A 57671-nucleotide genomic window follows, 5' to 3' on the forward strand; every position below is an offset into this window, starting at 1 on the left:
CTATTTGATTTATAGACAATTCTTTTACTGTACAATTTGGAAAAGCAGGGGTTAGTCTCTGATATTCATCTTTAGCAATTTCTAATTTGCCCCAATACTCTTCAATTTTCTCGCTTCCCATTCCTCTAAAATACCAGTCTTCATATGACCTTATCTCAGGCCAGCCCTCTAATACTCTCGGTGTTCCATCTTCATTGTATTCTTGTGACAGATATTCTTTTATGTCTTCAACTTCCAGATCCTCGTCCTCGTTTTCCTTGTTATACACCTCCAAAGCCACATATAATTCTTTCTCATTGATGGCTTCATACCCTATGTAATCATACTCATTTATCTCCCCTTTGTCCCGGGGGAAAGCCCGATTTTGATGCTTATAAGCATAGGCAAGTTCTGTTTGTTCTTTTTCTGTTTGTTTTTGTTCTAAATATTTCACTCCGGCAATAATTATTATCAACGTTACCGCTATCACTGCTGCTATCACAAATATTTTTTTCTTCATTCTCTTAATCCTTTAACACCTGCCCTCAATGCCGCTTTTAACAACCTTAATTCGATATTAACGTTTCTAATCATTATCGCTCTTCTGCCTCATCTAACATATCCCAATATGCTTCATAGGGTCCCCACTTATCATCCGTAACGACACAACCTTTTTCGGTAAGCTTATCTGCAATTTCTTTTCCATTGCCCATATCTGTATCAAAAGCTACAGCTTCTAATCCACTTACCTCTAACAAAGGAGAAAAATCTTCGATCTCATTATCCGTCAACACTAAAAATCGAATTCCCCGTGTTTCTGCTACAGCTGTTATATCTGTAATCTCATTTTCCGAAAAGTCAGCAAATCGTATTTTCAGATTTTCTATTCCGTTCAAATTTTTCAACTGATTTTGGTAGACATCTAAATCTTGAATCTGGTTACACTGACTAAATATTTCCAAATCTTCAAATACCACATCTGAATAGATTCTGACCCATCGCAGCTTTTCTAATTCTGCCAGCACCGGCTTCAGTTTTTCTACATACAAAGGCTCCTCGACTATTGGCCATTGTTTTAAATACATTTCTCTAGCTGCACTATCTCCGCTTTCATATGCAGGTGCTATTCCCAATTCTATATATTCTGTATTTGGAAAATTTAATAAATCTTCGTAAGACGGTATGTTTTCCCATCTTGCATACAATCCTTTTATATATATTTCTGTAATTTGTTTTGCCTGCTTTACACTGACCTTGCCACTTCTTAAATCAAAGTACTGGCTCCAATCACTAGATGCCTGCATGATTTCTTGTAAATTTTCATCTTTAAAATGTACATATTTTTTGTATTCCTCATATTGAGGTAAGGAAATAGTAATTCCTGTTATAACCCCCAGCAAAAGAACTAATGTCCAGATAATCCCTGTTTTTCTTTTTTTCATAACAATCCCCAGGCTCTTTAAATGTTATCCGTAGAATATAACTCTACTGTCTCTATCCCCATTTTATCTAGAAAAGAGTAGAACGAATCTTTAGTTTCCACTACTGTACACCCTTTATCAATCAATTTTTTTAATACTTCTTCTTGCTCTTTATTCTGTGCCTCATAAAATACAACTTTCAGATTGGGAAGCTCTAACAATATGTCTAAATTCTCAACCTGATTATCTCTAATATCGAGAGCCTCCAGATAAATTAACTCTTTTAGCGGTGAAATATCTGTAAATTTGTTATGTTCGAGTTCCAGTATTCTCAGACTTTTCATCTCTCAAATCCCCGTCAGATCCTGCACGCGATTATCTCTAACCACCAATTCTTCAATCTGATCTGCTCCTGCAAATGGAGCCATATCAAAAATTATTGTATACGGACAAAAATGTAATATCTGGTGATCTTTTTCAAACATTTCCTCTTTTCCGCTCCCATCTAGTTCCATGCGCATCACACAAAGCTCAGATTTATTTTCGCCGGATATCAAATAATAAATCTTGTTGCACTGATCCTCACTCACCCCTCCCTTTCTCCCCTCTCTCAAGTATCTTTTCCGGTTTATATGTCGCCTGGATAGAACTACCGTTTCCACTGATAAAACTCTTCAAAACTATGGATCTCATGCTCTTTATCGTCGTTTGACTCATTGGCCGGAAGTACACATCCTTCAAATGAAATTTCCTCTCCCTCTTCCATCAGCAGTCGCATAACTTCTTCATCTGTCAGCTCTTCCTGTAAATACAGGGAAATAATATCATCCTCGCTTCCTTCATAATTCTTAAGGCCTGGAAATTCTCTATATAATTCCTCATTATTCTCTGGGAGATTTTTTACTGAGGTCTCAATATAAGTCTGCCCCTCTGACGGATAATGTGTCCTGATTCCAGGTATGTCATCTCGCCCCTTATCAGAGTATAGAAAAAATCCATTTGCTTTCAGGATGCCAATGATATCATCCCGAAAAATTCCCTGCTACTTTTTTTCTGGTTCCTCTTTTGGCTGTTCCTGATCTTCCGGGCTTTTTTCTATTGGTACTTCCCTGCTCTCCATCTTTGTTTCCTCAGTCATAAGATTAATCTCCAAGTTCCATAACAGGTCCTGTTTATCCTTTTCCTGCAGCGCAAACCACACCCATGGGTTTCCATTCTCATCCAAAAAGATCTGTCCGTTATCAGGTTTGGCCATAACCTGATTTGGAGCTTTTTGCTCTGCCAGCGTTTTTATATCGATTTTCTGTATAAGTTCTCCCGACACAAGATCATAAATCGAATACTCTGCTTTTTCAATGTCAGTTATTATGTCTTTCTCTGTATCCCTGCAATACACCGCATCGATCAGACAAGTCCATTTTCCGGTAAAAGATCTTCCGTATCTCAGAGTCGAAGTTGTATTATCCGTTGTTACTACAGCTGTGTTACCTGGATCGACACTTCCTTCCTCTACATATAAAAAGTCTCTGAAATCGTCTTTATAAGTGATTGTTTTTATTATGTTTTCTTTTTCTTGGAATAAATGTTTGCCATACATTATAGACACTGCCAGTATGATCAGTATTAATAAAATACCTACTAACAGAATCTGCCGTTTTTTTCTGCATTCTTTCACCGATCTTCACTCTCCCCCTTTTCTCTCATCCCCCGAGTATCTTTTTCGGTTTATATGTTGTCTGGATATCTGCAGCTAACGCTTCCACTGGTAAAACTCTTCAAAGCTGTGGATCTCATGCTCTTCCCCGTCCTTTGACTCATCTGCCGGAAGTACACATCCTTCAAACGAAATTTCCTCTCCGTCTTCCATCAGCAGACGCATAACTTCTTCATCTGTCAACTCTTCCTGTAAATACAGACAAACAATATCATCTTCATTTCCTACATAGTCTTTCAGGCCCGGGAATTCTCTATATAATTCCTCATTATTCTCTGGAAGATTTTTTACTGACGTTTCAATATAGATCTGGTCATCTGCCGGATATTGTACCCCGATTCCCGGCAAGTCAGCTTGAGCTTTATCAGAATATGAAAAAAAACCATTTGCTTTTAAAATTCCAATGATATCATCCTCAAAAATCCCCCATTGATCGTTTTCTTCTTCGTCTTCTTCGTCCTTTTCCTCTTTTGGCTCTTCCTGGTCTTCCGGACTTTTTTCTATCCGCACCTCTCTGCTCTCAAGCTTCGTTTCCTCAGTCTCAAGATTGATCTTCAGGTTCCATAACAGATCCTGTTTATCCTTTTCCTGCAGCGCAAACCATACCCATGGGCTTCCATTCTCATCCAAAAAAATCTGTCCATTATCCGGGTGGACCATAACCTGATTTGGAGCCTTTTGCTTAGCCAGCATTTTTATATCGATTGTCCGTATACGTTCTCCCGACACAAGGTCATAAATTGAATACTCCGCTTTTTCAATATCAGTTATTATGTCCTTCTCTGTATCTCTGCAATATACCGCATCGACCAGACAAGTCCATTTTTCGGTAAAAGTTCTCCCATACCTAAGATTAAAATTTGTATCAGCTGTTGTTACTACAGCTGTATTGCCCGGATTAACACTTCCTTCCTCTACATATAAAAAGTCTCTGAAATCATCTTTATAAGTGATTGTTTTTATTATGTTTTCCTTTTTTTCTTGGAGTAAATACCTGACATACATTACAGACGTCGCCAGTATGATTAGTATAAATAAGATACTTGCTAACAGAATCCATCGTTTTTTTCTGAGCCCTTTCATTAATCCTCACTCTCCTTCTCCACTGTTTTCTGTAATTAAATCAATAAAATGTCCTCTGATATCCTCCTCTAAATATCCATTAATTGCTCTCACTGCATCGGTAAACTCTTCCATAGTGATTTCCTGAAACATATTTTCATTCCCCAATAATAACTTTTTGCAGTTATTCCTCACATTTTTCGACAATTCGGGATCAACTTCTATCTTTTTCATCACAGAATTGACTTTTTTCTCCAAATCATTGCCGCCAATGCCTGAAAAAGCCTCCTCCGGCATCCACCCGGCCAGTCCTTCCTTCTCCCACACATTGATCGTCCGGACGACATCCGGATCATATATCCCGCTCATGCTGATATGCTTCCCGGATGTGATCTCCGTCCAGCTTGTCATCCTGTATTCTGCTCCCATCCCGAACCATTCTTCAAAGGTGTCCTTACTCTTCTCGTTTAACTCATTTACAACATTTACATAGTCCTGTAGATGACCAACCGAGCTTTCTAGGATAGAGCCCGCCGCGTTTAATGCTTCTTCCATTTCCGGGCTGTCTGCCATCGCGGACAGCCCCGACAGATCCGGTACTCCTCCTGTCCCTGCAGTTATCGCGACAGACGTCAGCATCCCCACAACCGGGGAGTAAGCATTTAAAGCCAGAAGCCCGCCATCCACGATCATGCCTGTCAGGAAATTCCTCAGGGCATTCTCGTTCGCCTCTGTCAATTTTTTCAGTTCCATATTGTCCTTATATTCTTCCAGTTCTCCCTGATTCTCCAGGATCCCGCCCCTGACGCTTTCCGTGATGATCTCGCCGTGATAATCCGAATGGTGGCTCAAAGAAAAGCTGAACGATATCGAGTTAAACTCGCCTTCATTTGGTATATCAAATAAATTGTCAAATGACAGATCCTGGATCGTACACAGGGTGGCATCCCGTGATCCTATATTTATTTTTGCCAGATTGTGGATCACATCCCTCTCAGCAGCCCACAGCTGCGCCATAACAAATTTTTCTTCATACTTCCTGAACAGGTCGTTATATCCTTTCTCATCCGGCTGCATCGCCGCCAGTTCTGCCAGATCCGCCTGCATCAGGAGCTGTGTTCCTATACATAGTTTTTCGATATAAACATCCCGTCTTACGAGCACCGGATTCCCCAGACTGTCTTCCGTCAGTATTTCTGATTTTAATATGGCGTTATTAAACTCCATCAGCCTTTTTTCTGATTCTTCTGTAGAATTTCTTCCCTCGTCTAATTTCAGCAAATGGCATGCGTAGTCCGCCATAATGATCGTCATGCCTTCTGACAGGTCATTCGGATCGATGGCGAAGGCTTTTATATAGTCTTCTTCTGTTCCGTTCATCAGACAGATAAAAAATTCCCTGTCTTCTTTTGTCTGGCATACCTCCCATGCCTGCAATACTTTTTCAGGCGTATACCCCAGTCCTTCCATGTTCTGGATCTGTTCCATTGTGATTCCTGCCTGCCGCAGTTTCCTGGTTGTCTTCGTATTTTCCCAGCCTCCCATGATCAAATCGATTGCTTCTGCGGAAGGCGCACCCGTAAAGCTGCTCCCGTTCCATGAGCCCGCCACAGAAGCGCTTATACTTTCCACCGCATTAAAAAGATCCTTTGCTCCCTGGAAGAGACTGTTCGTACTGCTCTCTATTGCGCGCAGCCTTTCCAACTTATCCTGGCACACTCCGATCTGCCAGGAACAGGTATCTAAAAGGTTGGAATAGAGTGCGATACTATAACTGCAGTTCATCATACTCCCGTCAGGAAGGATCCTTCCATGATTGCTTCGGAAAATGGACAGGTTTTGCTGCAGATTACGACTCATATATTGCAGGCTCCCCAATTCGTCCAGCAGCTGATCTTCGTCAAGGTTTTCATTTCCCGCGGCGGAGGACAGTTGATACGCGTCCTCCCGCATCATATCACTGGCTGCTATGATCCCCTGGATCACATACTTGTGACTGGCCAGCTGTTCTTTTGTCCCTTTCCAAGCCACTCCGTCCAGATCTTTCTCCTCTTCAAAATCTTCAATCCTCGCCAGAGAATCTTCCAGCTGTCCTGCCAGGCTTTCCACATTAGCACCGATCTCAGAAGCGAAACTTTGAATTTCACCCGGATATATCTTTAATCCCATTCCTGATTCCTCCTTTCGGCTTCATATTTTCTGCACTGGGCTTCTTTATCTTCTATCCTGCCCATAAGAATTCTTTTCTGTGTATCTCGTTCTTCTCTGGAGTCTTCCCGTTTTCTTGCAAGATCACGGAGCATGCCCTCCATTTCTTCCAGCTTATAGATCATGCTGGTCTCTGTTGCCTTTTCCTGCAGTTCATGTATTGAATTGATGATCTTCTGTTCACATTCAGACTGCTCTTCTTCTAACTTTTTCCATTCCCGGTCCGTTTCCTGATGCTGCTCATATTTTTGCCTCAGATTTTTCAGTTCTTCCCTGTCATCATTATATTGTCCTTCTGACAAAGCCAAAACAGACTCTTCCGATGTCATCTGCAGAGTACCGGAAGAATATACCGGATCTTTGCTCTTATAGTTTCTGTTGATCCTCATCAGCCGTCCTCCTTTAATACAATTTCGGACTTCCGTTCAGTCCGGGCGCGGATAATAGCGAATCCTGATTCTTTCTGCCCTGTTCCTCATCCATCATGGTAAATGAAGCTGTCAAAGCCCCGATCACCTCCGCATCCGCGGTCAGGTTTTCCTTGAACTCCTCTGTCCTGGACTTCTGCGCGCCGCAGCAGCTCACTCCATTGCTGACCGCTGTCAGATTGCTGTTCGCCGGAGCAGCCACTGTCTTTGCCTGAACATTTAACGCAGCGGATTTGATTGCGTCCTCTGCCGCCTTTCCTGCTTCTGCATAGAAGATTAATCCATTCCCTGTTGTCCCCATTTCGGTAACCTCACTTTCCTGTATGATCCATTTTTAAACAGTAACCCGCTTCCCATCTCCGGAACATCTCTCGTGCTCACTGTCGGGAAGATCGTGCTCACTCCCTGACTGCCCAGCACAAGACCGTTGGAAGCCTGCTTCACCAGACGGTTGACCTCGTCGATTCCTCTCGTCCTTGTGGCATATACAGTGACGATCCATGGGATCCCTACTTCTACAGCATCCCGGAGCAGTGCCGCCTGTTTGTTCATATCCGTTTTGACCAGTGTGATAAAGTTATCTACGTCATCCATAATGATCACCGGAGCGTCTGTCTTCCGGAGCAGCAGCTTCGGATTCACACCCGGATTTGTCTCCAGAGCTTCCTGCAGTTTCTGCCGTCTCTGCTGGATCTCCGCTTCCATCGCCTCACGGAATTTCACCGCTTCCTCCTGACTGTTTACATAGGTGACATTTTCTTTCCGTCCGTATGCATACAGTTCCATGCCTGGCGAATCAAACAGATAGATCTGCCGATCGTCCGATATCTGATCCAGGATCACCTGGAGCATATTTGTCTTTCCTCTGCTGTTCTCCCCAAGGATTACAAACGGTGTTTCACCGCCGAAGAATCCTTCTTTTACCACATTTTCCTTTTCCAGCCCGATATAGAACTCCCGGTCCTCTCCGCCATACTCTTCCAGCATACCGCTGTAGAACTCCTCCGGCAGTGTCGGGATATGGGGAGCTTCTTTTCCGGGGTTCATACTCCGGATCTCTCCGACCAGCTTCCGGATCCCTTCGCTGTATTCCAGCTCATTTTCACTTTGTACCATAGAATAAAACTGCATGCAGTTGATTTCTCCTGTTTTGACCATGGTACGTCCTTTGATCTCCGGAAGTTTATACTGGCTGCGTCCCATCAGGCTCCGTACTTCGTTCTCGTCAAAGTTGAATCCCGCGATCTTATTCTTGAAATTGTTCAGTGTCGCCTGACGTACCGCGTTTCCTCTGGTAGCAGTCATGACCACATAAATTCCCAGACTGCTGCCGTCTCTGGTGAGCACCGTAAATTCTTCTTCCATTTCAAATCCCATCTCTTTGATGGCATCTGCATTGTCGATAATGATAAAAATGGCCTTCATCTGTTCTTCCGACATCTGATTGTAGATCTCGAAATTCTGGACTGCTTTCTTTGCCAGCTGTTTCTTCCGGTAAGCCATCTCTCCTTTGATCAGCCTCAGGAATTTCTGGAACCGTTCTTCGTCATCCAGGCTGATATAGTCTGCTACATGAGGAAGTGTGCGCAGTGGTGTCAGCGCATTGTTTCCGAAATCGAGAATATAAAAGTTCAGTCTCTCCACACAGTTGACCGCTGCCAGGCTCAGAACCACCGTTGTCAAAAATGTTGTCTTTCCGAATCCCGCAGACGCGACAAAAGCGGTTTCTCGTACATATTCGTTACTTCTACAGAGCCGTAATTGGCACAAAGAATAGTTTGTCTATATTCTTTTTGTTTGGTCTCCATATGTAATAACAAAAATATACTTTAATGCTTGAACCTCTATCTGGAAACAGCGTATATATATTCCGATGTTTGCAAATCTTTAACAGCTTCCACAGACAGATTCTTCTTCAGTCCCACTTCGTATTCCCTACTGTCTTCACAAACAATCTTTAATGCAACCGGAAATCTCTCCTGCTGTATTACTTCAGCTGACTCCACTTCTGTAATTCCAACTTGTCCAAATATAGATAAGATTCCCTCAATCCTAATTTTTTCATACTCGATTTCTGCTTCTTCAAATGCTTTTTCTATCACCCGCTGTGTTTGTTCGTAATTAAATTCGCTGTTCATATCATCCATCTCCGTTTCTGCTGTATTAATCTCTTCGTTTTTGTTACATCCCACGCACATAATGCTTAATACAAATATACACAGTATTCTTGTTACTTCACTCATTTTTACTCTCCCACTCAAACTTAAGCGGGCATGCCCAGCATCTAATATAAATTTAAATTCATTTGGAGACAAAATTACTCTTCATTTGTCCCCTTTCGCTCACAAAGTACATCTACTCCGGACTGACAAATGTATCATCCTTCATTACCTGTACATACTCCCCTGTCTCTATATCTACAAGAAACAAAACATGATTTAAATCTGGCTCCAGAGCTATAGAAAGACACAATATTTCTTGTCCAACTCCCACTCCAGCGGCATTTACTGGCTCATCCAACAAAATTTTTGTAATCTCTTCTTTCTGACTTCCATCCAATCCCATACGCATAACACAAAGTTCTGATTTATTTTCTCCAGAGGCCAAATAATAAATCTTATCTTCTGAAATATTGAATCGAAATATGTCTTCAGCTAACAAAACTCCTTCGTCCGCTCCATATTCATAACGATACAATTCTCTATTCGGCGGAGTTTTATCATCAAGTTGCTCTATAACATATACTGCCCCATCCGCATGTTGGCTCTCTTCTATATTGCAGCCCCTTTTTAATAAATCATATTCATAATCTCTATCCTTTAATTCTGTATAAACCCATTGTTCCTCAGCTCCCCATTTGGGTTTAATTTTTATTAAAAAACTACTTCCATTCATTTTCATCTTGAAGTAAGAGCTCTTTTCGATATCCTTAAAAAAAATATTGTTGTTTACTACCCATGGGCCTAATATGTTTCCTTTATACAAGACTTCTTTTTCTGTTCCATCTATTTTCATTGAAATAATTTCGTCAGATTCAATATTATATGCAAATAATTTTCCTTCCATATAGTTTAAATCTGAATAGTCCCCATCTGCTATTTTTCTAAGAGAGGAAATATCTGTCCCTCTATATATCCCAGTATACAGAGCAATATATGTGAACTTTTCGTCACTTGTAACATGTGATAACGAGTTAACAATATTTCCCTCTGTATTTCCATATTTCTGTTCTTTTATAAAATTTCCATACAAAAGAACTGTAATTACCAATACCAGAACTACCAAAAATAAACTTATCGAAATCAGAATAATCTTTTTTCTCCCCATTCAGCTCATTCCTTTTGTAAAAAACAAATCTTAATATTCCGGGCTGACAAAGGTGTCATCCTCCATTACCTGTATATATTCCCCAGTCTCTATATCTACCAGAAACCAGACATGTTCAAATCCGGTCGGTTCTAATGAGACGGAAAGATACATTAGGTTTCCTCCCACTCCTAGTCCAGCCGCCTTTACCGGCTTTTCCGCCGTTATCTTTGCGATCTCCTCTTTCTCGCTCCCGTCCAACTTCATGCACATCACACAAAGTTCCGCTTTATTTTCTCCAGACACCAAGTAGTAAATCTTATCGTTTACTATATTAAACTGGAATACGCCTTCTTCCAGCAAATACCCTGCTTCTGAATCGTATTCAAAGCGATACAGTTTTCCGTTCGGCTTAGTTTCATTTTCAAGCCATCCCATCGCATATACTGCGTCAGCTGAATGCTGGCTTTCTGTCATGTCATATTCTGTTTCCAGACTATATTCATAATCCCTGTTTCGGACAGATGTATATATCCACTGCTCATATCCTCCCCATTTCGGCTTGATTTCTTTCAGCCCGCTCCCATCCGTTTTCATCCGAAAATATGCATCCTTATCCACATCTTCAAAATAAATTTTGTCATTTATAACCCAGGGGCCGCCACAGAGTCCCGTCGCCTGATATAATACGATTTCTGAGGTTTCATCTGGCTTCATTTTTACAATTTGATTTTTTTCAAATTCTAATGCATACAGCCAGCCGTCTATACAGTTCATATATGCATACTTTCCCTCTGAAATTTTTTCAAGATCGGATATTCCTTTTCCTCTATAGATGCCCGTTTTTAAAGCAACATATGAGAAATTTTCATTCCTTGTAATATGTGATAAATTATTAGAAAGATTTCCCTCTGTGTTTCCATATTCCCGTTCTTTTATAAAATTTCCATACAAAAGTACAGCGATTATCAATACCAGAACTATGAAAAATAAACTTATGAAAAATAGAATACTCTTTTTTCTCCCCATTCAGCTCATTCCTCTTTTGTAAGAATCAAATCATATTACTCCGGACTGACAAATGTATCGTCCTCCATTACCTGTACGTACTCCCCAGTCTCTATATCCACCAGAAACCAGACATGTTCAAATCCGGTCGGTTCTAGAGCAACAGAAAGATACAGGATGTCTCTTCCCACTCCGGCTGCCTTTACCGATTCTGGCAATATTCAAAATCGCGGTCCCTGGCCGGTGAGTAAATCCACTGTTCCCACTCTCCCTCCTTATGTTCAATCTCCTTTAAATTTCCTGATCCCACTTTTATGCAAAAAAGGAATTTTTATCAAAATCCTCGAAATATATATTTATGCCATATTAAGACTCTGACTGTTCTAATATTTCCCAAAACATCCTATATGGTACCCACTTATCATTTGATGCGATACAGCCCTTCTCGGTAAGTTTTTCAGCAATTTCTTTACCGTTTCCCTTGTCAAAGTCAAAGGAGACGGCCTTCAGCCCTTCTATTTCCAGAAGAGGAGAATAATCTTCGATATTATTGTCTGTTAATACTAAAAATTGTATTTCCGCTGATCCTGCCGCCCATATATCTGTAATATCATTTTCTGAAAAATCCGCAAACTGTATTTTGATCCCCTCTATCCCATCTAAATTCTTCAGCTGATTCTGATATACATGTATTCTTTCAAAATCTTCACATTCACTGATAATATCCAGGTCTTCGAGCACTATATCCGAATAGATCCTGACCCATCGCAGTTTTTCTAATTCTGCCAGCACCGGCTTCAGTTTTTCAGCATACGGAGGATTCTCCACCGCCTGCCGCAGCTGCAAATACTCCTCTCTACCTGCACTGTCACCGCTTTCATATCCTTCCGTTACACCTAATTGGACATATTCTGCATTAGGAAAATTTAATAAATCTTCATATGTTTTTATCGCGTCCCATTTCAAACGCAATGCCTTTATATAAATTCTCTCTACTTCATTTGCTTGTTCTATAGTAATATCCTCATCCCATAAATCAAAACTTTCACTCCAGCTAGTTGCTACCTGTACAATATTTTCTAAATTTTCATCTTTGAAATGAACATATTTTTTATATTCTCTGTATTGAGGCAAAAAAATAACTATAGCAATTATAAAACTTATTAATAAAAAACTAGCCAAAATAATTTTTTTAATGCCCTTCTTCTCCACTATGTTACCTCCTCTACTGCATAAATAGTCTATTGTTTTATTTTATCCCTTACTGTCGCAGCTCCATCACCGTCTCCATTAAACCATTGCCTATATGCTATCCATTCATCTGAATATGTAGTTTTTCCACTCGTAATATCTTCAATAATTTCTTTACTTGACAACTTATTGCCTGTTTCTTCTTCATATACTTTCAACGCAAAATCTAGCTCTTCAAAATCAAAGGTGATATTATTATATTGAAGACTTCCGTCATGATTGACAGTAACTTGTGCCCCATACATTAAACATTCCGCTATATTGGCATCATTTAATTTTGCAATAATTTTATCCATATTGCTATTATATATATCAATCTCATTCACTAACGAAGATACCTCATTTTTAAGTTCTTCAATGTCTAAAACTATATTGTATCCTTTTACCACTATTCCAACGCTTCCCGTCGCGCCTTCAAATATTTTATCTATTTTCCCACTCACGGCACTTCCAAATATTCCCCCTGTAATTTTATCCATCCCATATTTGAAGAATTCTTCATTCTTATCCCTTTTTATTGCATTTACACTTTCTATCGTTACTGCCGATAATAAAGTTGACAATTCAGAATGATATGGGAATACTTTTATTTCACATTGTTCCATTCCTTTTTCTGCAGAAGAAATGTCCAATATCTCTGTATAGCCCTTGTCAAAACTAATTTTATAGTAAGATATTCCATCTCCTTCTGTTATACACTTTTCCAATTTTACATCAATTCCACCGCCGCCGTTGCCTTCTATAGGCAAACCATGTCCAAAACGGTAAATTCGACTGGCATTTTGGCATATACCAAGAAGGATTCCCTGCTTTGTTAAAGCATCTGTCAAATTTTCATCTGCCAGAGCTAAATCTGTATTGCTAAATTCTTTGAAATTTAGTAATACTTCTATTTCTGCATAATACTCTCCTGACAATTTAATAAATACGGGACTAAGCTCATATATCCAGTTGACATCTAAAAGGCTTGTCCCTTTAACCACTACATTTTCTGGATTATCTAAATATGAATTTTCAATAAACTTCCCCAAATCTTCGATTTTCATCGAATCTATCATTCTTATTAATGCCAAATACTGTATGTCTGTTACTTTATCTTGATTTTTTTGCATTAAAGCATGAATTTCTTCCCATTTATAATCCACTATTTCCCCATCAGCATTCCTGACAATTAATTTTTCAAATTCTATGGCAACTTTCCTAGTTTCTATTCTTTCCGTTACGGCAAGAAATTCATCTTTTAACATCTGGGGATCGCCTTGGAGACTGCCAATAATTGCCTCTGGTCGTATTTTTTCTCTGATCATCTTCAGTTTCTCATAATATGCTTCTGCCAGATCATTTAAAGAAGTAAGCTTTGCCGCATATGCTGCGTCCAGTTCCGCTATCTTGTTCCAGATTTCATCTATTTTTGTTACAGACAGGCTATTATTGGCCCGAATGGCTGACACTTGATTTTCCAAAGTTGTCCAGTTCTCCCGTACTTCCGTACCCAGAAGATCATCCACATATTCCGCGTTCGACACAGACCAGTCGATCTCATATTTCTCTTCCACCAATTCTTTGAGTTGATCTCTCACTCCTGTTGTAAAATCTCTTTTCATTTTTCTCCCTCTTTAACCTTTCAACTATCCAGATTCATTTCTGCCATGCGGCGTTTATATTTGCTTCAAACTCTTCCCAGCTGCTTGCAAGGCAGTTCAGAAGAGTACTCGTGTCTGTACCGATCCCTTCGATCTCCGTATTGATCTTTACTACATTTTCTTCCAGCTCTGTGATCGCATCTACCGCTGCCCCGGTACTCTCTTCCATTTTTTTCGGGATGTTGGTCTGTATTCCGGCAACCACATTTCCCAATGCTCCCGTCACACTTCCGACATTCTCTTTCTGAAAGCTTACATTTCCCATTACCGGTCCTCCTTATCAAATATAACTGATTTTCACTGCCATACTTTTGAATTAATATAAAAAATCATCTGCCGTATCCACTTCGTTTATAAACTCTTCCACCGCCTGGCTTACTTCATCGTAAATATCCGAGAATTGCCCCTTCAGGCTCTCGATCTCCTGTTTCAGCGTTTTAAAATTCTCTGCGACATTTCCTTCTACCGTCAATTCTGTCGTGATCTTCTCAAATGCTTCTATCAGAGACTCCACAATTCTTTCCGTCTCCTCGCTTTGTAACCGGATTGCTTCAGCCATCTCCTGAAATTCTTCATCCACTATAATAATCTCACTCATACTCCACCCTCCTCTAAGCATTGGCTATCATCTGATACAGCGCTGCGATCTGGCCGTCCAGTGAAGCGATCTGGCTCTGCAGCTGCCCGATCCGGTCTTCTCTGGTCCGGATCGCCTGCGTGATCTTTGAAAAGCCGGATTCCACCTCGCTGATCGCCTGGGTCATCCTTCCGCCGTTTACATCTTCGTTCATTCCTTCATGGTACTTGTTCGCGGAAAGGCTCACCGGGATAAAATTCTGGATCCCCTGCAGCCTCCTCTGACGGTCTGCGTGCTCCGACTGGAAGCGGCCCCAGGCCGCCCTCCTGTCGGATTCAAAGTTTCTTAAGCGCTCCACTTCTCTGCGCAGCCTTGCGATCTCGGTATTGAATCCGTCGATCTGTCCGTTCAGCTGCCCGATCTGGCTGCGGTAACTGTTGATCCTCTGGATCCTTGCGTTTTCCGCCGCGATCCTGGCCGCCTGTGAATTTCTTCCGTATGAATTGTTGCTCCTGTAATATCTGTTGATTGCCATTTGATCACTCCTCTCTCGCGTATTTCGGCAGACGTAGTCTGCGGTATGTTCCGTTCTTAAACAGCAGTCCGTCTCCGAACTGCGGCAGTTCTTTCATACTGCTGATCGGGAAGATGGTCGTCACTCCCTGGGAGCTTAAAACAAGCCCGTTAGATGCCTGCTTTACCAGCTTGTTGACTTCATCGATCCCTCTCACCTTCGCGGCATGGACGCTGATCACATTGGTGATCCCCAGATTTCCGCACTCTTTCAGCAACGGCGCGACCTTGTTCATCTCCGGCTTGATAAACTCTATGAAGTCATCCACATCGTCGACCACGACCGTAAAGTATCCCATCTCTTCCACCAGCTTTTTGGGATTGGTGCCCGGCCTGCTTTCCATCAGCTCTTCCAGCTTCTGTTTTCTCTTTTCGATCTCTTCTGTAAGATCCTGGATAAATCCGGCTGTCTGCTCCTGTTCCCTGACATAGCATACGCCCTCCATGGAGGCACAGGCGAACAGTTCCATACTTCTGGAATCAAAGACATAGGTCTTTCCTTTCTTTCTTGCCTGATCCACAAGCACTCGGAGCATGTTGGTCTTTCCGGTGCCTGTACCGCCGATAATCACAAACGGACTCGCGCTCTTCTCAAAACCTCTTACCTGGACACTGTCCGTATCCAGGCCCACCTGATAGTCTTCCGCTCCGACAGCTTCGTAGTCCGGAAGCATGGAAGCGTACAGTTCATCCGGAAGCACCGGGATATGGGGCGCTTCTTTGCCCGGATATAACTCCCGGATCTCCTGCGTCAGCTTTTTCAGCGATCTGCTGTATTCCACTTCATTCTCGCAGGGCGCCATTGTATAGATCTGAAGTACGTGTACGTCATCCTGCTTGATCAGAGCGCGCCCCCGGATCTCTGCCTGCTTGTAGGGACTCCTTCCCACTGCCAGGAAGATCTCATTCTCGTCAAAGTTATAACCTGCAATCTTGTTTTTGAAATTATTGAGGGTGGCCTGGCGGATCGAATTCATCCTTGTGGTGGTCGCCGCTACATAAATTCCAAGCCCCAGCCCGTCTCTTGTAAGTTTGGTGAAGAACTCTTCATCCTCGATCCCCATCTCCTTGATCACATCGAAATGGTCGATGGCGATCATAAGGGCTTTTAACGGTGTCTCTGCCAGCTCATTGTATGCCTCCAGTGAGGAAACCGCATATCTGGCGAACAGTTTTTTTCTCAGTTTCATCTCTGAGGTCATTTTCTTTTTAAATTTCCAGTATCTTTCTTCTTCATCGATGGAAATATATTCTGCTGTATGAGGAAGCTCTTTCATTGCCATCATTCCGCTGTTTCCATAATCCAGTATGTAGAAATTCAGAAGATCTACATCATTCAGAATAGCAAGGCTCATCAGCACCGTAGTCAGAAATACAGATTTTCCATAGCCGCTGGAGGCCACAAACAGAAGATTCCCGTCCTTCGCGAAATTCAGTTCCAGTTCCTCCTGGCTCTGCGTTTCCGGGATATCCAGTTTTCCAATGCATACCGACAGATTCAGTTTTTCTTCCTCTTCCATATAAATTTCTGCGTCCGCCGGAACAGCCTGCGTGTTTTCCTCCGTATACGGACTGATGATCATCTGCTCCAATGACGGCAGCCAGGGCCGTTTCACCTCCACCGGGCTCTCCTGGTCGTACACTTCCCGGATATGCTCGATCACCACATCCAGCTGGGTCTTCATGGCCTTCTGCTCTTCCTTCTTGCCGCTTAAGTCCTGATTGATCAGCTCGCCCTGCCCCAGTTCGTTGACCGAATAGATCCGCTCATCCAGGGTCACATCCTTCTCCTGTTCCCTGATGTAAGCCGCGCCGCTCCACGCGGACTGGAACAGCTCGTAGATCTCGTTGTTTCCCACCTGCAGGTAGCCCCGCCCGGGCAGTGTGATGCTGGCCGCGTCCGGTGTTTTCAGGACTTCCTTGCTATCACTCTCATCCTGTACCTTCAGACACAGCTTGAACTTGCTGTTGCTCCAGATCTGATCGTCCACCACGCCGGTGGGCTTCTGGGTAGCCAGGATCAGATGCACGCCAAGACTCCGGCCGATCCGGGCCGCGGATACCAGCTCTTTCATGAATTCCGGCTGTTCTTTCTTCAGCTCCGCGAACTCGTCGCTGATGATGAACAGGTGTGGGATCGGCTCCTGGGCCTTTCCTTCTTTGAAGAGCTTCATGTAGCCGTTGATATGGTTGACCCCGTGCTCGCTGAACACCCGCTGTCTCCGGGACAGCTCCGCCTTTACGGACGCCAGGGCCCGCATGCTCTCGCTTCCGTCCAGGTTGGTGATGGTGCCCAGCAGGTGGGGCAGGTTTTTAAACAGGTTGGCCATGCCGCCGCCCTTGTAGTCGATGAGCAGAAATCCCACTTCATGGGGATGGAAGTTCACCGCCAGGGACAGGATATAGCTCTGGATCGTCTCGGATTTTCCGGAACCTGTGGTGCCGGCCACCAGTCCGTGAGGGCCGTGGGCCTTCTCATGCAGGTTCAGGGAGAGGATGTCCGCAGCGGCCCGCATGCCCAGCGGCACGGCCAGCGATTTGTGGGACTGGCTCTCCCGCCAGCGTTTGGCGATGTTCAGTTCTTCCGGGTGCTGGACCCCGTACATCTCGAAGAAGGTCACGTTCTTCGGGATGTGGCTGGTGATCCCCTGCTCGTGCTCCAGCACGCTCAAGTTCCGGGCCATCCACTCGAAGTCGGTGTTTCCTTCCTGATACAGTTCCAGTTTCTGTTTCTTGTATTCTCTTTCCTCCAGCAGAAGGGTCGCTTCCCTGGAGTTCTCTAACAGCAGCACCGTGCCGATGTACTCCGGCAGGTTGGCCCGCAGATAGCTGGTATAGATGATGGAGAAGCCCAGCGCGTCCCCGTCCATCCGCAGGTATTCCATGATGGCATGGTCCATCACAAAGGACGGCTCGTCGATCAGGAACAGGTAATGGGGCATGAATCTTGCCTCTTTCTTTCCTTCTTCCAGACGGCTGTGCCGGTCCTTCAGAATCTGGTTCATGCTCCCCAGGATCATGTCCCTTGTCCGCTCGGAGTGGATCATTCCCAGCACGTTCAGTGCCTGGATCCTGGCATGGGGAAGCCAGCGCATCCAGGAGAATTCCTCCTCATATTTGGGATCGTATACCGCGATGATCTGCAGGTCATGGTAGGACTGGAAGAATGCCAGCTGGCTGATCAGCAGCCGGATCTGACGGTGCAGGTTTTCTTTCTCCCCTACCAGTCCCAGATGAGCCTTCTTTAAGTCGATCACTTTGGGCTTGTCGATCACAGAGAATTTCTGTTTCAGTTCCTGTGCCGCCTCGGCCAGCGGATCCGCCTCCTCGTCCCACTTCTGCTCCTTGCTGTCGATGCGGAAGGCTGTCCCGCCCCTGCTGTGTCCTACAGTTACCGTAAGGAAATCGTCGTCCGACTGCACCCGCTCGTAAATGCGGCTGTCATAAGCGTTGACCTTCCGGCACAGCTCTTCCACAGAAGGATACTGGAACCGATAGACATCCTGTTCGTTTTTGTACGCCTTGGCGATCTCGTTCTGTTTCCTCCACAAATATTCGGTGTACTGTTTTTCTCTGTTTTTATTTCGCTCTTTCAGTTCTTTATTGTCATTGATGCCTTTTACGATGGAGAAGATCACGGTCATGCCTGTGGCTGCCACAGACATCAGCATGTAGATTCCTCTTCCCATCAGGACTCCCACTGCCACGGTCACCGCCGTCATGGCCAGGGGCGGAAGCACCGTCGCAAGCAGCCCCTTCTTATCCCGTTTTTCTTTTGCTCCCGGCAGTTCCAGCGGGATCTTCTCGGTGGAGATCCTGCGGATCAGACGGGGCGATCTTTTATAGACCGGGAACCCGTCAAAAGGCTGATCCATCCGGCGTCTTTCCGGAAGACTGCATGTGTACGCGTCCGCGCTGCCCGCGATCACTGTCTGATCTGTGTCAAAGATCATCTTCACGTTATGAAGGAACAGCACATCTCCCGGAGTGATCTGCACCTGATCTTCCTCCACTGCCTGCTGGTTCAGATACAGACGGGCCTCCCCGTTTGGCTCAAGGAGAAGCTCATCTCCCTGAAGGTACAGGCGGGCCGCCGTTCCGTTTACCCGGATCTCCGCCTCGTTCCCGGAAGAGATCCTCAGTTCTTCCGGCCGGTCAAAGATATGGACTTCATCTCCCAGCAGAAAGACGCTCCTTCCGTCTATCTCCTGCCAGACATTCTCCTTCAGTCCTTCTTCCTGTCCTGATGCCGGAATCTCTGTATAACCGCCTGTGATTTCTGTCAGTATGTACTTCATTGTTTTATCCCCCTGTGATTTAAAATATAGTTTTTACGCTCATTCCCACTGCCTGATCAAAATGTTCATATTCTTCTCCCAGCGACGCGATATTGCCTGCGTCCGCGCACAATGTCTGTTTATACCGGCTCTTGGCCGACTCGATCTGTTCATATACCCGTGCCGCCGTTTCCATTGCCGGTATATTTGTCTCATATGACGCTGTCATCGGAGCCGGCGCCAGGCATCCTCCTCTCTGTGTCAGCATCTCTGAAATCGAATATGCTTCTGTAATATTACTTTTGATCATTCTCTTTCTCCCTCCTCCGTGTACAGATCAGCCAGAATTTTCTGCTGCCGCCTGATCTCTTCCTCGGTTTTGTCTCTCTCTTCCTTCCGTAATTCCGATATCTTCTGCAGAAATTCCTTTTCTTCCCGCCGCCTTTCTTCTCCTGTTTCCTCCAGATTGAGGAGCATCCCCTGAAAACGCAAGTCCTCCGGAAAAAGATTCCTTAGTCCTCCGTACAGTTCCTCCCGCTGCCCGGACATCCGTCCACATTCAGAAACCGTCTCCTCTGACTCCCGATATGCACGCTCAAAAACAGCCTGCCTGTCCTCAAGATCTTCAATCTTACACCTTACGCTATATGTTTTGTCCTGCTCCATCACTGCTCCTCCTCCAGACTGTTAATAAGATGAAAAAATTCCTTCCTCCATTCTTCCTCTCTGTCTGTATGACACTGCAGCATCAGCAGATATCTTTTCTTCTCCCTGTACAGAAGCGCCAGGAAATTGGTCTTCCTCTCTCCGTCCCCGTCTGTAAAGGAATACGAGGTCATTCCCTCATCGGCCCGGGGATTCCGGAACAGGCCGCCCTGTTCAAAGAAGGAAAGCTTCTTTTTCTGCGTCATGCAGATCAGGTACAGCTCTTTGATCACATCCCGCTTCTCTGCATCGGTCCACGTTCCCGAAAGAATATTTATGTAAACGTTCCGGAGCGGACTGCAGAATGTCTGCTGCGTTTTTATTCCTGTCGTAAGAAACGGGGATTCTCCCGGATCTGTCCGCCTAAATCCATCCGGAAGCAGAAAATCAAATCCTTCACACTTTATCTTCCGATAGAGCCGCGCTCTGTCCAATTCCCCGTCTTCCTTTTCTTTTATACTGCTGCCCATACTCTCTTTCCCCCGTTTCCTGTTTACTCTCCAAAATCTTCGTTCGTTAAGACCCATCTGTCATCTGGTACATCCACGTCCAGTATGATTTTTCCGTCTCTTTCCATAGTTAAATGAAAGCCCCAATCTTCCGGATCACATCCGTTAAGTATCTGATAAATTCCAACCTGTGTTGCCAATTTCACATAAGCCACCTGAAATCCTGCACTGCCGGCCTTTTCTCCCAGAACCATTCCCGCCTCATCATAATTCTCACTAATTTCTATCCAAATATCTTCTTTCTTTTCTGCTTCTTCTATATTTTCATTTATTATCAGCTTCACTTTATCTTTATATAATTCTTTTTGTTTTTCTGTCATCGTTAGAACAAGTGCATCTTCATCATTAACTTCAATATTTTTAAAATAATTATTATCTGTGTTTTCCTCTTTATATGATTGAAGCTGTTCTTCCGCACTCATTCCCGCTATTGCCCATATCGTTCCCGGCAATATATATTCTTGCTCCTCTCCTTCTCCTGAAGTATCCGGATAATTTTCAATGCTTCCCGATCTATTATTCTTATCTTTCTCATCCATTTCTGGCTGAAGCTCTTGCCCATGAATAGTCCCTTCTCCCTCCTGGTTTGGCACTGGTACTCCGGAGCAGCCGCTGATGGCCAAAACGCCTGCTAATATAAATATTGCTGCCCCTTTTCTTATAACGTTCTTTTTTAACTCCACCTTACTCTCCAAAATCTTCATTCGTTAAAACCCATTTATCATCCGGTATATCCGCATCCAATATGATTTCTTCTTCTCTTTCTACAATCAGATGAATATCCCATTCCTCAGGTTCACATCCGTTTAAAATCTGATATACGGCCATATAGCTTATCACTTTAACGAAAGTTCCCTGAAAACCTGCACTATCGGATTCTTCGCCTAAAATCATTTTAACTTCTCTATAATTTTCATTGCTTTTAATCTGGATATCCTCTTTTTCATATGCCTCTTTTATATTGTTATTTAAATATAAAATAACTTCCTCCATATACATGTTTTTCTGTTTTTCTGTCATTGTTAGAACAAGTGCATTATCCTTGTTCACCACTATATCTGTAAAATAATAATTCCCCGGATTACTATCCCGAAATGATACGGCTTGTTCTTCGGCGGTCATCCCCGTAATCTTCCATATTGTTTCTGGCAATATATATTCTCTTATCTCACTTTTATCTGAAATATCAGCAGTGAAATCATTTTCAAACTCTTTGTTGTCAGATATATCCTTTTCGCTTACATTTTCCCCAGATCCCCGTTCATCTGCTTTTTCTTGCCGTGCTTTATTAAAGCCTGATAAATTGGAGCATCCGCCTGCTGCTAGTACGGATAATACCAATATAACTATCTCCAATTTTCTGTATGCACTTCTGGGCTTTTTCACTTTATCCTCCAAGTTCTTCGCTGCTTATTTGCCAGTTATCCTCTGGTATATTAACGTCTAATATAACCTGATCTTCTTTTTCTACAATTAAACGAAATCCCCATTCTTCCGGTTCACATCCATTGAAAATCTGATAAATACCGATTTGTGTTGATACTATAACAAACGTCTCCTGGAATCCTGCACTATTTGAATTCTGCCCGAGTAAAAATTTCACTTTGTGATAATCGTTACTGATCTCCACCCTGATATCTTCTTTTTTATTTGCATTTTCCAGGGCTTCTCCTATTACTTCTTCCTTCAGTTCTATATATCGTTCTTTTTGAATATCTGATGAGCCTATTACTACTTCCCGGTTTATATTTATTTCTACTTTATTGAAGTAGTAATTTTCGGGATAAGTGTTTTTTAAATCTTCCGCCCACTCCTCTGCACTGATTCCTGCTACTGAAAGAAGCGTCTGCGGAATTATATATTTCCGAATTTCTTCTAGTTCTGCATTATCATTATTTTCATGTTTCTCGATCTGATTCTGATTTTGTTCAGCCATCTCTTTTTCAATCATTTCCGTTGACTCTGGCTGCATTAAAAATGGTTTTTTCGACGAACATCCGCTGACCGCCAAAACGCTTGATAATATAAATATTACTGTTCTTTTTCTTATAGCGTTCTTTTCTATTTCCACCTTACTCTCCAAAATCTTCATTCGTTAAAACCCATTTATCATCTGGTACATCTACATCCAATATAATTTCTTCTTCTCTTTCTACAATTAGATGAAATCCCCATTCATCCGGAACACATCCATTTAAAATCTGAGATACTCCAACTTCACTTGTTAATATAATAAAAGTTCTCTGAAATCCGGTACTGCTGGAATTCTCTCCCAGTGTCATTTTCATTGTGCTATAATCTTCACTAAGTTTAATATAAATGTCTTCCTGTTCCTCAGCATCTTTTATATCCTCATTTATCCGTATTGCAATTTCATTAGCATATTCATCTTTTTGCTTTTCTGTCATTGTTAGAACAAGTGCATCTTCTTCGTTGACCTCAACTTTCTTAAAACGTCTCTGCCCTATATTATTTTGCCGAAACGACTCTGCCTGTTCTTCAGCAGACATTCCTGTAACATTCCATATCGTTTCCGGTATTATATAGCTTTTGATCTCTTCTTCGTCTGAGATATCCGTATTCAAAGGATTTTCGTCCTTTTCTTTTTCAGGTATATCTTTTTCGATTACTTTTTCCTCCGAGCCTCTCTCTTCTGTTCTTTCTTGCTGTGTTTCATCTGGCCCTGATAAATAAGAACATCCTCCAACTACTACAGATAATAGCACTACAACTATTGGCAATTTCCTGTACACACTTTTTTGCGTTCCCACTTTAATCTCCGAGCTCTGCACTGCTGATTTTTCCTTCAAAATCATCCTCTGTCAATTTCCAAGTTCCATGTGGTACATTTGAATTAATGAGAACTTGCTCATCTCTTTCCGTTATCAATCGAAACCCCCATTCTTCCGGAGCACATCCATTCAAAATTTGATAAACCCCTATTTCACTTGACATTTTTACAAGAGTCACATGAAATCCTTCAATAGTTGAATTTTCTCCCAACACCATTTTTACTTTTTTATAATCTTCACTAATTTCTATCCTTATATCTTCCTTGTCTATCGCTTCTTCTATGTCCTCAAATATCCTTGCCTCTATCTCTTCTTCATAATTCTCTTTCTGCTCTTCTGTCATTGTCAAAACAAGCGCTTCATCTCTCACTTCAATATCAACAAAATTTTGCTTCCCTTCATTATCATCTCTAAATGACTCCGCCTGTTCTTCCGCAGTCATTCCAGTAATATTCCATATCGTTTCTGGTAATATATATTCCCTTGTCTCACTTTTATCTAAAATATCAGTATTGAAATCATTTTCAATTTCTTTGTTTTCAGATATGTCTTTTTCGATTACATTTCCCCCAGATCCTCGTTCATCTGTTTTTTCTTGCAGTGCTTTATCAAAGCCTAATAAATTAGAGCATCCGTTAACAAATAAAACGCCTGTTAATAGTATAGATATCGCTATCCTTTTTCTTATAACGTTCTTGTTTAATTTCACCTTATTCTCCAAAATCTTCATTATTCAATTGCCAACTTGCATTCGGCTCATTTGTGTCAAGGATTACTTTTCCTTCTCGTAATACTTTTATATGTAATCCCCATTCTTCTGGAGCACATCCACTAATAATTTGATAAATCCCAATTTGTGTAGCTATCATCATATATGTCTTTATAAATCCATTACTATTTGAATTCTCGCCAAGGAAAATTTTCATCTCTTTATAATCATCAGTTACCTCTACAGAAATATCTTCTTTATCCTTTGCATTTTCGATTTCCTCCCTAATTACCTCTTCTTTATATTCCATATAGCGTTTTCTTTGAGTATCTGTCAGAGTAAGAAGTACTTCTCCATTTTCATTAACCTCCGCTTTATCTATATAATAGTCATCTGAATATGTTGAATTAAAATCTTCAACTAGTTCTTCTGCGGTAATTCCTGCTACAGACAAAAGACTTTGGGGTATTATATATTGTTTTGTTTCTTCTGAATCCAAATGATCCGTTTCTTTTGTTTTTGAAATTTTCTCCTTTGATTCGTATTCTGTCTTTCTCTCATTTGAATTCTCTTCTTTTTGCTGTTCGGAAAAAGATGTTACTGCACATCCATTAATTAGTAGTGCAAATAATAAAATAACTGCTATTATTTTTCTCATTATTTTTTCTCCTGGCAAAACTCTAATAATTTTTCTTTATAACACACTTCTAACCCGAAATCCAATTAAATACATCTTCTAATAATCCAAAATCTTCATTATCTCCTGTATCAGGAGCGGACAAATCCCAAGACCATATTGGAGCCTTTACAGGTTCCGGAACGCTTTCCCACCCTTCAGTATCTTCCAAATTTTTTTCAATACCAACTGTTGATATAATTGAACCATCCTCTATCTTTGTATCTGTTTCATACTCTACTTGTATGGCTCTACTCTCTGCCTTTACTGACATTTTAAAAGTAACTGTCTTCCTATCATTTATTATATATTCCTTTTGTATTCCTATTAAATTTACTGACTCTCTAGAAACCTCAAATCCTCCAAAGTTCGTAGCAAACTCATTGAACACTATCTGCTGCTTCTTTATCACCCCATCAATCTCCCACGCGCTTTCTTCTTTCCAGTTTCCACTGCCCTCTACCCCATAATACATCTTCATATCCGGCCCGATCGGCACTTCTATCTTATCTCCTACGGACAGTGATAATCCCGGTTCCATCGCGAACAGCAGCGCCAGCATTCCATTCATATATTCCTGCTGTTCCTCCTCTGAGAGTCCTGCGAACTCCTCATATTCCAGATATCTGATACTGTCTCCTGATTTTAATGTCTCCGTAACTTTCTCCGCTATGAGCACATTCCATGCTTGATTGATCGGTTCCGCCCATGAGCAGTCCATAATCCCTGAATATCCGTTCCCTGTCCAGCTGTTTTCAAGAGCCTGTAACCCTTCTGACACAGACGCGCAAAGGCTCTCTGCCTCGGCATAAAGGCTTTTCGTTGCATTGATAATATCTGTCAGTGTCTGCTTCTTCTCATAAAGAGTTTCCAGCATTGCGGACAGAGTATAGATCTCCTGATCCAGCTGATTGATCCGGTTTTTATAATAGTAATAAGATATTATGGATAAACTGCTGCCGGGCAACAAATAGGAATTCCGTCCCATGCCGGCCAGATTTTCGTATATATCCCGTTCTGCATAACACTGATTTCTCGCGATTTCCAGGTCGATGATTCCCTGCTGGATCTGGTCTTCATCCAGTCTTTCTCCCCCGGATGCCGCGGCAAACTCTTCATTCGCCGCGGCCATCATTTCATTGATACAGATCAGGCCCTTGAGTATGGTCTGGTGATTCGCAAGCTGCATCTTCAGCGTGCCCCATGCTTCTCCCTGCAGTTCCTGATTTCCGCTGAAAAGTTCAATCCCCTGTTCAATTTTCCTGTATGTCTCACAGTCCCTGTCCATCCCGCTGTTTGCGGAACTGCAGAATGATGTGATCTCACTCGGATCCAGCCGATATCCCATCCTCTTCCCTCCCCGCTTTTCTCTCTTTCCATCCTGCGCCTGTCAAATGCGCTCTGCGTCTCTTTCCCCGTTATCTGCTGCCTGTATCAGATTGCTGCCTTCCATCGTCTGCTGATCTCAGTCCGTCTTACCTCAATCTGCCCCTACGGTGCCGGTCTCTTCCGCTGCCCCGATGCTGCCTGCCGCCGATTCTCCTGTCTGGCCCGCCGAGGTTCCTGCTCCTGCGTCAGTCCCCGCTGCCCCGCCTGCGGTCTCTCCTGTCCCGGCCGCGGCATCCGTGCCGGCTGTCTCTTCCTCGCCGTACACGATCCCCAGGTCGTCGGCGATGCTCTGGATCTCCTGCTTTAATTCCGCTTCTCTGCTGCTCTTCTCTGAACCCGGGATAGAGGTATCTTTATCCAGTTGATCCAGTTCCTGCATATACGCGTACAGCAGCAGCTGGTCGTCGGACATCTGCATTGCCAGCTCTTCCGCCTCGGCGACCTCCAGCCTGCCCAGATGGATCCAGTAGTCCAGCACCGTCTCATTCGCCTGATAAGTGATCTTGCTGAGGATCGCTTCCTTGTCCGCCGTGCTGAATGTATCCACCGCCTGACCCTGGATATAGGCTGTGGCCAGGATATATTTCTGCGGGCGGTCCATATCCTCCGCGGAGAACTCCCGCAGGGAGTCGATAACACCGATGTAATCTCTCTGGAGGTAGGCGTCATTGGCCGCCGCGATCTTATCCTGCCGCGGCATATACCAGGCAAAACTGTACACGCACGCAGCCGCCAGCGCCGCCAGAGCGACGGCAGAGATGACTGCGTACACGGTGAGCGCCCGGTGCGTCTTTCGGTCCACTCTCATGGTCGTGTCCTGCTCTTTCTTGCGGGCGGTCTCGTACAGTTCCACCAGAAGTTTTTTCTCTTCCTCCAGAGTTTCCGGCTTCATCAGTTTTACGAATTCATCTTTTTTCTTCAGGATCTGGGCGCCCCCGGAGAGATAATCCCCGTAAGGCCTGGACCCATCCATAATATATCCGATCAGCGCCTGATACATGTTCAGGAACTGCTGCTTTCTTTCGTCATTTCCGGCAGATACGATATCTCTTTTCATCACTTTTACCTTGCCCAGCCTGTCATAATACAGGTTGTCCGGCTGAAGGGAAAATTCAAACTGCATATAGAGGCTTTCCAGCTCTGCCGCCTGCATCAGTACTTCCATCTTCCGGATCCGGCTCTCTTTTTTCAGCTGCTCGGCCGGCATCATGTCAGCCGTATCAAATTTCATACAGAGCGTCTCTTTCTCTTCCTCGATCTCACAGGGAAGCATCAGAGGATTCTCCTGTTCCAGCCTCCGGTAGTCATAGATCGTCTTTGCGGCCATATCCGCCTTCTGCACCCGGATCTCCACGGACGCTTTCGTCTCTTCTGCCGCCGGCGCTGCTGTCATGTTGCTTTCTGTATTTTTTTCTTTTCTCATCTGTTTCCCTCACTCTCTTCCTGTTTCTGTTTTTCCAGGCCTTACCGGCCCGGCTCCCCGGTAGTTGTCTTTTTATTTCCCGGATATCCATTTCCCGGATACTTGTTTTCCGAATACTCATTTTCCGGATATTTGTCTTCCGGCTCCTGCCTTCTCTGCCATCAGCTGACGCGCAGGATATCTCCTTCGTATATATTCCCCTGGCGGAAGGTAAGCATGGGGTTTACATAGCGCTTCTGCCGCAGGGAATAGACTTTCAGCTGGATGGCGGGACGCAGGGCCGGAAACCGCCCGTTCTCCACCAGGATCCGGTATACTTCCTGGATCCGCTGCTCCGGTTTTACGACCACATCAAGCTTTCTTTTATCTTCCATAATCGTAAGCGTCATTTTGGATCTCCTTTCTCTTCTTTTTCCTGTGTCTCTGGTAAAGGAGCAGTACTGCCAGGAACACCGCCGCCATGACCTCGACGGCCAGAAGCGCGCCTCCTCCGTATCCGCCTGAACGGGCAGACGCATTTGTGTTTGCCAGAGGCTCTTCCACCGTGAAGATCTGCTCCCGGATCTCGCCCAGCTCTTCCGCCTCTTTGTCTGTGTGGGGCTCGAATACCTGCTGTCGGATCTCCTTCAGCTCCTCCTCTTCTTCCTGCTCCGCGTCCTGGATCTTATCCTCAATATCCGGGTGAAAGACGGGCATGCCGTACAGGTCGCTGATGGGGACCTGATCACTCTGATTTCCTTCCAGCACGCCCGGGTCGAGCGTAATGTCACTGCTGTCCGGCATCTGTTTCACCTCCTCATATCGTTCCGTACTTATATTATTCGGTACTCATACCTGTTCTGTGTCCCGGGGATTCTGTTCCCGGGTAATGGAAGGGGGAAGTACCTTCCATACTTCCCCTTATGAAGTCTTATCCTCTGTTGGCTGCGCCTGCGGCCTGGTCGAAGTCCGCATACTGCTGAGCGTTGGTCACAACGCCCTGTCCGATGTCGCTGATAAGGTCTCTCATAGCGTCAAAGCTGGGCGCCATCTCTGCCACTCTGGCCGCGAATCCTTCGTAACCGCTTCCTTCCCAGAGTTCCGGAAGCTGATTGTTCACCACGTCGTTCAGATAGTTCTGAAGTGTTGTCACATCCTCTACGTGACTTGCGATCTCCTGCCCTCTGGCGATGACATCCTCTGTGTTCATTCTGATACCCATACTCATTTCCTCCTTTTCCGGCTCCGGTCTCCCCGGATGCCTGTAAGTATTTGTATATATTTGCAATGCTGCCAGGCAGCTTATTGCCCTTCTTTTGTCTTCCTGCTGTTCCGGAACAGTAAGATCAGCAGGATCAGCACCAGGATCCCGACGATGAGATAGACGATCTCCCACGGGAACCCGCCGTCTTCCTGCTCTGAGGCCTGACCGGATGTGGTCTGAGCCTCTGCGGCCCGGCTCTCATCGGAAGTATCCAGAAGCTTGACCGGACTTGCGATAAACTGGTAGGTCTGTGTGGATTCGGCACTCCCCAGCCTGGTATAGGGAAGCTTCTTCGAGAAAGCATCCAATATGTTCTGATTCTGCCAGCTGGTATCCGCCTTGATATCCTTGGCCTCATCCAGTCCTCCGGTAACAGCCGCGTCAGAGCTTTCTTTTGTCTCGTTGATGTACTCCTGCAGGGAGCTGACATTCTCCTGAGCGGCTCGGAACACGTTGTTGGCGTAATCCATATAGACCATATTGTTCTCGGTCAGATCCGCCTGCAGGTCCTGATTGTTGGCCGTCATGTCCGCAATGTTCTCTGTGATAAACTGGGAGTTGATCTCGGGACTGAATTCTGACATCTCCTCATTGTACGCGGCCACGCCGGCTTTTTCATCTTCATTTCTCTGGATGAAGGTCTCTTTGGCTTCCGCGGCGTTGGCCTCGATGGGATCGATATACTGCGTCTTCACCAGATCGCGGACGGACTGGATATCCAGCTCATTGCAGGCTGCCAGATCCTCGATCATCTGCTCCAGCTCTTCATCCTCCTGATCGATCAGAGAGGAGACGCTCACCGGCTGGCCCTTGTCGTCGCGGATGATATTTCCCTCATCATCATAAAGCCAGTCTTTCACTTCCTCGATGCTGTAAGCGGCGGTATCCGTACTGTTCACTCCATCCCTGATATAGGAGGCAAAAGCCCCGGTCTCTCCGGAATACTGGATGTACTTCCCATCCGGGAGCTCCACTTGACCCGTCCCGTACTTATCCAGGAAATCTGCCGCTGACAGATAGCCCAGCGCCTGTGCCTCGTCGTCCCACTGGGAAAGAACGGTCTTTACCGAACTGTTGACGTCGTAATTCATCATATATGGCTGTCCGTCTCCCGCTCCGGGCGAAGATTCTCCGATGTTGACCGAAACCAGGATCGTTTCTTTTGTGTTCTCTGCCTGTGCCAGGGACACCGTGATCTGTTTTAATAACTCCTCCTGAGCGCTCTGCGTGCCGTCGTCCGCCATGGTAAACACAAGTGACGGCGCCGCCGCTCCTTCCGCGGATCCGGCGAGCGTCACTGTATAACCGTCTGTACCGTTCCCGGTCACGGTCAGTTCCGGTATGGCGGAAGCCGCGGCGCTTAAAACTTTGCCAAGTTCTTCTTTCAGCCTTTCCTGGAGCTGGCTGTTGTAGATCTCGTTGGACTTGTTCCACCGGTCTTTTATGTATTGATAGTCGTCTCTCACCGTCTGGAGCTGACGGCACAGTTCGTCCTTATCCGGCGCCCCTTCCACGTAGTCCTCCAGTGACTTTGTCAGCGCTTCATCGGCTTTGCCGGCGATGGACTCTCCCTGGTCGTCCACAGTCAGATCGATCGCCGCCACCTGCTCGGACAGGCTGGTCAGCACATCGGAAAGCTGGATTCCGGACTCCTGCATGGTCTGGATCTGTTCCTGTATCTGCGTCACACAGAGCATGTATTGATCGTCAATGCTCTGGGACAGCTGGGCGTTCTTCTCTGTATATGGCGTGATGTCCAGCGTCTCTGTTGTGTTTTCTTCCTGCACAAGCTCGGGCACCGGCACCAGGGCCACCAGATCATAGGCCTGTATCCTGTCAATGGCGTCCTTGTCTGTCAGATCATTTGCCATGACGGTGACAGCCCCGTCCTGCGCGTCGTGGAATTCCTGAAGGATATTGCTCAGGTACATGTAGCTCAGATTGTCATTCAGCGTGTTCGCGAAGCTGACGACTTTGTAGAGAAGTTCATACTGGGTCTCCCCGGTATAGTTCTGATTTACGGCGTACTCCAGAAATGAAGCCTGGGGAGCGTCATTGATGCTCTCCACACTCTTAGAAAATGTCGCCGGAATAATGATGTACGCTCCGTACTGTCCCGACTCGAATCCGCTTCTGGCCTCCTCCAGAGAGGAATACTCGAAATCCGGATCCGGAAATTCGGACAGGCTCTCGGCATAATTGACATTGGTATCTCCTGACGCGGTCCCTTCGTCAAGGTTTACTACCGCGACGATCGTGGATTCTGTCTGATGAGCGGTCAGTTTTGTTTTCTTTTCTGCCGCTCCCGCTCCCAGGAATCTCCCGAGAAGGAATCCCGCCGCTGCAATCACCAGCATTGCAATCAGGATAAAAATTATGGAAGTTCTTCTGTTTTTCTTCATGTTCATCCCCCCTGTAATTATTTAATTTTCTCCTGGATCTCCTTTCAAAAGCAAAAATTCCCTGGGTACGGGTGTCTTACAAGCCGTATCCAAGGAATCTTCACCACATGTCAATTTTACCATAAATTTTCTATTCTATCAACAAATATTTGGTAAAATTATCCTTTTAATCCGCTTTTTGATCCGCCAATCTCAGTCCGCGGCTTTCTTCCGGATGAGTTCTTTTCCTGAAGTTACCACGATGGTCACGCCAAGGATCATCAGCAGAACCGCGACGATCAACTGCAGGCCTTCCACCATAAACACGCCGGTTCCCGCCGAGAAGGCTTTGACAAGAGAGACGAACCTCTGTACCAGAGCCGAGAATGTCACGATCAGCATGATCACGAACGGCGGCACCAGTGTCTTCATCGTTCTGCCGGTCACTTTCAGGAATACGCACAGAGTAATCAGCACGAGCGCGCTCAGCAGCTGGTTGGCGCTTCCGAACAGGGGCCAGATATTGGAATACCCCACCTGTGTCAGGATATAGCCGAACACCAGGGTGATCACTGTGGCGAAATATTTGTTGCACAGGACTTTCCTCCAGCCTTCCGCGTGTTCCATGTCATCCACGCTGAAAAGCTCCTGGAAGGACATACGGCCGATCCGGGCCACAGAATCCAGGGTTGTAAACGCCAGAGCGGACACACACATGGTCATGAAGCTCTGAGCCACATAGACCGGGATCCCGAACATTTCCAGAAAGCCCGCCACACCGGATGAAAAGACCTGGAAGGGAGTTCCCGCCATGGCTGTTCCGTCAGCGCCGGCCACGGCTCCCGCCACGCACAGGGCCACCACGGCCAGAAGACTTTCCAGGACCATGGCTCCGTATCCTACCTTCAGCATATCTTTCTCATTGGAGATGGTCTTGGAGGATGTCCCGGACGACACCAGGCTGTGGAAGCCGGATACCGCGCCGCAGGCCACCGTCACGAACAGGATCGGGAAAAGGGTTCCCAGACTCTCGTTCTGGAATCCGGTAAAGGCCGGAAGATTCATGGCCGGATGGGCAAAGATCAGTCCCAGCACCGCTCCCGCGATCATTCCCACGAACATAAAGGTAGACATATAATCTCTGGGCTGCATCACGAACCACATGGGCAGCACTGCCGCCAGGAAAATGTAAATGAACGCGATGTACACCCACATGTCCTTGCCCAGGATCACCGGGAAATTCATACCGAACACGAAGGCCAGTACAGTGCATACCAACCCGAACACGACTTCTTTCCAGCCCGTAAATTTCATTTTATGCTGCACCACTCCGAACACAACGGCAAACAAGATGAAGAACAAAGAGATGCTTCCCGCCGCTCCGTTTACCGTCGCGTTTTCAGCCAGGGTCTGGACGCCGTCTGTCACTACATAGGCGTTGAAGGTGTCCGCCACCATATCGGCGAAGGCAGCGATCACGATCAGGCAGAACAGCCAGCAGAATCCAAGGAAGAGCTTTCTGCCTGCTTTCCCGATGTATTTCTCGATCAGAAGTCCCATGGACTTTCCGTCATTTTTCACACTGGCGTACAGCGCTCCAAAATCTGTCACTGCTCCGAAGAAGATCCCTCCCAGGATGATCCACAGAAGGACCGGCAGCCATCCGAACGCCGCCGCCTGGATCGCTCCGGTGACAGGACCCGCGCCCGCGATGGAGGAAAACTGATGGGCGAATACGGTCCATCCGTCCGTGGGCACATAATCCTGTCCGTCATTGTGGAGCACTGCAGGAGTCTTCGCTTTCGGGTCAATTCCCCATTTTTTCGCCAGCCAGCGTCCGTACAGCGCGTATGCCGCGATCAGGCACACTGCGGCGATCAGTACGATTACTAATGTGTTCATAATTCTCTACTCTCCTTTGCTGTATAACTGAATTTTATCCTTTGACTGGAATGCCTTCGGCATCCCGGAACGCAAAAGAGCCAAAAAAGAAAACGCCTTCTGACAGAGTACTCTGTCAGAAGACTTGTCCTGTTTTCAACCTTGGCTTTTTACGATTCTATTCTATTATAACGCGGATTTTCAGATTGTCAACAAGAAATTAGAACGCACTCTGTTTTTTAACATCAGGCAGAAGGCTGCCCTCCCTGTATCTGCAGCAGTTTGCCCTTCAGCTCCTGCTCCATGTTCCGAAGCTCCGCTTCTGCCGCCTGGCGTTTCTCTCTGCCTTCTCTCTGGATCGTCATAACTTCATCCAGGGTGGAGATCAGGGATTCATTCGTAGCCTTTAATGTCTCGATGTCTACGATGCCTCTCTCGGATGCTTTCGCCGTCTCCAGAGTGGACATCTTCAGCTTCTCGGCATTCTTCTTCAAAAGCTCGTTGGTCATGTCCGTCACCTGACGCTGCGCTTCCGCCGCCTGAGCGGAATGTTCCACGCCCAGCGCCAGTACCATCTGGCTCTTCCACAGAGGGATCGTATTCACGATCGTGGACTGGATCTTCTCCACCATCTGGGTATCGTTGTTCTGCACAAGCCGGATCTGCGGCGCGGTCTGTATGGAAATCATCCGGGTCAGCTCCAGATCGTGGACCTTCTTCTCAAAACGGTTACACATGGCATCCAGATCTCGGGCGGCCTGAGCGTCTTCCGGCAGTCCGGATATCTGCGCCTTTTCTGTCAGTTCCTTCAGCCGGGTGTTCCTGACTTCCGCCAGCTTTTTCTTGCCAGCCAGAATGTACATGGACAGTTCCTTGAAATAGGTCAGATTCAGTTCATACATCTTGTCCAGCAGAGCCGTGTCCTTCATAAGCTGGACCTGATGTTTCTCCAGCACCTTCACAATCTCATTGACATTGGTTTCCGCCTTGGCATATTTTGCCTTCATGGATTCGATCTTGTTGGACGCCTTTTTGAAAATACCGAGGAACCCTTTCTCCTCCTCTTCGTCAAAGCTCTTCAGCTCCGTCACCACGCTGGAGAGAAGCTGTCCTACCTCTCCCAGATCTTTTGACCTGACATTGTCCAGGGCAGACTCGGAGAAATCCGCCATTTTCTTCTGGGTCCCCGCCCCGTACTGGAGGACCAGCGTGGAGTTGGTCAGGTCGATCTGCTGCGCGAAAGCATCCACCATCCTGCGCTCTTCCTCTGTGAGTATACTGTCGTCCAGTTCCGGATCCTGCTGCTCTGCCGCCGGAACCTTCTTCTCCTCCTGCGTCTGGAACGGATCCAGCGTCAGTGTGGGCGCTGTGCTCATATCCTGAAAATCGTTGCTCATTGTATCTCCCTCCGTTTCTGCTTCTTTTCATGCTGATATCTCAGCCGTCTTCTGTCTTTTTATCTGTCTTTTCCATCCCGGCCTGCTTTCAGAGCGTCCTCTGTCAGACCCTCCTGGGCCAGCATGGTCTCCAAAACAGAAATGTCCGATGATACATCCCAGGCCGTATCCTGGAACAGATCATCCAACAGCTTCTCAAACGCCGTGTTCAGCGTGTCCAGGGTCTTCTCGATCTCCCTCTTGGAAGAAATAATGTTTTCTCCCTGCACAGGTTGGCTGTCCAGTTCCTCATACGCGTCCAAAAGCTTGATGGTCATGGGCAGGTAATACTCCATCAGTCTGTGGATGTCATCTACTGTGTCCGGCTTCTGCTCCACCCGGTCGAAAATACGGTCCACCAGCATCTCCATCCGGGAGATCTTGGCCGAGATCTCCTCTCCCGGGATGGCGTCGTTGGCCTCCCGGATCTTCCGCACATAGTCATCTCCTGCCTGGATCACCTTCTGGACTTCCGGTGGCAGCTTTTCGTATTCCTGGCGGGTCCGTTCCCTGGCCGCCTCCTGCTCTGCCTTCTGCCTGCGCATCCGGTCCATCAGCTTCCGGTACTGATCCCATGCTCCGGCGCTGACCATCAGACAGGTCTCCTGTTCGTCCAGATGGCCCTGACAGAACCACCCCTTCCGGATCATCTTACGCAGGTCTTTGACCACATCCCTGGCACTGCGTCCCGTCCTCTGGGCCAGCTCCCGGATGTCACAGTACTCTCTCCCCTGAAGGATTTTTACATACCTCCGAAACCTTCCCGCGCTGCACGCCAGAGCAGTACCGGCTCCCGCCATCACGGCAAACACGGCCGTCAGCACGCCGAACACACCGGCTCCCACCGCGGCGATCCGTCCTCCCGGACCCAGAACGCCCAGCAGAAGGAGCAGAGTAAGGACAAGAGATCCCGCTCCCAAAACAAATCCGGCCACTGCCAGCAAGAGTCCTCCCGCGATGGAGGATATCCCGCTTTGATAGAGCCGTTGCCCTTTTGGCCTGGACATCCCGGCGTCAGACGCGCGATATGACTGATAAGTCTGTCCCTGGTTCCACGGTCCGCTGTTCGGGCCTCCCGGTCCGTTCTGCCCCGGGCGTTCCCGGTACCAGCCGCCGTTTTTCAGCCCTCTGGACACCTGGTCCATGGCACGTCCGATGGTGTCTGAGACGGTCTGGTTAAGCCTGCTGTAATCCCGGGAATCCACCGCGTTCTGGATGGTCCTTCGGATCTCATCCCCGAACCGTTCCCATTCGTTGTTTATCATGAACTGCCTCCTTAAAAAGCTTGACCTGAAACTTCTTTTATATCATAATCAGTTTATCTGCTGGCAGTGGAAAAGTCAAGAATACGAAAAGGAGATCAGGATATGGACAGAACAAAATACAAAAGGCCGGACATAGCGTCTCTTCTGGTGTATGAAGACAGTCAGATCATCGTCTGTCACAAGCCTGCGGGCATTGCCACTCAGACCTCTCATGTCGGTTCTTTCGACCTGGTCAGTCTCCTGAAAAATTATCTGGCCTCGTCCTCCCGGTCCGGCACAAAGCCGGCATCCGGTCCGTCTGCTCCTTATCTGGCCGTCATCCACCGTCTGGATCAGCCGGTGGAAGGACTCCTTGTATTCGCGAAAACTCCTGCGGCGGCCAGAGAGCTGAACCGCCAGCTTGCCACCTCCGGTTTCGGAAAATATTACCGTGCTTTGGTAAATGGAATCCCGTCTCCTTTGCAGGGTACTCTTGAGGACTATCTCGTAAGTGACGGGCGCGCCAATATCACCCGGGTCTGCAAAAAGGACACACCCGGGGCCAAATTCGCCCGGCTCTCTTATAAAGTGATTGAAAGCAGGGACGGGCTCTCTCTTGTGGATATTGTTCTGGATACCGGGCGCCGGCACCAGATCCGGATACAGATGGCCCATCTGGGCTGTCCTCTCGCAGGCGACCGGAAGTACGGAGTCTGTGAACCCGCGGACAGAGAAAACGCAGAGCCTCTCCGGCTCTGCGCGTATAAACTTACGTTTTATCATCCAAAGGATAAAAGAAAAATGTGTTTTGAGTTAAATATCTCCGAGCTGCCCGGATGGGATATCCTCTGAACTTTTGTTCCGGATACCCTACCCCGTCTTTTCCGTCCCGGCCCATCTGTCTACCCATTTGCTGCATGTGGTGATGGTCGGCGCCATAATCGGCCCGACGGCCACCATTCCTATGATGGTTCCGACGAAAACTACTCCGCCCAGCAGGAATCCTCCTATGACCATGATAACGTCAAAGATGATCCTTTCCCATTTCAGAGGGATATTTGTCTTTGCCGAGATGGTCTGGTTTAAAGCGTCTGAGGGACCGATACCGAATTCTGCTGACTGATAGAAGCCCAGTCCCACACCCAGCGCCAGCGTTCCGGCCAGGATCACCACGACCCGCACTGCCATCCCCGGAGCGTCTCCCATGCCCCTCTCCAGCAGCGCGATAAAGAAATCGCTGAAATATCCCAGAGTGAACGTATACAGTACAGTGCCTACATTGATCAGCCTCCGGTTAAAGATCAGAATGATCACAAAACACACGATATTGAACGCGTTCATGGCTGTTCCGAAACTGATCCCGAACACATTGGACAGTCCCTGCACAAAGGCGGTGACCGGATCACTTCCCAGATTGGCCGTCACATAGCCGGCCGCCCCGAATCCTACGATCACCACACCGATCATAATGACGATGCAGCGCACCAGGATGCTCCGCGGGGTATATTTTCCTTTCGTCACAGGTGTCTTCCCTTCTGCCATAGGTATCTTCCCTTCTTTCATCGTTTTCCAAGCATTGTATCAACGAACCCGTCGATGAAACGCCGCCCGTCCAGCCAGGTGGCAATACGTGAATTTTTCGGTTTTCCCTGCCCGGTCTTCAGGATCTGGCTTCCGAAATAGGCCACAGTCTGTCCCCGGGAAAGGGTTCCTTCCAGTTCGATGTCGATATAGACGGGATCTGTATATTTACACAGGTCTTCTTCCACAGTCAGCGCCAGCGTGATGGCGTCATCCATGGGGAATCCGCCCAGGCGGAAATATTCCCTCCAGATGTCCACATAGATCGGGAATTTGTCCGCGATATATTCAACCACCTTGCCGGAGCCGAAATTTTCAAGGTCCGCGATATGGTCCCTGGTAAACATGCCGCAGGCAAAGTTATTGTCCTCGCAGATGTCCAGCGGCACAACCGTGATCGGCACGCCGGAATTAAAAGTGATCTTTGCCGCCTCCGGGTCTGCCCAGATGTTGTACTCTGTAACCGGAGTGATATTACCCGGCGTATTGAAGCAGCCTCCCATCACATACAGATGTTTGATCTTTCCTGCGATCCCCGGATCTTTCTGAAGAGCCAGGCCGATATTGGTAAGAGGGCCTGTAACCACCAGCTTGATCTCGCCCGGCCGCTCATTGAACATCCGGATGAGATAATCGCAGGCCTCCGTTTCTTCCGGCTCTCTTGCCGGCCGCTTCGCCGGAGTATTGAACTTGTCCAGCCGGTCCCCGAACTTCCAGCGCAGCTCATCATCAAAATGTACCGGAGAATCCAGATCGTCAGCTGCCACCGGGTTCATTGGTCCCTGGGAGCCTTTATAGACCGGGGTCTTCATATCTCCCGCCACTTCCAGTACGTTCAGGGCCACCCATGATGCCTGTTCAATGCTGCCGCTGGCCCCGCAGGAAGTTGTGATCCCTAAAAGATTGATTTCGCTGTGCAGAGCGCCGTAAAGTACCGCCAGTATATCATCGCCTGCCGCGTCGATATCCAGTATCACATCAGTCATAATAGCACCTCCTACGATCTATTCCTTCTCTCTTAACTGCATGAATTCTACACGGATGCCGTCCGGATCGATCAGCTGCACCCACGGCGCGAACTCATGCTCGATCACGGGGCTGACAAACTCCACGCCCTGTGCCTTCAACGTGTCTGTAAATTTGTAGATATCCTCCACGATCAGCGCGATGTGCGCGGCTCCGATCTGATTCGCGGCCACGCATGTATCAGAGCCTTTTCCCTCGTTATACTGGATAAACTCCAGCATGCATCCGTATCCCACCATCTGGACCGGCTCGATGGCACATCCGGGGAATCCCATCCCCAGCGCGCATTCCTCAGGAGTCTCCACCCAGTGGTCGTAGAATTCAAATCCGAGTTTTTCGTAGAACTCCTGCGTTGCTTTAATATCCTTTACTGTAAATCCAATATGATGCAGATATTTGATTCCTAAATTTTCTGCCATTTGTCCTCTCCTTTCTGTTCTGTCCCTCCCAAGCGGTCAGTCCTTCGGTACGATCGAAGGAACATAGGACTCCAGATCCTCTTTTTCACCTTTGCGTTTTTTCCTCAGTCCATAGATCACAAGCGCTGCAATGGTAGCCACATAGGGCAGCATATTAAGGATCTGGATCGGCATGTTTTCTGACTGGAGACGGATGGCCGCTCCTTCTGCCGTTCCGAAGATCATTGCCGCGATGGCGGTTCCGCCGATACGGCCGTTTCCAAAGATGGTCGCTGCCAGAGCGATGAAGCCGCGGTCTGATGTCATGTTGTGACTGTACAGACCCAGCGTCGAGATCGACAGGAACGCTCCGCCGATACCGGCCGTAAATCCGCTGATAAGCAGTGTGGATATCCGGACTTTTACAGCCGGGATACCCGCGGCGATCGCCGCGTCCTCATTCTCGCCTACCGCCCGGACCCAGTATCCGTATCTGGTCTTTTCCATCACATACCGGAAGATAAATACCAGTACAATGGTGATAAAGAACAGGATGCTCTGTCCGTTCAGCGCGGGTCCGATGATCGGTATTTTTTCCAGCAGCGGAATTTCCACGGTTGGAAGTGTGGGCATTCCCTTGGGTTTATATGTTCCGGGTTCATTGAACCATACCGTCATCAGAAGCAGTGTCAGACCTGACGCAAAGAGATTCAGCCCGATCCCTCCTATGATCTTGTCGCAGTCCAGACGGAACACCATCAGAGCGAAGATAAATGCTACGAGGACCGAACACCCGATTCCTCCAAGCAGACCGATCCACGCGCTTTTAGCCTGAAATCCGATCACCATGGAAAAGAACGCGGATATGAGCATCATACCTTCCATACCGATATTGGTGGTACGGGATTTCTCCGCGTAGGCTCCTCCGATCGCTGTGGCGAGGATCGGAGTCATCGTGCCCAGCGCTGTTGCCAAAAATAATTCCAGTTCTCTCACGTCGTCCTCTCCCCTTTCCGCAATTTCTTAAATTTAAGCGCTTTCGGCCATTTCAGCTGACTGGTAACCAGCATGACCACAATACCCTGAATGAGCGATACCAGCGCAAACGGAACGTCTGTATTCATCTGCATCGTCGTCGCGCCGTTCATAAGGGTTCCGTAGAAGACCGCTGAGACCAGCACTCCGACAGGATGAAGGCCTCCGATCAGGGCTACTGTGATCCCCAGCATGCCGTATCCCGGTGAAAATCCTGAAATAAAACGGTACTCGATACCCATCGTCACCAGAGCTCCCGCCAGACCCGCGAGCGCGCCGCTGGCAAGCATGGAGGAAAAAAGCACTCTCCGGTCATTGATCCCGACGGTCTGGGAGAATAACGGATTCATACCCACCATTCTCACCTTCAGGCCGCCTTTGGTACGATAAAAATAGATATAAATGATCACGATCAGGATCAACGCTATAATGATCCCTGTATTGATCTTTGTCCCCTGGATCAGCTGAGGAAGCCTCAGAGACCTGTCCAGACGTACAGTCTCCGGAGCGCCTGAATCCGGATTTCTCAAAACTCCGTTGACCAGGTACGCGGTCAGATAGATCGCGATATTTGAAGACATCAGTGTGGTCACGATCTCATTGATCCCCAGCGATACTTTCAGCATTGCCGGGATCAGGACCCAAAGAGCGCCGACCAGTGCCCCTCCTGCCAGAGACAATATGATCGTCACGATCGGAGGAAGCGGGCTGTAGATCGCGATCACTGCCGCCGTCATCGACCCCAGATAAAGCTGTCCCTCGCCGCCCATGTTAAAGGCTCCGGCCTTAAACCCGATCATGGAAGCCAGACCGGTCACCATCAGGATGGTAGCGATAGAAAGCATGTTCCCCAGATTATAAATATTTGTAAAGGAACTGAAGACAAAGGAAGTAAATGCGGTCATCGGCTGTTTGGAGATCAGCGCGATAGCTATGATGGCTACGATAAAACTGAGGATCACCGCGCTGACCTGTCGGGACGAATTCTTCCATATGTATTTTACTTTTTTAATCATCTTTTCTTTCATCATGCACACCTAACATATATGGTCCTATTGTTCTTTCATCCGGCATTTCTCCGGTGAACTCTTTCATCAGTCTGCCATCATACAGTACCATCACGCGGTCTGACAGCTCCAGGATCTCACCCAGTTCCATGGAGATCAGCAGGATGGCGACCCCTTCCTCGCGCAGTTTATTCAGCTGGTCATGAACGAACTCGATCGCTCCGATGTCCAGACCTCTGGTCGGCTCTGCCGCTATTACTACTTTGGGTTCACGTGACAGCTCTCTCGCAAGCACGACTTTCTGGATATTTCCGCCGGACAGACGCCGTATGATCGTGCCCGGATACGCGTCCCTGACATCATACTGCTGGATCAGCTGTTTTGTCCTGTCGGTTACTTTTTTACGGTTGAGGAAGAATTTCCCCAGTGAATCATCGTCCAAAAGACCTGCCGCCACATTGTCTACAATATTGGAATAGCGGCTGATCCCCCGCACCATTCTGTCTTCCGGTATGAGCACAACTCCGTTCTTCCGGTACGCGGACACCGGCCGTCCGGTCATATTCTTTCCGCACACATCCAGCTCTCCGCTGTCCGGCTTCTGGATGCCGGTGACAAGATTGATCAGTTCTGACTGCCCGTTTCCGGCAACACCAGCGATCCCCAGGATCTCTCCGGCGCGCACCTGGAAACTGAAGTCTTTCAGCATGGGAACCCCGCGGGTATCCGAAGCGGTCAGATGTCTGCCTTCCAGCATCACAGCTCCTGTAATATCGACCGGTACTCTCTTCTTGACCGGCCTCGGTTCCTTTCCGATCATCAGGGTCGCCAGCTCATGCTGTGTAAATGTACCCCGCATGTGGGTAGATATTTTCTTGCCGCGGCGGATGATCACTACACGGTCCGCGATCTGCACGACTTCGTTCAGACGGTGCGTGATCAGGATCACTGACATCCCGTCGGCTGTCAGCCGCCGAATAACTGAGAAGAGCTTGTCTACTTCATTCGCGGTCAGCACTGCCGTCGGCTCATCCAGGATCAGGATCTTAACTTCCTTGGACAGCGCCCGCAGGATCTCCACTCTCTGCCGCAGCCCTACGGACAGGTCAGAGACCCGGTCCGTAGGATTGATCTGCAGCCCGTAACGTTCAGACAGCTGCGATACGATTTCATTTTGTTTCTTCTCATTGACCCGGCGAAGCTTCTCCGTCTCTTCGTGCCCGAGAAATACATTCTCCGCCACGGTAAAAGACGGGATCAGCTTAAAATGCTGATGGACCATTCCAATGCCGTGGTCCTGCGCCTGCCGGGGATTTTCAAACTTCACCGGTTTACCTTCAATAATGATCTCGCCTTCTTCAGGGATCAGCATCCCGAACAGACAGTTCATCAGCGTAGATTTCCCGGCGCCGTTCTCTCCACAGATAGCAAGCACTTCTCCCGGCATCAGTTCCAGGTCAATGTGATCAACTGCGACTTTTTCATTAAAACGTTTTACTATGCCCTTAAATTCCGCGATCGGCTGTTTTGTGGCATTCTTATTTTCTAAACTCATGTCCATCATCATCCATTAATTATTCGTCAAAGTAAGAAGCTGGTGTAATTTCTCCGGAAGCGATCTTTTCCTTGATGTCTTCGATCTGCTGACGGAACTCTTCCGGTACCATTTCTTCATCCATTTCCAGATTCATTCCTCCGTTGCTTACATCTCCCATGATCGTCACGCCGGCTTCAAGTTTTCCTTCTTTTGCCTGTTTTACTGCGTCAAATACGGTCTGGTCTACTGCCTTGATCACGCTGGCCGGAATATAGCCTTCCTGCAGGTGGTTCTGATTACTGTCGCTTCCCAGTCCATAACGTCCGGACTCTGCCGCTGCTTTTAAAACACCCAGACCTGCCGGTCCCGCGCACTGATATACAACGTCTGCCCCGTCGTTGATGGCTGCCATCGCGGTGTCATATCCTTTCTGGGGGTCTGTAAAGCTTCCTGCAAAACGGCTGTCAACTGTGATGTTCGGATCGATATATTTTGCTCCGTCTTCAAATCCTGCCATAAAGTCACGGCCTACCGGGATATCCTCGCCTCCTACGATCGCTACTGTGTTGCTGCCTGTCGCGTTGGGGAACTGATCCGGGTTCTTTGTGATAAGAGCCGCCAGAGCTCCTGCCAGGAACGCGCCTTCATTCTGCTTGTAGCTGATTCCGGTAACATTGTCGCCATTGGACTCTGCGTCAAAGATCAGGAACGGTTTGTCCGGGAAGTCCGGAGCGATCTCTTCCAGTGTTGTTGCCACTACAGTACCACCTGTGACCACAAGGTCAACATCCGGATTCTGTGCCGCTTCTCTTAAGTTACGGTCCCATGCCTGCGGATCATCTGTAGATGCCGGGATTACCTTTACTTCACAGTCCAGTTCTTCCTGCGCCCACTCAAGTCCTCTGTTTGCGGAGTCCATGAAGCTTTCATCGCCAAGTTCTCCTGAAAGCGGCGCGTAAACTACAAACTTGTCATCCCCGCCGGAGCTTTCCCCGGAATCCGCTTCGTCATTCGAACCGCCGCATCCGACGAACAGAGCCATACACAAAAGAACCGTCAAAACTAAACTGATGATACGATAAGACTTCTTCATAATATTCCTTCCTTTCTTTTTTTCAGTAAATTTTCCTCTTGCGCAACCGCAGTTTTCTGAATAAAACTGCCGTTTTCAATATCCGGTATATGAGGTTGGTTTTTGCTCCATTCCCCGAGAAAATCGTTCACCTCCTTAAATGTAGGGATGGAAGGAGACGCTCCTTTTCGTGATACGGCTATTGCCGAGGCCATAGAAGCATTTTTTAATATTTCTTCTATGGAACGCCCCTGGGATAAACCTGCCAGGAAATAACCGCAGAAAGTATCTCCCGCCGCGGTTGTATCCATGACCGGAACTTTATAGATCCCGCACTCCAGCTGCCGTCTGTGATCCCGGTAGATCACACCGTCCTCTCCTACCGTCAGCACAGAAACAGAATTTGGATAAGCTGCTGACATGGCATCGAGGATCGCCTCATATTCCTTTTCTCCTGTAAGGGCTTTTCCCTCCAACTCATTGAGAATAAAAAAATCGACAAGCCCCAGCGGATATTTAAACAGGTCAGGTGTAATGGGCGAAGGATTAAAAGCTACTTTCATTCCTTTCTCATGAGCTTTCAGAATCGCGTATCCTACATTGCTGACCTCATTCTGCAATAACAGAAGGTCCCCCTGGTCAAAATGTCCCAGTACCTCATCGATATAGGCCTGATCTACAGCGCCGTTCGCGCCGGCATAGACAATAATACTGTTCTGGCCTGTATCGTCCACCTGGATAACAGCATGGCCGCTTGGCCCTTTTACCTGTCTTAGATAATCCAGATGCACCTTCTCTTCTTCCAACAGGGAGATCAGACCTTCCCCGTCGGTTCCGACCGCGCCGGCATGATAGACTTCTCCGCCTGCCCGCGCGATGGCAATTGACTGATTAAAACCTTTCCCTCCCAAAAAGATTCCAAATTTTTCAGCAGAGATAGTTTCTCCCGCGGCGACAAATTTATGTACATTATAGACGCGGTCAATATTCAGAGAACCCAAATTTAATATTTTCACAATTCTTCTCCTTATAACAAAGGCGCCACGCTGTCCCGCACAATTAATTCCGGCGTAAATACATAACTGCTCTGCTCCGGTTTCGTTTCTTCCCTGATCAGCCTCACCAGAGTCTCCACCGCACATTCTCCCATCTCGGCTACCGGCTGCCGGACCGTAGTCAGCGCCGGCTGGATCAGCTCACTGAAGAAAACGTCGTCAAATCCCACGACCGACAGATCTTTCGGGATCGACAGGTTCCTTCTTCGCGCTTCGCGATAAAGTCCATAGGCCATAATGTCATTAAAGACAAAGACTGCTGTGACTTTTTTCCCGAGAAAATATTCCAGTGCCTGCTCCTCACTTCCCGCCTGATAATTTCCTTCATAAACAAGACTGCTGTCAAAGGAAATGCCCGCCTCCGCAAACGCCCGTTTGCATCCGGCAAGACGTTCCTGGGAAGATTCCAGATCATGAGGACCGGTAAAGCATCCGATCCGGGTGTGCCCTGATGCGAGTAAATAGTTCGCTGCCAGATATCCTCCACGGAAATGGTCCAATACAACAGAGCAGATGCTGCTGTCTTCTACTACCCGGTCTACCGCTACGATCGGTGTTGTCCGTTCTTTAAAAAAACGGGTAACTTCCTTATTATTTCGGAAGTCCAGAGCTGTAGATTTCGCATAGATGATCCCGTCTACTCTTCGGTCCACAAACATCTCCAGGTATTCAAGATCACGCTGCGGATTATTGTCAGAATTCCCGTAGATCAAATTGTATCCGGCACGATGGGCCGCCACTTCGATCGCTTTAGAAATGTCAGCGAAAAAAATATTGCTGTTGTCAGGAATAACCAGCCCCAGAACATTGGTCTTTTTCGTGATCATACTCACTGCCAGCTGATTCGGGCGGTACCCCAGCTCAGTCGCTGCCTTCCACACCTTATCCCGGGTTGTCTGCGGTATACTTACTTTCTTATTGTTCAGTACGAGGGACACGGTTGCGATCGAATACCCGCATCTCTCCGCGACATCTTTAATAGTAGTTCTCATTGATTACTCCTTAAATTTTTATTAAAACGTTTTAATATGTGTTGATATAAGTATATATCATTATCAGAATTTAGTCAATAGTTTTATATTTTTCTTTTATAATTAAAATTTTTTAGTTATTTTTTATATGTATTTTTTCCGTATTGTTTGCGTTTTTCTGTATTATGGTGTTTTTATTTAAAAATTTTACCTGTTTTTTATGCAATTTGGAAAATACTGCAAAAAGGGGACAGGCACTTTTTAAAAAGTGCCTGTCCCCTTTTTTGACTGTTTTCAGAATATTCAAATTTCATCTACAACTTCCGGTTCTTCCTCTTCAAGCGACTGCTCGTATTTTTCAAGTATACTTGTCTGGATCTTTTCTCTTGTTCCGGAATTGATCGGATGAGCCACATCTCTGTACTCGCCATCCAGTGACTTTTTGCTCGGCATGGCGATAAACATTCCTTTTTCCCCTTCTATCACCTTGATATCGTGAACTACGAATTCTCCGTCGATCGTGATCGATACCACCGCCTTCAGTTTCCCCTCTTTCGCGACTTTGCGCACACGTACATCTGTGATCTGCATACTCTCAGTTCTCCTTTCCTCTTCCAGCCGCTTTTCCCCGCAGCATGATAGTACTTAAAATACGGTCATAATGCATACCGTTCGTTTTTCTCTACAACTACTTTCACTCCATTCTCTCCCACATGCCGTGTATTTGCTCTGATCGTGTCACGGCTTTCAACGATGCAGTTCTCAATGTAGGTATTATCCCCCAGATACACATCATTCAGTATAATGGAATTCTTGATCACGCAGTTGTTTCCCGCGAATACCTTCTTAAAGATGATGGAATTCTCTATCGTTCCGTTGATAATACTTCCGCTCCCCACAAGGCTGTTCTTGACAACAGCGCCAGGATTATATTTTGCCGGCGGCTGATCGCTCACCTTGGAATAAATACTGGGAAGCTCACGGAAGAAGTAATTCCTCACTTCCGGTTTCAGGAAATCCATATTCGTCCGGTAATATGCATCTACCGTTGAAATGTTGCTCCAGTAGCTGTTTATTTTATAACCGTAGATCCGCTTAAGATTCTTATAGCGAATCAGAATATCGGTTACAAAATCGTGTCTCTCATCCTCCGCGCAGTGTTCCACAAGGTCGATCAACTGCCGCCTGCGGATCACATAGATCCCCGTCGATACGGTCTGAGAATGCGCCACCATCGGCTTTTCCTCAAACTCCTCGATCCGCGATGACTCGTTCATGCGGACTGTCCCGAACCGGGTGACATCCTCACCGGGTTCCATCTCTTTACATACCACGGTGATATCCGCTTTTTTCGCAATATGGTATTCAAGTACTTTATTGTAATCCAGCTTGTACACAGCGTCGCCGGATGTAATGATCACATATGGCTCATGGCATTTTCTCAGAAAATCCAGATTTTGGTAAATGGCGTCTGCCGTTCCTCTGTACCAGTATCCATTGTCAGCAGTGATCGTCGGCGTAAATACATAAAGTCCGCCCTGCTTCCTCCCGAAATCCCACCACTTGGAGGAATTCAGATGTTCATTAAGCGACCTTGCGTTGTACTGAGTCAGTACCGCCACTTTCTGGATATGAGAATTTGTCATGTTGCTGAGCGCAAAATCGATGGCGCGGTAACTCCCCGCAATGGGCATCGCCGCCACAGCGCGCTTCGCTGTCAGTTCATGCATCTTCCGGCTGTTTCCTCCAGCCAGGATAATCCCTACCGCTCTCATATCCTGTCACCTGCCTTTATCAATGTCTCACCGCTCTCCAGCACTCCGTCTCTGTAATCATCCGCGCTTGTCACTCCGCTGATGGCGGTATTCTTTCCGATCTGTACATTGGAGGGAATGACGGAGTTCTCACCGATGGTCGCCAGCCCGCCGCTGTAGATGTTCGGTTTTGTCTTGTTGGGCACGTCGCTGCCCACTCCGATCACCACGTTGTCCCCGATCACAGTATCTTCCGCGATGATCGCCTTGTCGATCACACAGTTCTCGCCGATGGTCACGCCCTGCATGATAATGGAATCACGCACAACGCTGCCTTTTCCAAGCGTAATGCTGCCGCCCAGAACTGAGCTGTGCACTTCTCCGCAGATCTCACAGCCGTTGCTGATGATGCACCGGTCTACCACTCCCTGCTCCGCGATATACTGAGGTGGAATATTCGCGCTGTTTGTGTAGATCTTCCAGAATTCCTCGTAAAGATTAAATTCCGGAATGATGTCGATCAGCTCCATGTTGGCCTCCCAGTAGGAGCTTAAGGTTCCCACATCCTTCCAGTAACCGTTGTACTCATAGGCGAACAGCCTGTCCCCCCTGTTATGGCAGTAAGGGATGATATGTTTGCCGAAATCGCAGTTCGGCTGATCAGAAAGCTTGATCAGCGCCTCTTTTAACACAGGCCAGCTGAAAATGTAGATCCCCATGGACGCCAGATTGCTGCTTGGCTTCTCCGGCTTTTCCTCAAATTCCCGGATCCGGTTGTCGCTGTCTGTCACAACGATGCCGAACCGGCTGGCTTCCTCCATGGGCACCGGCATGGCAGCGATCGTGATATCTGCCTTGTTCGCCTTATGAAAATCCAGCATCACTTCGTAATCCATCTTATAAATGTGGTCGCCGGATAGGATCAGCACATAGTCCGGATTATAAGTCTCCATATAGTTCAGGTTCTGATAGATGGCATTGGCCGTCCCCGTGTACCACTCACTGTTGGAGCTTTTCTCATAGGGCGGCAGGATGGACACCCCTCCAATGTTTCTGTCCAGATCCCACGGGATGCCGATCCCTATATGGGTGTTCAGACGCAGCGGCTGATACTGTGTCAGCACTCCCACGGTATCGATTCCCGAATTGATACAGTTGCTCAGCGGGAAATCAATGATACGGTACTTGCCGCCAAAAGCCACAGCAGGTTTTGCGACTTTTGCTGTAAGGACCCCCAGTCGACTGCCTTGTCCGCCCGCCAGCAGCATGGCAATCATTTCCTTTTTAAACATTGCGTCACCTCATTTCTAGTTAGATACCTTCATTATACCATATATTTATTTTTATCCAATAAAATTTTTACAATTTTTTCTTGAAATTTTTTTACTTTTTGTTAATTTCACACAAAAAGAACATCTTTCAATTTTAATCATATATAGTATAATATAGTAGATTGGAATATTTTATGACTGTAGTCTGCAAATTTTAAAAGGAAATATCAGAGAAGAAGAGAGGAAGACCATATGTATAAGATCGATTTTGACCACCCGATCCATGTCCACTTTATCGGGATCGGCGGCATCAGCATGAGCGGGCTGGCTGAAATTTTACTGAAAGAGGGATTTGCCGTGTCCGGTTCGGACTCGAAAGAATCCCCTCTGACGAAAAAACTCGTGTCCAGAGGCGCCCATATCACCTATGGCCAGAAAGCGGAAAACATCACACCGGGCATCGGCTGTGTCGTCTACACCGCAGCCATCAGCAGGAGCAATCCGGAACTGATCGAAGCCGTGGCACAGAAGATCCCCATGCTGACCCGGGCAGAACTGCTGGGCCAGCTTATGAAGAATTATGATACTCCCATCGCTGTATCTGGGACTCACGGCAAGACGACCACTACATCCATGATCTCCCACATCCTTCTGGAGGCGGATATGGACCCGACCATCTCGGTGGGCGGCATCCTCAAGGCCATCGGCGGCAATATCCGGGTGGGGAACTCCGGTGTCTTTATCACGGAAGCCTGTGAATACACGAACAGTTTCCTCCATTTCTTTCCGAAGATCAGCGTGATCCTTAATATAGAAGAGGATCATCTGGATTTCTTCAAAGATCTGGAGGATATCCGTCATTCATTCCACCAGTTCGCAGAGCTTCTGCCGGACGACGGAACGCTGGTCATTAACGGAGATATCAAAGACTATCCGGAAATCTACCGCGGGCTTTCCTGCAATGTAGTGACCTACGGCTCATCCCATGACTTTGACTACAGCGCTGATAAGCTCGCCTACGATGAAAAAGGACATGTCTCTTTTGACCTGATCCGGCACGGAGAACCTGCCGGCCGCATCTGTCTTTCTGTGACCGGCGACCACAATGTATCCAATGCTCTGTCCGCCATCGCTGTCGCGGATCTTTTGGATATTCCGATGGAAGTAACGCAGAAAGGTCTCCTCTCCTTCACAGGAACGGACCGGCGTTTTGAATATAAAGGGGAATTCAACGGGGTTACCGTAGTGGACGATTACGCCCACCATCCCACCGAGATCGAAGCCACCTTAAAAGCGGCCCAGCACTCCCCTCACAACAGTGTGTGGTGTGTATTCCAGCCTCACACCTATACCCGGACAAAAGCCTTCTTTCATGAGTTCGCGGAGGCACTTTCCCACGCGGATCACCTGGTCCTGGCTGACATCTATGCTGCCCGCGAAACAGATACCCTGGGGATCTCTTCCGCGGACCTGGCAGAAGAAACAGCAAAACTTGGGACAGACACTCACTACTTCCCCAGTTTTCAGGAGATCGAAGCGTTCCTGAAGACGAACTGCCGCCCCGGAGACCTCCTCATTACTATGGGCGCCGGAGACGTGGTGACCGTGGGTGAAGACCTTCTCCAATCCCTTTGATCACAGGGGATTCCGGAGTTATCCACAAGTTCTTAACAGAATTATCTACAAAAAAGCCGGACTTACCCACGAAAAAAAGCTTTTTAACCCGGGAATAAGGTGATATATTTATATGTGCCAAATAAAGGGATTGAAAGAAAGTGGGACCGAAATATGAAGACTTTAACATTAAAAACCAAATATCAGACAAACGCGACTCTGCTGCCGAACGATTTTATTGACAACTATATGGCAGACGCCAACGGCGAATTTGTGAAAGTCTATCTTTTTCTTCTCCGCCATCTGGATGATCCCTGTTCATCCATTACAGTCTCGACCATCGCAGACTGTCTGAACAATACAGAAAAAGACATCCTCCGCGCATTCCGCTACTGGGAATCCGCGGGACTTCTCAGGGTGGAAAAGGACTCCGAGGGAAAGGTCTGCGGACTTGAACTTCTGAAAACTTCTCAGAGGTCCGGGACAACCTCCAGGGATTCCATGCCGGCTCCTGCTTCAGAGGCAGAAACCGGCAGAGAGCCTTCCCGGCAGCAGAAGACCTCCGGCAAAGCGGTCCAGCTGGATACCTTCCGCGCTCAGAAGGAGATCAAATCTCTTCTCTTCATCGCGGAACAGTATCTGGGAAAAACGCTGACTCACACGGAGATGGAGACCATTACCTATTTTTATGACAATCTTCACATGTCCGCGGACCTGATCGAATACCTGATCGAGTCCTGCGTAGAAAACGGCCACAAAAGTATGCATTATATACGGAAGGTTGCTTTTTCCTGGGCGGAGAGCGGCATCGAGACCGTTCCTCAGGCAAAAGAGCGTTCCGCCCTCTACAGCCGGAGCTGCTATACCGTCCTCAACGCGTTCGGTATCAAAAACCGGGGGCCTGCGCCCTCAGAGATCGAATATATCAATAAATGGGCAGATGAATATGGATTTTCTTCCGATATCATAGAGGAAGCATGCCGGCGTACCATCACTTCCACCCATCAGCCCAGTTTTGAATACGCGGATTCTATCCTGACCAGATGGCATGAGAAAAATATCCGCCACCTTAAGGATGTGTCCATACTTGATGAGGCCCATCAGAAAGAACGTTCTTCGGCAAAATCTTCCCTCAAATCCAGGCCCGCCGCAAGAAATCTGAACAATTTTGAACGCCGCAGCTATGATATGGATTCCCTTGAGGAACAGTTGTTGAACAGCAATTAGAAGGAGCTACAGCCATGCCACTGAAGAACGCACAATATTACGCCATCATGCGGCAGTATGAACAGACACAGCTGAAAAATCACAATATCCAGGCAGAGCGCTATGAAGAAGTATACAGAAAGCTGCCTGAATTCAAGACACTGGACGAGTCCATCTCCGTCCTTTCTGTACAGTACGGCAAAAAGCTTTTAAACGGGGATGACCATGCTCTTTCTTCTTTAAAAGAAGAACTGGGGATCCTGAGAAAAAGCAAACAGGCTCTCCTCGCCTCCGGCGGGTTCCCGGAAGATTATCTTGATCCGGTCTACGACTGCCCGGACTGCCGGGATACCGGTTATATCGGAGATCAGAAATGCCACTGCTTCCGGCAGGCAGTCATCCGTCTTTTATACGAAGAATCTAACATCAAAGAATTTCCGACAGAGGCGTCTTTTGACAATTTCAGCCTTGATTTTTACTCGGATGCCCAGTATGATAAAACAACCGGGCGTTCTGCCCGTGCCATGATGGAGGATACGCTTCGCGTCTGCCATCAGTTTATCGATCATTTCGGGGAAAAATTTCAGAATCTTTTATTCTATGGGAGTGTGGGCGTGGGAAAAACATTTCTTTCCACGTGCATTGCCAGGGAGATCATGGACCGGGAATTTTCCGTGCTCTATTTCTCCGCTCCCCAGCTGTTCAGTGCATTGACGCAGAACAAGTTTGACCGGAATGATATCGACGCCAAAAATATGAGTGACTATATCTTCCACTGCGATCTTCTGATCATCGACGATCTGGGAAGTGAATACACCAACGCCTTTATCGCTTCACAGTTTTTTACCTGCATCAACGAAAGGCTTATACACAGGAAATCAACGATCATCTCCACCAACCTGTCCCTGGAATCCATCGCGGACCTCTATACCGAGCGTTCTTTTTCCAGGATCACAAGCAGCTATATCCTGCTGAAGATGATCGGTGATGATATACGAATCAAGAAAAAGTTAAATCACAGGGAGGAACATTAATGTTACGCCGAACAGAACGAATCTTGGAGAATATTCCGGTAGGCGCTCTGGGCCTTATCGCGCTGGAGGGATGCCAGGAACTGGGGAACAAAGTCAACGACTATCTCGTAAAATGGCGCCATGAAAGCGCTGCGGAATACAAGGATGATATCGCGTTTTCCGGTTATGAGAAAGATTCCTATCTCATCAATGCCAAAGTCCCGCGCTTTGGCTCCGGAGAAGCCAAAGGCATCCTCGGTGAGTCCATCCGCGGAAAGGATCTGTATCTGATGGTGGATGTGTGCAACTACAGCGTCACATATTCCCTTACCGGAAGGATCAATCATATGTCGCCTGACGACCATTTCCAGAATCTGAAACGGATCATTGCAGCTGTCGGCGGAAAAGCGCGGCGTCTTAACGTTATCATGCCTTTCCTTTATGAGAGCCGCCAGCACAAAAGAAGTTCCCGGGAATCTCTCGACTGTGCCCTTGCGCTCCAGGAACTGGTGCGTATGGGGGTGGATAATATCGTCACGTTTGACGCTCACGATCCGCGGGTGCAGAATGCTATCCCCTTAAGCGGATTTGAGACAGTTTCTCCCACTTATCAGTTTATAAAAGGGCTTCTGCGCAATGTAAAAGATCTGAAGATCGACAGCGATCACATGATGGCCATCAGCCCGGACGAAGGGGGTACGAACCGTGCCATTTATCTGGCCAATGTACTCGGCCTTGACATGGGGATGTTCTATAAGAGACGGGATTATACAAGGATCGTTGACGGACGCAATCCCATCGTCGCTCATGAGTTCCTTGGCAGCCCGGTAGAAGGAAAAGATGTGATCATCATTGACGACATGATCTCATCCGGAGACAGCATCATTGATGTGGCCACGGAATTAAAGCGCAGAAAAGCAAAACGCATCTATGCCGCCGCCACCTTCGGACTGTTTACCAACGGTATGGAAAAGTTTGACAAAGCCTATGAGGACGGTATCATAAACGGTATCCTTACCACAAACCTGATCTACCAGACTCCAGAGCTTCTGTCCCGGCCTTATTATATCAACTGTGATATGAGCAAATATGTCGCGCTCATCATCGATACACTGAACCACGACGGATCCATCAGCTCCTTCTTAAGCCCCAATGAACGGATCCAGAATGTTCTCAGGAAATATAAAAACGGGGAGCCGATTTAAACGGCTCTCTTTTGTGCCTATGAAAAAGAATATTTTATCAGATATCGCGTTTACTGTACTGATGCTGCTGGCAGCCACAGCAGTATCCTTTTGTTTTTTTCATTTTGGGAATAAGAATGCAGCCAACATCACCGTAATGTATACACTGGCGCTGATCCTGACCGCGCTGAAGACCCGCGGATACGTATATGGGATTCTTTCCGCGCTTTTCTGCGTGATCGCTGTTAATTTCTTTTTCTCATACCCATATTTTAAGTTTAATTTTACCCTGGACGGATATCCGGTCACGTTCCTTGGTATGCTGGCTATCGCCATCATCACCAGCACTACCACTACTGCCCTGAAGCGCCAGCGTATGGCGATCAGCGAACGGGAGAAAGCGCTTGCCGAGGCAGACAAGGAAAAGCTGCGGGCCAATCTTCTGCGGGCAGTCTCCCATGACCTGCGCACGCCCCTGACCAGCATCATCGGTTCTTCTTCCTCCTATCTGGAAAATTATGCGGAACTTACCGATGAGGAGCGGACAGAGCTTGTTTCCAACATTAAAGATGACTCACAGTGGCTGCTCAATATGGTGGAAAATCTGCTTACAGTGACCCGCATTAAAGATAATTCCGCGGACAAAGTAAAAAAATCACCTGAAGTGATAGAAGAAGTCGTGGCAGAGGCGATCCAGAGGCTGAAGAAACGTTTTCCTGACATTCGGATCAAAGTGGATATGCCCGGCGATTTTCTTATGCTTTCCATGGATCCTACTCTCATCGAGCAGGTCCTGATCAATCTGCTTGAAAATGCCTTTACTCACTCCGGAAGTACAGAACCCATTGACCTGATCATTCAGGAAAAGCCGGAATGTATCAGCTTTACAGTAAGAGATTACGGCCGCGGCATATCGGCAGAACAGCTTCCTCACATTTTTGAAGGACAGCAGATCTCTTCTGACCGGGCAGACGGACACAGAGGAATCGGGATCGGACTTTCTATCTGTAAAACGATCATACGGGCTCATGGAGGCGAGATAACAGCTTCGAACCATAACCTGTCCGCTTCCGGCGGGGCGCAGTTTACGTTTACTCTTCCAAAAGAAAAGGAGGATATGAGCGATGCCTAAATTCACAGTTCTGATCATCGAAGACGAAAAGAATATACAGACTTTTATGGGAAAAATTCTGAAGCGGCATGAATACCGTGTTCTCTGCGCGGATACCGGGGAGCAGGGTCTGGAGATGATCCGCTCTCAGTGCCCTGACATCATCCTTCTGGATCTTGGTCTGCCTGATATGGACGGCAGCGAGATCATCCAGGATATCCGCACGTGGACCAGCACACCTGTCATTGTCATATCCGCCCGGACAGCTGAACAGGAAAAGGTTTCCGCTCTTGACCTGGGTGCTGATGACTATCTTACAAAACCCTTCGGTACTTCTGAACTTCTGGCCCGCATCCGGGCGTCTCTGCGCCACAGCAACCGCCTGAACACAGACAGTGCCCTCTATATCCGTCCTTACAGACACGCAGGGATGACTCTTGATTTTTCCAGACGCCTGCTTACCATAGGGGACAGTGAGATCCACCTGACTCCCATTGAATATAAGATCGTGGCCTATCTGGCTCAGAATTCCGGGAAGGTCATCACTTACGCTTCCATCCTTTCCAATGTGTGGGGGCCTTACGCGGACAGCGACAATAAGATCCTCCGTGTAAATATGGCCAATATCCGGCGCAAGATCGAAGATGATCCCGCCCAGCCTAAATATATCTTTACTGAGGTGGGAGTAGGCTACCGTATGGCAGAGGATGAAGAAGAATAACTAAGTTTTCGTGTTAAGATTCTGCTAAGAACCCGCTGCTTCTGTTTCATTTACCGCGCGTTTCTTTTAAAATCAGTTATATATTTATTTTTTTACATAAGGAGTGTGCGGCATTATGAATATAGGTCTTCTTATCCTTACGATCTTAGGCGGAGCTGTCGGCGTTTTCTCCGTGCTTTATATCCTGATCAGCCTTCCTGTCACGATCATCCAGAAAATATACCGGAAAGCCCGTTTTGGCACTTCACTGTTTAAATAGTCTGCCAAAAGCGGTACTGTCCCAGGACAGATTGTCGGATTTGAAGAAATATCAGAACACATAACTGCCGCCCGGCTGAAATTTCAGCCGGGCGGCAGTTATTTTTATCAGAATCCTGTTCTGTTTCCATTATTCTTCTGTGCCAAGAACAACTTCTTCCGGCGCTTCAGATACTGCATTTTCTTCCTCTAAAGCTGCCGCGGTATTTTCATGCTCCGCAACTTCTTCGTCCGCTGTTTCTGATCCTTCTTCCAGATCCAGCTCCAGTTCTTTATCCATCCGGAAATCTGTGTTAAGTGCCACATCTCGGTACTTCTTCATACCCGTACCTGCCGGGATATGTTTCCCGATGATCACGTTCTCCTTCAATCCCACAAGGTGGTCTACCTTGCCCTTGATGGCAGCCTCGGTCAGCACTTTGGTCGTCTCCTGGAAGGATGCCGCGGACAGGAAGGAATCTGTGGCAAGAGATGCCTTTGTGATACCAAGCATAATCTGCTCGCCCACAGCAGGCTCTTTTCCTTCCGCCTCCATCTGCTCATTTACCTCATTGAATTCCAGTACATCCACCATAGTTCCCGGAAGGAATTCTGTGTCTCCCTTTTCTTCAATGCGGACTTTTTTAAGCATCTGACGCACGATCACTTCGATGTGCTTGTCATTGATATCAACACCCTGCAGACGGTATACACGCTGTACTTCCTGAAGCATATAGTCCTGTACAGCGCGCAGGCCCTTGATCTTCAGAATATCGTGAGGATTTACGCTTCCTTCTGTCAGCTCATCTCCGGCTTCCAGCTCCGCTCCGTCCTGCACCTTGATGCGGGATCCATATGGGATAAGGTAAGCTTTGGACTCACCTGTCTCATCATTCGTAACAATGATCTCCCTCTTCTTCTTTGTATCACTGATCGTCGCCTTTCCGGCAAATTCTGTGATGATCGCGAGACCCTTCGGTTTTCTGGCCTCGAAGAGCTCCTCCACACGGGGAAGACCCTGGGTAATATCGTCACCGGCGACTCCTCCTGTATGGAAGGTACGCATGGTAAGCTGGGTACCCGGCTCACCGATAGACTGAGCGGCAACGATTCCGACCGCCTCACCTACCTGAACGGCTTCTCCTGTCGCCATGTTGGCGCCATAACACTTGGAGCATACTCCGTTCTTGCACTTACAGGTAAGGATGGTACGGATCTTCACTTTTTCAAGCGGATTGCCGTTCTCATCCACGCCTTTCTTCGTCACGCGCTCCGCGCGGTGCGGTGTGATCATATGGTTCGCCTTGACGATCACATTGCCGTCTTTGTCCTTGATATCCTCACAGGAATAGCGTCCTGTAATACGCTCCTTGAGACTCTCGATCTCTTCGTTTCCATCCATGAACGCGTGTACATACATGCCGGGGATCTCCTCGCCCGGTTCTACACAGTCTGAATCATGGATGATCAGCTCCTGGGAAACGTCAACAAGTCGTCTCGTCAGGTAACCGGAGTCAGCCGTACGCAGGGCCGTATCCGACAGACCTTTCCGCGCTCCGTGGGCAGACATGAAATACTCCAGTACGTCCAGACCTTCACGGAAGTTTGATTTGATCGGCAGCTCGATGGTACGTCCTGTGGTGTCCGCCATCAGTCCACGCATGCCGGCAAGCTGTTTGATCTGCTTGTCAGAGCCACGGGCTCCGGAATCTGCCATCATAAAGATATTATTATATTTATCCAGACCGGAAAGCAGCGCGTCTGTCAGCTTATCGTCGGTTGCTTTCCATGTCTCTACAACTTCCTTGTAACGCTCTTCTTCCGTGATGAGACCACGTTTATAGTTCTTGGTGATCCGGTCAACGGTATTCTGCGCTTCCTCGATCAGCTGAGGCTTCTCCGGAGGCACGGTCATATCTGAAATAGATACAGTCATGGCCGCTCTTGTAGAATATTTATATCCGATGGATTTCACATCATCCAGCACTTCTGCTGTCTGCGTGGCGCCGTGGGTATTGATGACCTTTTCAAGGATCTGCTTTA

The 57671-nt window shown here is 47.1% G+C and carries 60 protein-coding genes (2 of these 60 cut by a window edge); 8 read left to right on the top strand and 52 right to left on the bottom strand.

Going from position 1 to position 57671, the window contains the following annotated elements:
- From BQ7367_RS02875 to BQ7367_RS03055, 39 genes are all read right to left on the bottom strand, one after another.
- Window positions 1–499: the 5' portion of a hypothetical protein gene (locus tag BQ7367_RS02875; protein ID WP_072524131.1), read on the bottom strand. The gene continues 68 nt to the left of window position 1, outside the view; only the first 499 of its 567 coding nucleotides appear in the window; the start codon lies at window positions 497–499; the stop codon falls past the left edge of the window.
- 73 nt (window positions 500–572) lie between these two features.
- The gene (locus BQ7367_RS02880) at window positions 573–1421 is read right to left on the bottom strand and encodes a leucine-rich repeat domain-containing protein (protein ID WP_072524132.1); all 849 of its coding nucleotides are present in this window, start codon (window positions 1419–1421) and stop codon (window positions 573–575) included.
- Window positions 1422–1438: 17 nt separating this feature from the next.
- The gene (locus BQ7367_RS02885) at window positions 1439–1744 is read right to left on the bottom strand and encodes a leucine-rich repeat domain-containing protein (RefSeq protein WP_072524133.1); all 306 of its coding nucleotides are present in this window, start codon (window positions 1742–1744) and stop codon (window positions 1439–1441) included.
- Window positions 1745–1747: 3 nt separating this feature from the next.
- On the bottom strand, window positions 1748–1990 hold the full coding sequence (locus tag BQ7367_RS02890) for a hypothetical protein (protein WP_143142948.1): 243 nt from the start codon (window positions 1988–1990) through the stop codon (window positions 1748–1750).
- A gap of 59 nt (window positions 1991–2049) precedes the next feature.
- Window positions 2050–2178 carry a hypothetical protein gene (locus BQ7367_RS14870; protein ID WP_268874764.1) on the bottom strand — a complete coding sequence of 43 codons (129 nt, stop codon included), beginning with the start codon at window positions 2176–2178 and terminating at the stop codon, window positions 2050–2052.
- Window positions 2179–2442: 264 nt separating this feature from the next.
- Complete coding sequence (locus BQ7367_RS02895) at window positions 2443–3075, bottom strand: hypothetical protein (RefSeq protein ID WP_072524135.1); 633 nt, start codon at window positions 3073–3075, stop codon at window positions 2443–2445.
- Window positions 3076–3150: 75 nt separating this feature from the next.
- A complete protein-coding gene (locus tag BQ7367_RS14285; RefSeq protein WP_143142949.1) occupies window positions 3151–3807 on the bottom strand; it encodes a hypothetical protein in 657 nt (218 codons plus the stop codon).
- A 396-nt stretch (window positions 3808–4203) separates the two neighbouring features.
- On the bottom strand, window positions 4204–6345 hold the full coding sequence (locus tag BQ7367_RS02905) for a hypothetical protein (protein ID WP_072524137.1): 2142 nt from the start codon (window positions 6343–6345) through the stop codon (window positions 4204–4206).
- Window positions 6336–6773: a hypothetical protein gene (locus BQ7367_RS02910; RefSeq protein ID WP_072524138.1), complete on the bottom strand. Its 438-nt coding sequence runs from the start codon at window positions 6771–6773 to the stop codon at window positions 6336–6338. Before BQ7367_RS02910 ends, BQ7367_RS02905 begins: the two co-directional genes overlap by 10 nt.
- A gap of 13 nt (window positions 6774–6786) precedes the next feature.
- The gene (locus tag BQ7367_RS02915; protein ID WP_072524139.1) at window positions 6787–7113 is read right to left on the bottom strand and encodes a TIGR04197 family type VII secretion effector; all 327 of its coding nucleotides are present in this window, start codon (window positions 7111–7113) and stop codon (window positions 6787–6789) included.
- On the bottom strand, window positions 7089–8582 hold the full coding sequence (locus tag BQ7367_RS02920) for an FtsK/SpoIIIE domain-containing protein (protein ID WP_083588855.1): 1494 nt from the start codon (window positions 8580–8582) through the stop codon (window positions 7089–7091). Before BQ7367_RS02920 ends, BQ7367_RS02915 begins: the two co-directional genes overlap by 25 nt.
- Before the next feature lie 74 nt (window positions 8583–8656).
- Complete coding sequence (locus BQ7367_RS02925; protein WP_072524141.1) at window positions 8657–9055, bottom strand: hypothetical protein; 399 nt, start codon at window positions 9053–9055, stop codon at window positions 8657–8659.
- A 112-nt stretch (window positions 9056–9167) separates the two neighbouring features.
- Window positions 9168–10139: a DUF5050 domain-containing protein gene (locus tag BQ7367_RS02930; RefSeq protein WP_072524142.1), complete on the bottom strand. Its 972-nt coding sequence runs from the start codon at window positions 10137–10139 to the stop codon at window positions 9168–9170.
- A gap of 30 nt (window positions 10140–10169) precedes the next feature.
- On the bottom strand, window positions 10170–11147 hold the full coding sequence (locus BQ7367_RS02935) for a DUF5050 domain-containing protein (RefSeq protein ID WP_072524143.1): 978 nt from the start codon (window positions 11145–11147) through the stop codon (window positions 10170–10172).
- Window positions 11148–11182: 35 nt separating this feature from the next.
- Window positions 11183–11344, bottom strand: coding sequence for a hypothetical protein (locus BQ7367_RS14670; RefSeq protein WP_207647041.1), 162 nt, complete (start codon window positions 11342–11344; stop codon window positions 11183–11185).
- Window positions 11345–11492: 148 nt separating this feature from the next.
- Complete coding sequence (locus BQ7367_RS02940) at window positions 11493–12338, bottom strand: leucine-rich repeat domain-containing protein (RefSeq protein ID WP_072524144.1); 846 nt, start codon at window positions 12336–12338, stop codon at window positions 11493–11495.
- A 29-nt stretch (window positions 12339–12367) separates the two neighbouring features.
- Complete coding sequence (locus BQ7367_RS02945) at window positions 12368–13981, bottom strand: hypothetical protein (RefSeq protein WP_072524145.1); 1614 nt, start codon at window positions 13979–13981, stop codon at window positions 12368–12370.
- A gap of 34 nt (window positions 13982–14015) precedes the next feature.
- Window positions 14016–14285 (bottom strand): hypothetical protein, encoded by a 270-nt coding sequence (locus tag BQ7367_RS02950; RefSeq protein ID WP_072524146.1) that lies wholly within the window; start codon window positions 14283–14285, stop codon window positions 14016–14018.
- A gap of 51 nt (window positions 14286–14336) precedes the next feature.
- Complete coding sequence (locus BQ7367_RS02955) at window positions 14337–14618, bottom strand: hypothetical protein (protein ID WP_072524147.1); 282 nt, start codon at window positions 14616–14618, stop codon at window positions 14337–14339.
- Window positions 14619–14631: 13 nt separating this feature from the next.
- Entirely contained in the window at window positions 14632–15132 is a 501-nt protein-coding gene (locus BQ7367_RS02960) for a hypothetical protein (RefSeq protein WP_072524148.1), read from the bottom strand.
- A gap of 4 nt (window positions 15133–15136) precedes the next feature.
- Window positions 15137–19468, bottom strand: coding sequence for a type VII secretion protein EssC (gene essC, locus BQ7367_RS02965; protein WP_072524149.1), 4332 nt, complete (start codon window positions 19466–19468; stop codon window positions 15137–15139).
- A 19-nt stretch (window positions 19469–19487) separates the two neighbouring features.
- Window positions 19488–19757 carry a TIGR04197 family type VII secretion effector gene (locus BQ7367_RS02970; RefSeq protein ID WP_072524150.1) on the bottom strand — a complete coding sequence of 90 codons (270 nt, stop codon included), beginning with the start codon at window positions 19755–19757 and terminating at the stop codon, window positions 19488–19490.
- Window positions 19754–20113 (bottom strand): hypothetical protein, encoded by a 360-nt coding sequence (locus BQ7367_RS02975; RefSeq protein WP_072524151.1) that lies wholly within the window; start codon window positions 20111–20113, stop codon window positions 19754–19756. The genes BQ7367_RS02970 and BQ7367_RS02975 overlap by 4 nt, the downstream gene beginning before the upstream one ends.
- On the bottom strand, window positions 20113–20622 hold the full coding sequence (locus BQ7367_RS02980; protein ID WP_072524152.1) for a hypothetical protein: 510 nt from the start codon (window positions 20620–20622) through the stop codon (window positions 20113–20115). Before BQ7367_RS02980 ends, BQ7367_RS02975 begins: the two co-directional genes overlap by 1 nt.
- A gap of 23 nt (window positions 20623–20645) precedes the next feature.
- On the bottom strand, window positions 20646–21365 hold the full coding sequence (locus BQ7367_RS02985; RefSeq protein WP_159431618.1) for a hypothetical protein: 720 nt from the start codon (window positions 21363–21365) through the stop codon (window positions 20646–20648).
- The gene (locus tag BQ7367_RS02990) at window positions 21346–22047 is read right to left on the bottom strand and encodes a hypothetical protein (RefSeq protein WP_072524154.1); all 702 of its coding nucleotides are present in this window, start codon (window positions 22045–22047) and stop codon (window positions 21346–21348) included. Before BQ7367_RS02990 ends, BQ7367_RS02985 begins: the two co-directional genes overlap by 20 nt.
- Before the next feature lies 1 nt (window position 22048).
- Complete coding sequence (locus tag BQ7367_RS02995) at window positions 22049–22753, bottom strand: hypothetical protein (RefSeq protein ID WP_159431619.1); 705 nt, start codon at window positions 22751–22753, stop codon at window positions 22049–22051.
- Window positions 22734–23471, bottom strand: coding sequence for a hypothetical protein (locus tag BQ7367_RS03000; protein ID WP_143142951.1), 738 nt, complete (start codon window positions 23469–23471; stop codon window positions 22734–22736). Before BQ7367_RS03000 ends, BQ7367_RS02995 begins: the two co-directional genes overlap by 20 nt.
- Entirely contained in the window at window positions 23434–24162 is a 729-nt protein-coding gene (locus tag BQ7367_RS03005; RefSeq protein WP_072524157.1) for a hypothetical protein, read from the bottom strand. The genes BQ7367_RS03000 and BQ7367_RS03005 overlap by 38 nt, the downstream gene beginning before the upstream one ends.
- Window position 24163: 1 nt before the next feature.
- Window positions 24164–24820, bottom strand: coding sequence for a hypothetical protein (locus BQ7367_RS03010; protein WP_072524158.1), 657 nt, complete (start codon window positions 24818–24820; stop codon window positions 24164–24166).
- A gap of 49 nt (window positions 24821–24869) precedes the next feature.
- Window positions 24870–26186, bottom strand: coding sequence for a T7SS effector LXG polymorphic toxin (locus BQ7367_RS03015; RefSeq protein WP_072524159.1), 1317 nt, complete (start codon window positions 26184–26186; stop codon window positions 24870–24872).
- Between the two features lie 132 nt (window positions 26187–26318).
- Window positions 26319–27650 (bottom strand): type VII secretion protein EssB/YukC, encoded by a 1332-nt coding sequence (locus tag BQ7367_RS03020; protein ID WP_072524160.1) that lies wholly within the window; start codon window positions 27648–27650, stop codon window positions 26319–26321.
- A gap of 161 nt (window positions 27651–27811) precedes the next feature.
- On the bottom strand, window positions 27812–28039 hold the full coding sequence (locus BQ7367_RS03025; protein WP_072524161.1) for a hypothetical protein: 228 nt from the start codon (window positions 28037–28039) through the stop codon (window positions 27812–27814).
- Window positions 28014–28433 carry a type VII secretion EssA family protein gene (locus tag BQ7367_RS03030; RefSeq protein ID WP_072524162.1) on the bottom strand — a complete coding sequence of 140 codons (420 nt, stop codon included), beginning with the start codon at window positions 28431–28433 and terminating at the stop codon, window positions 28014–28016. Before BQ7367_RS03030 ends, BQ7367_RS03025 begins: the two co-directional genes overlap by 26 nt.
- 127 nt (window positions 28434–28560) lie before the next feature.
- A complete protein-coding gene (locus BQ7367_RS03035) occupies window positions 28561–28851 on the bottom strand; it encodes a WXG100 family type VII secretion target (RefSeq protein WP_072524163.1) in 291 nt (96 codons plus the stop codon).
- An 80-nt stretch (window positions 28852–28931) separates the two neighbouring features.
- Window positions 28932–31295, bottom strand: coding sequence for a YhgE/Pip domain-containing protein (locus tag BQ7367_RS03040; protein WP_143142953.1), 2364 nt, complete (start codon window positions 31293–31295; stop codon window positions 28932–28934).
- A 192-nt stretch (window positions 31296–31487) separates the two neighbouring features.
- Window positions 31488–33176, bottom strand: coding sequence for a carbon starvation CstA family protein (locus tag BQ7367_RS03045; RefSeq protein WP_072524165.1), 1689 nt, complete (start codon window positions 33174–33176; stop codon window positions 31488–31490).
- A 224-nt stretch (window positions 33177–33400) separates the two neighbouring features.
- Window positions 33401–34552, bottom strand: a complete 1152-nt coding sequence (locus BQ7367_RS03050) for a toxic anion resistance protein (protein ID WP_072524166.1) — start codon at window positions 34550–34552, stop codon at window positions 33401–33403.
- A gap of 59 nt (window positions 34553–34611) precedes the next feature.
- Window positions 34612–35856 (bottom strand): 5-bromo-4-chloroindolyl phosphate hydrolysis family protein, encoded by a 1245-nt coding sequence (locus BQ7367_RS03055; RefSeq protein WP_072524167.1) that lies wholly within the window; start codon window positions 35854–35856, stop codon window positions 34612–34614.
- Window positions 35857–35958: 102 nt separating this feature from the next.
- Between BQ7367_RS03055 and BQ7367_RS03060 the strand changes: the two genes are divergently transcribed.
- Window positions 35959–36687: an RluA family pseudouridine synthase gene (locus BQ7367_RS03060; protein ID WP_072524168.1), complete on the top strand. Its 729-nt coding sequence runs from the start codon at window positions 35959–35961 to the stop codon at window positions 36685–36687.
- Window positions 36688–36705: 18 nt separating this feature from the next.
- Here the strand turns inward: BQ7367_RS03060 and BQ7367_RS03065 are convergent, their stop codons facing one another.
- From BQ7367_RS03065 to BQ7367_RS03120, 12 genes are all read right to left on the bottom strand, one after another.
- Window positions 36706–37377 (bottom strand): YczE/YyaS/YitT family protein, encoded by a 672-nt coding sequence (locus BQ7367_RS03065; protein WP_159431620.1) that lies wholly within the window; start codon window positions 37375–37377, stop codon window positions 36706–36708.
- Window positions 37378–37394: 17 nt separating this feature from the next.
- Window positions 37395–38402 (bottom strand): nucleoside hydrolase, encoded by a 1008-nt coding sequence (locus BQ7367_RS03070; RefSeq protein WP_072524170.1) that lies wholly within the window; start codon window positions 38400–38402, stop codon window positions 37395–37397.
- 18 nt (window positions 38403–38420) lie between these two features.
- Window positions 38421–38861: a VOC family protein gene (locus tag BQ7367_RS03075; RefSeq protein ID WP_072524171.1), complete on the bottom strand. Its 441-nt coding sequence runs from the start codon at window positions 38859–38861 to the stop codon at window positions 38421–38423.
- A gap of 36 nt (window positions 38862–38897) precedes the next feature.
- Window positions 38898–39836: an ABC transporter permease gene (locus BQ7367_RS03080; protein ID WP_072524172.1), complete on the bottom strand. Its 939-nt coding sequence runs from the start codon at window positions 39834–39836 to the stop codon at window positions 38898–38900.
- Window positions 39833–40903, bottom strand: coding sequence for an ABC transporter permease (locus BQ7367_RS03085; RefSeq protein WP_072524173.1), 1071 nt, complete (start codon window positions 40901–40903; stop codon window positions 39833–39835). Before BQ7367_RS03085 ends, BQ7367_RS03080 begins: the two co-directional genes overlap by 4 nt.
- Window positions 40884–42437, bottom strand: a complete 1554-nt coding sequence (locus tag BQ7367_RS03090; RefSeq protein WP_159431621.1) for an ABC transporter ATP-binding protein — start codon at window positions 42435–42437, stop codon at window positions 40884–40886. Before BQ7367_RS03090 ends, BQ7367_RS03085 begins: the two co-directional genes overlap by 20 nt.
- 19 nt (window positions 42438–42456) lie before the next feature.
- A complete protein-coding gene (locus tag BQ7367_RS03095) occupies window positions 42457–43512 on the bottom strand; it encodes a BMP family lipoprotein (RefSeq protein WP_072524174.1) in 1056 nt (351 codons plus the stop codon).
- Window positions 43509–44507: a ribokinase gene (locus BQ7367_RS03100; protein ID WP_072524175.1), complete on the bottom strand. Its 999-nt coding sequence runs from the start codon at window positions 44505–44507 to the stop codon at window positions 43509–43511. Before BQ7367_RS03100 ends, BQ7367_RS03095 begins: the two co-directional genes overlap by 4 nt.
- Before the next feature lie 11 nt (window positions 44508–44518).
- Entirely contained in the window at window positions 44519–45538 is a 1020-nt protein-coding gene (locus BQ7367_RS03105) for a LacI family DNA-binding transcriptional regulator (protein ID WP_072524176.1), read from the bottom strand.
- Window positions 45539–45820: 282 nt separating this feature from the next.
- Complete coding sequence (spoVG, locus tag BQ7367_RS03110) at window positions 45821–46108, bottom strand: septation regulator SpoVG (RefSeq protein ID WP_072524177.1); 288 nt, start codon at window positions 46106–46108, stop codon at window positions 45821–45823.
- A 65-nt stretch (window positions 46109–46173) separates the two neighbouring features.
- The gene (gene glgD, locus BQ7367_RS03115) at window positions 46174–47292 is read right to left on the bottom strand and encodes a glucose-1-phosphate adenylyltransferase subunit GlgD (RefSeq protein WP_072524178.1); all 1119 of its coding nucleotides are present in this window, start codon (window positions 47290–47292) and stop codon (window positions 46174–46176) included.
- Complete coding sequence (locus tag BQ7367_RS03120; protein WP_072524179.1) at window positions 47289–48563, bottom strand: glucose-1-phosphate adenylyltransferase; 1275 nt, start codon at window positions 48561–48563, stop codon at window positions 47289–47291. The genes glgD and BQ7367_RS03120 overlap by 4 nt, the downstream gene beginning before the upstream one ends.
- Window positions 48564–48794: 231 nt before the next feature.
- Between BQ7367_RS03120 and murC the strand changes: the two genes are divergently transcribed.
- The 7 genes from murC to BQ7367_RS14530 all read left to right on the top strand — a co-directional run bounded on the left by murC (window position 48795) and on the right by BQ7367_RS14530 (window position 55650).
- Window positions 48795–50177 carry a UDP-N-acetylmuramate--L-alanine ligase gene (gene murC, locus BQ7367_RS03125; protein WP_072524180.1) on the top strand — a complete coding sequence of 461 codons (1383 nt, stop codon included), beginning with the start codon at window positions 48795–48797 and terminating at the stop codon, window positions 50175–50177.
- A 153-nt stretch (window positions 50178–50330) separates the two neighbouring features.
- On the top strand, window positions 50331–51383 hold the full coding sequence (locus BQ7367_RS03130; protein WP_072524181.1) for a DnaD domain protein: 1053 nt from the start codon (window positions 50331–50333) through the stop codon (window positions 51381–51383).
- Window positions 51384–51397: 14 nt separating this feature from the next.
- Window positions 51398–52396 (top strand): ATP-binding protein, encoded by a 999-nt coding sequence (locus BQ7367_RS03135; RefSeq protein ID WP_072524182.1) that lies wholly within the window; start codon window positions 51398–51400, stop codon window positions 52394–52396.
- Entirely contained in the window at window positions 52396–53580 is a 1185-nt protein-coding gene (locus tag BQ7367_RS03140) for a ribose-phosphate pyrophosphokinase (RefSeq protein WP_072524183.1), read from the top strand. The genes BQ7367_RS03135 and BQ7367_RS03140 overlap by 1 nt, the downstream gene beginning before the upstream one ends.
- Before the next feature lie 19 nt (window positions 53581–53599).
- Window positions 53600–54691: a sensor histidine kinase gene (locus BQ7367_RS03145; RefSeq protein WP_072524184.1), complete on the top strand. Its 1092-nt coding sequence runs from the start codon at window positions 53600–53602 to the stop codon at window positions 54689–54691.
- Window positions 54684–55391 (top strand): response regulator, encoded by a 708-nt coding sequence (locus tag BQ7367_RS03150; protein ID WP_072524185.1) that lies wholly within the window; start codon window positions 54684–54686, stop codon window positions 55389–55391. The genes BQ7367_RS03145 and BQ7367_RS03150 overlap by 8 nt, the downstream gene beginning before the upstream one ends.
- 115 nt (window positions 55392–55506) lie before the next feature.
- Window positions 55507–55650, top strand: coding sequence for a hypothetical protein (locus BQ7367_RS14530; protein WP_200786692.1), 144 nt, complete (start codon window positions 55507–55509; stop codon window positions 55648–55650).
- Window positions 55651–55779: 129 nt separating this feature from the next.
- Here the strand turns inward: BQ7367_RS14530 and rpoC are convergent, their stop codons facing one another.
- Window positions 55780–57671, bottom strand: the 3' portion of a protein-coding gene (rpoC, locus tag BQ7367_RS03155; protein ID WP_072524186.1) for a DNA-directed RNA polymerase subunit beta'. Its footprint extends 1813 nt past the window's final position; only the last 1892 of its 3705 coding nucleotides appear in the window; its start codon lies beyond the right edge, outside the window — the gene reads right to left on this strand; its stop codon occupies window positions 55780–55782.

It is taken from the genome of Clostridium sp. Marseille-P3244, assembly GCF_900120155.1.
GTDB lineage: Bacteria > Bacillota > Clostridia > Lachnospirales > Lachnospiraceae > Mediterraneibacter.

Excerpts from the sequence above, each read along its gene's own strand:
- BQ7367_RS02970 (WP_072524150.1), bottom strand. The coding sequence starts at position 19,757 with ATGATCAAAAGTAATATTACAGAAGCATATTCGATTTCAGAGATGCTG.
- BQ7367_RS02955 (WP_072524147.1), bottom strand. The coding sequence starts at position 14,618 with ATGAGTGAGATTATTATAGTGGATGAAGAATTTCAGGAGATGGCTGAA.
- BQ7367_RS03040 (WP_143142953.1), bottom strand. The coding sequence starts at position 31,295 with ATGAAGAAAAACAGAAGAACTTCCATAATTTTTATCCTGATTGCAATG.
- BQ7367_RS02985 (WP_159431618.1), bottom strand. The coding sequence starts at position 21,365 with ATGAAGATTTTGGAGAGTAAGGTGGAGTTAAAAAAGAACGTTATAAGA.
- BQ7367_RS03105 (WP_072524176.1), bottom strand. The coding sequence starts at position 45,538 with ATGAGAACTACTATTAAAGATGTCGCGGAGAGATGCGGGTATTCGATC.
- BQ7367_RS02925 (WP_072524141.1), bottom strand. The coding sequence starts at position 9,055 with ATGAGTGAAGTAACAAGAATACTGTGTATATTTGTATTAAGCATTATG.
- BQ7367_RS03055 (WP_072524167.1), bottom strand. The coding sequence starts at position 35,856 with ATGATAAACAACGAATGGGAACGGTTCGGGGATGAGATCCGAAGGACC.
- BQ7367_RS03075 (WP_072524171.1), bottom strand. The coding sequence starts at position 38,861 with ATGGCAGAAAATTTAGGAATCAAATATCTGCATCATATTGGATTTACA.
- BQ7367_RS03025 (WP_072524161.1), bottom strand. The coding sequence starts at position 28,039 with ATGACGCTTACGATTATGGAAGATAAAAGAAAGCTTGATGTGGTCGTA.
- BQ7367_RS02980 (WP_072524152.1), bottom strand. The coding sequence starts at position 20,622 with ATGGGCAGCAGTATAAAAGAAAAGGAAGACGGGGAATTGGACAGAGCG.
- BQ7367_RS03120 (WP_072524179.1), bottom strand. The coding sequence starts at position 48,563 with ATGTTTAAAAAGGAAATGATTGCCATGCTGCTGGCGGGCGGACAAGGC.
- BQ7367_RS03145 (WP_072524184.1), top strand. The coding sequence starts at position 53,600 with ATGAAAAAGAATATTTTATCAGATATCGCGTTTACTGTACTGATGCTG.
- BQ7367_RS03065 (WP_159431620.1), bottom strand. The coding sequence starts at position 37,377 with ATGGCAGAAGGGAAGACACCTGTGACGAAAGGAAAATATACCCCGCGG.
- BQ7367_RS02960 (WP_072524148.1), bottom strand. The coding sequence starts at position 15,132 with ATGGCAATCAACAGATATTACAGGAGCAACAATTCATACGGAAGAAAT.
- BQ7367_RS03090 (WP_159431621.1), bottom strand. The coding sequence starts at position 42,437 with ATGAGTTTAGAAAATAAGAATGCCACAAAACAGCCGATCGCGGAATTT.
- BQ7367_RS02905 (WP_072524137.1), bottom strand. The coding sequence starts at position 6,345 with ATGGGATTAAAGATATATCCGGGTGAAATTCAAAGTTTCGCTTCTGAG.
- BQ7367_RS03130 (WP_072524181.1), top strand. The coding sequence starts at position 50,331 with ATGAAGACTTTAACATTAAAAACCAAATATCAGACAAACGCGACTCTG.
- glgD (WP_072524178.1), bottom strand. The coding sequence starts at position 47,292 with ATGAGAGCGGTAGGGATTATCCTGGCTGGAGGAAACAGCCGGAAGATG.
- BQ7367_RS14870 (WP_268874764.1), bottom strand. The coding sequence starts at position 2,178 with ATGCGACTGCTGATGGAAGAGGGAGAGGAAATTTCATTTGAAGGATGT.
- BQ7367_RS02885 (WP_072524133.1), bottom strand. The coding sequence starts at position 1,744 with ATGAAAAGTCTGAGAATACTGGAACTCGAACATAACAAATTTACAGAT.
- BQ7367_RS02950 (WP_072524146.1), bottom strand. The coding sequence starts at position 14,285 with ATGGGAAATGTAAGCTTTCAGAAAGAGAATGTCGGAAGTGTGACGGGA.
- essC (WP_072524149.1), bottom strand. The coding sequence starts at position 19,468 with ATGAAGTACATACTGACAGAAATCACAGGCGGTTATACAGAGATTCCG.
- BQ7367_RS03150 (WP_072524185.1), top strand. The coding sequence starts at position 54,684 with ATGCCTAAATTCACAGTTCTGATCATCGAAGACGAAAAGAATATACAG.
- BQ7367_RS02880 (WP_072524132.1), bottom strand. The coding sequence starts at position 1,421 with ATGAAAAAAAGAAAAACAGGGATTATCTGGACATTAGTTCTTTTGCTG.
- BQ7367_RS03085 (WP_072524173.1), bottom strand. The coding sequence starts at position 40,903 with ATGAAAGAAAAGATGATTAAAAAAGTAAAATACATATGGAAGAATTCG.
- BQ7367_RS14285 (WP_143142949.1), bottom strand. The coding sequence starts at position 3,807 with ATGCTGGCTAAGCAAAAGGCTCCAAATCAGGTTATGGTCCACCCGGAT.
- BQ7367_RS02945 (WP_072524145.1), bottom strand. The coding sequence starts at position 13,981 with ATGAAAAGAGATTTTACAACAGGAGTGAGAGATCAACTCAAAGAATTG.
- BQ7367_RS03030 (WP_072524162.1), bottom strand. The coding sequence starts at position 28,433 with ATGCCGGACAGCAGTGACATTACGCTCGACCCGGGCGTGCTGGAAGGA.
- BQ7367_RS02930 (WP_072524142.1), bottom strand. The coding sequence starts at position 10,139 with ATGGGGAGAAAAAAGATTATTCTGATTTCGATAAGTTTATTTTTGGTA.
- murC (WP_072524180.1), top strand. The coding sequence starts at position 48,795 with ATGTATAAGATCGATTTTGACCACCCGATCCATGTCCACTTTATCGGG.
- BQ7367_RS02975 (WP_072524151.1), bottom strand. The coding sequence starts at position 20,113 with ATGGAGCAGGACAAAACATATAGCGTAAGGTGTAAGATTGAAGATCTT.
- BQ7367_RS03015 (WP_072524159.1), bottom strand. The coding sequence starts at position 26,186 with ATGGGATATCGGCTGGATCCGAGTGAGATCACATCATTCTGCAGTTCC.
- spoVG (WP_072524177.1), bottom strand. The coding sequence starts at position 46,108 with ATGCAGATCACAGATGTACGTGTGCGCAAAGTCGCGAAAGAGGGGAAA.
- BQ7367_RS02910 (WP_072524138.1), bottom strand. The coding sequence starts at position 6,773 with ATGAGGATCAACAGAAACTATAAGAGCAAAGATCCGGTATATTCTTCC.
- BQ7367_RS14530 (WP_200786692.1), top strand. The coding sequence starts at position 55,507 with ATGAATATAGGTCTTCTTATCCTTACGATCTTAGGCGGAGCTGTCGGC.
- BQ7367_RS02935 (WP_072524143.1), bottom strand. The coding sequence starts at position 11,147 with ATGGGGAGAAAAAAGAGTATTCTATTTTTCATAAGTTTATTTTTCATA.
- BQ7367_RS03050 (WP_072524166.1), bottom strand. The coding sequence starts at position 34,552 with ATGAGCAACGATTTTCAGGATATGAGCACAGCGCCCACACTGACGCTG.
- BQ7367_RS02995 (WP_159431619.1), bottom strand. The coding sequence starts at position 22,753 with ATGAAGATTTTGGAGAGTAAGGTGGAAATAGAAAAGAACGCTATAAGA.
- BQ7367_RS03010 (WP_072524158.1), bottom strand. The coding sequence starts at position 24,820 with ATGAGAAAAATAATAGCAGTTATTTTATTATTTGCACTACTAATTAAT.
- BQ7367_RS03070 (WP_072524170.1), bottom strand. The coding sequence starts at position 38,402 with ATGACTGATGTGATACTGGATATCGACGCGGCAGGCGATGATATACTG.
- BQ7367_RS03140 (WP_072524183.1), top strand. The coding sequence starts at position 52,396 with ATGTTACGCCGAACAGAACGAATCTTGGAGAATATTCCGGTAGGCGCT.
- BQ7367_RS02915 (WP_072524139.1), bottom strand. The coding sequence starts at position 7,113 with ATGGGGACAACAGGGAATGGATTAATCTTCTATGCAGAAGCAGGAAAG.
- BQ7367_RS03135 (WP_072524182.1), top strand. The coding sequence starts at position 51,398 with ATGCCACTGAAGAACGCACAATATTACGCCATCATGCGGCAGTATGAA.
- BQ7367_RS03045 (WP_072524165.1), bottom strand. The coding sequence starts at position 33,176 with ATGAACACATTAGTAATCGTACTGATCGCCGCAGTGTGCCTGATCGCG.
- BQ7367_RS03060 (WP_072524168.1), top strand. The coding sequence starts at position 35,959 with ATGGACAGAACAAAATACAAAAGGCCGGACATAGCGTCTCTTCTGGTG.
- BQ7367_RS03095 (WP_072524174.1), bottom strand. The coding sequence starts at position 43,512 with ATGAAGAAGTCTTATCGTATCATCAGTTTAGTTTTGACGGTTCTTTTG.
- BQ7367_RS03035 (WP_072524163.1), bottom strand. The coding sequence starts at position 28,851 with ATGGGTATCAGAATGAACACAGAGGATGTCATCGCCAGAGGGCAGGAG.
- BQ7367_RS03020 (WP_072524160.1), bottom strand. The coding sequence starts at position 27,650 with ATGAGAAAAGAAAAAAATACAGAAAGCAACATGACAGCAGCGCCGGCG.